This window comes from Sorangiineae bacterium MSr11367 (assembly GCA_037157805.1).
GTDB lineage: Bacteria > Myxococcota_A > Polyangia > Polyangiales > Polyangiaceae > Pendulispora > Pendulispora rubella.
The window spans coordinates 11,701,174-11,757,186 of record CP089983.1 but is presented as its reverse complement, the minus strand read 5'-3'; the positions used below and the strand labels follow the sequence as shown (position 1 = coordinate 11,757,186).

The following is a 56,013-nucleotide window of genomic DNA, read 5'->3' as shown; positions in this document are numbered from 1 at the left end:
TCAGGGCGTAGTTGACCTCTTCGACGACGTACTTGGGGACTTTGTTGTCACTGGCCATGTTCGTGCCGCTATACCACGGGTGGCGTCGCCTACTTCTTGCTTCCGCGGTTGCGCCACGCATTGTTGAACTCCTCGATGGTGGATTCGGTGCGGGGATGGTGGACCATCTTGCGCAGAAGCGGCGGAGTGATCGTCGGGATGTGCGCACCCGCCTCCAGCGCCTCGTTGATGTCGAACATGGAGCGCATGGAGCCCACGATGATCTTGGCCGGCAGGCCCTCGCGCTCCAAGATGGTGCGCGTCGAGGAAATGACCGGGCGAACGTCGTAGCCCAGGTCTTTCACGCGGCCGGAGAAGATGCTCACGTACGTGGCCCCCGCCAGCGCGGCGAGGTACGCCTGGTTCATGGCCATCATGCACGTCACGTTGGTCTTGATGCCCTTCTTGGTGAGCGCATGAACGACCCGCAGGCCGTGCTCGCTCATGGGCACCTTGATACAGATTCGCTCGCGATCCCACGCGTGGTAGACGAGGGCCTCTTCGAGCTGCTCGCGCTCGGTCTCGGTCGTGAGCTCGACGGAGACGTCGCCCCAGCTCACCTTGAGAACTTCGCGAATGCGCTCGCCGAGATCGGCATCGGGCGCTTCACGCGCGATGATGAGCGGATTGGTGGTGACGCCTGACAGCACACCCCAGCCATAGAGTTCCTGGATTTCCTTGGGGTCCGAGCTGTCGATGAAAATGGCCATGCACTTTGCTCCAAAGGGAAAGAAGGCGCACTCTAGCACGAGCTAGGGGTGGACCGGATGCGGCGCCGCGCGATGGATGCCCGGGCCTCCTTGCTTCGATCACATTTTCGTCGCCGAAAGGCAATCCGCCCGGACGGCTCGATTACGGCGTATTTGCAATCTTCAACGCCAGGTCGCGTACGGTCGCCCCCGCTAAATCGGGGGGGCGCCGCGTGGACGCGGTCATGCCGTGCGGCGGCCGCAAGGGGCAAAGCTCGCAGCGATTCGGCGCGAAAATGAGCCCTGCGCGGAGTCCTGCGGCGTGGCCGGCCTCCACGTCGGAGGAGGTGTCGCCGAGCATCCAGGACTGCGCCGGATCCAGGGCGAGCTCCTGCATCAAATCGAGCAGAAGCCCCGGTTTCGGCTTACGGCACGGGCATGGGCCGACCAGCGAGGCATCGCCCCCCGCGCCCCCGTCGGGGTGATGCATGCAGGTTGCAACCTTGGCGATCGGGATGCCCCGATCGGCGAGCATCGTCACCAGCGCATCGTTCGTTCGCTCCACGGCGGCGCGCCCGAAGTGGCCCTTGGCGGGGCCAGGCTGGTTCGTGGCGATGGCGAGGACGTAGCCCGCGTCGTGCAGAAGGCGCAATCCCTCTTCCACGCCGGCGAGCAGACGCAGGTGGCTCGGGTGGAAGGCGGTGGTGATGGCGCCGGTTTCTTCGTCGCGGACGACGTCGATCAAGGTGCCATCGCGGTCGAGGATGACGCCGCGACGGAGGTTTACTTTACCGACTCCCATTTCGTGGTCTGCGCTTGAAGCTTGGGATGGCTCACCAGCAAGTGCCAGACGACGGCGCAAAAACCCTCCGTATGCGGGGTGATGCGCTCGCTCGCGACGGTGGGGATGAGCACGCAGACGTCGGCGACTTCCTTCGTGTACCCGCCGTCTCGGCCGACGATGCCGAAGATCTTCGACCCGCGTTCGCGCGCGAGCTCGAGGGAGCGCACCAAGTTCACGGAGACGTTCTTCACGCGGTTTCCGCCGCCCACGGAGAAGACCAGCACGCCGTCACGCTCGTTCAAGCGGGAGACTTTGAGCCACTCGGAGAAGCTGGTGTCCCAGCCCTCGTCGTTCACGCGCGCGGTGAGTTCCGACACGTTGTCGGTGGGGGCGTACGACTCGAGGCCGCAGATCTTGCGAAAGTCGTTCACCGCGTGGCCTGCGTGGCCCGCGGAGCCGCCCACGCCCAGGATGAAGAGGCGGCCACCGGCGGCGCGTACGCCGGCCAGGCCTTCGGCCAGAGCCTCGATGCTCGCGGTGTCCAACTTGCGAATGAGCTCGATGCTCTCGTCGAGAAACGATTCGGTGAATGTCTTCATGGGCAATCGGGAGCTTCCTATGTCACGAGCGGTGGAAGTTCGCAACGATGCGCGCGCCGTCGAAATCGAAACGAAAGCGGAGCGGTTTGAGGCCGCGGCGAACCAGCGCGTCGGAGACGGCCCGGCGATCGCCCGGCCGCGCGTAAAACATGAAGAAGCCACCGCCGCCCGCGCCAATGAGCTTTCCGCCCAGAGCACCGGCTTTGCGCGCGGCCTCGTAATGTTCGTCGATCGTCGGATCGGTCATTTTGGCGGCGAGTTTGCGCTTGTTCGTCCAATGCTCGTGGAGCAGGTCGCCGTAGCGATCCACGTCGCCCTCGAGCAGCAGGCGCTTGGTCTCGTAGCCGAGCTCCTTGATGCGGTGCATGCGTTGGACGGCGCTGTCCTCGTTCTTCTTGATGACCTCGCGCTGCTGCACGAGCACGTCGGACGCCGCGCGCTCCACACCCGAGTAAAAGACGAGCAGGTTGCGTTCGAGCTCGTCGAGCACCTCGAGCTTCACCGGCAGCCGCTCCACGTGCACGGCGCCGTCCTTCTCGAAGGTGAAGGCGGTCACCCCGCCGTACGCGGAGATGTACTGATCCTGCTTCCCGATGGGCTCCTTGAGGATATCCATCTCGATGTGGCACGCCTCGCGGGCCAATTGTTCGCTGGAGACGAATTCGCCTTTGTACGCGTGGAGCGCGTTGAGCAGGGCCACGGTGAAGGAGCTGGAGGAGCCGAGGCCGGAGTTGGCGGGCAAGTCGGCGATGCTCACGAGCTCCACCCCGCGCGAAATGCCGGTGAAGCGAAGGGCCTCGCGGAACAAGCGATGCTGGATCTGATCGACGCGGTCGACGATTTCAGTGTGCGAATACGCGAGACGGATGGTGTCGTAAAAGCGGCTATTGATGGCGACGAAGATGTGCTTGTCGATGGCCGCGGCCACGAGGAAGCCACCGTGCTGCGACGCGTAGCTGGGAAGATCGGATCCCCCGCCGCCAAGGGAAAAACGAACCGGCGCACGCGAAACAATCATGGCGTATTCTTCAACTGAAGGTGGTCGGTCAAGGTGGCCAACCCTTCGGGCGAGCCGATTTCGAAGAACCTTACCCCAGCTGGATAGGCTCGTAAACGCTTCTGCCGGGCGAGCTCCTCTTGGAGAACGGCCAGATCGGCGCGTGCACCCGGTGCCGTTGCCGCCACCACGGTTCGACGCAATGCGATAGCCCCGTAATCGATGTGATCGAACGCCGGATCGCTCACGCCCTTTTGGTAGCGCGCTACCCACGTTCCATCGGTGACGACGTTCGAAGCATCCCACTGGCCTTCGTTCTTGTAGACGCTCATTACGCCGTCGCAGTCCTCGTGCGCCTCGAGGACGCGGAGCGGGGCGGCGTAGTCGAAGGGCAGGTAGCTGTCGCCGTAGGTGACCAGGAACGCGGGCGCCAAAAGATCGAGCGCGTTCCGAATCGCCCCCAGCGTACCGAGCAAGTTCGGCCCTTCGTCGGCGTAGCGCACGGTCAATCCGAAACGGGCCCCATCGCCGACGTGGTCGCGGATGGCATCGCCCAGGTGGGCGATGCACAGAATCACATCGCCATAGCCGCACGACGCGAGCTTCTCGAGCTGCCAATCGATGAACGGGCGCCCTGCCACGTCGAGCATCGCCTTCGGCGTTTTCAGGGTGAACGGGCGCATGCGCGTGGCCAGGCCGCCCGCCAAGATGACCGCTTGCGCGCCGGCGGTGCTCATCCAAAGACTTCCGCAGCGACCTGTTTCACACTCAATTCGACGGCCGCGTCGGAGGTGTGTCGCACGCGGAATCCGAGGGATGCGAGCTTCTCCGGGTTGATGCGCGAGACGGGGACGTCGCCCGGCCAGCCTTGCTTTCCGCCGCCGAATTCGATGCGCGCTGCGGGATTCGGCGAGGCGGCGACGCAGAGTTCGGCGATGCGGGCGACGCTCGTCCAATCCGGCGGGGCCAGGTTGTAGACGTTGAGCGGGTCGGGCCCGTGATCCAGCACGTGAAGAATGCCGGCCGCGCAATCCGTCACATGGAGATACGGCTTGGCCTGGCGCCCGTCGCCGAGCACGTCGAGGTACTCCGGGTGTTCGCGCAGCTTCTTGCAGAAGTCGAGAATCGCGCCATGCGTGCCGCGGGGGCCGACGACGTTGCCGAAGCGCAAGATGTAGCCGCGCAGCTTGAAGCACTCCACGTAGGCCGCGAGCAGCGATTCTCCGGCGAACTTGCTCGCGCCGTAGAGAGAAATGGGAAGGTTGCCCAGGTCGGTCTCGCCACAGGCCGCTGCCGTGTTGCCGTAAACGGTGCCGCTCGAGGAGAAGACGAACTTGGCCACGCCCGCGAGGCGCGCCGCCTCCAGCGCGTTGTAGGTGGCAATGGTGCCCTGCTCGAGGTCGAGCCGCGTGCGCTCGAGGCCCCAGCGCGCCTCGGGATTCGCGGCCAGATGAAACACGACGTCGTGCCCGGCCATGCTGCGGGTCAGCGCATCGAGATCGAGCGCATCGCCCTGCACCAGCGTGGCCTTGCCACTGGCCAGCGGACCTTCGATGAACGCCTGTTTTCCAATGGTGAGGTTGTCGAAAACCGTGACCGATCCACGCTCCACGAGCCGGTCGACCAAATGACTGCCGATGAAGCCGGCCCCGCCAATGACGAAGAAACGCATGGCGCCTGTTTTACGTCGTTTCTTCTCGGGTTGCGCGGTCATTTGCTGCTACGTGCCTTCCTCGACTGGCGATCCCATGCTCCTTGCAAAGTTCCGCGGCGACATCGCTTCCAAATTATGGCTGCATCGCAAGCGCGTGCGACGGATTGCCGTAGCGCCGATAGACCTCTTCATTCTGGTCGCGTACGTCGGTGTCGCGCTTCTTCAACGCTCGTCGCACCGGTTTGCCGGGCTCATCGTGTGGGGCCTGCTGATCGCGCTTTCGTTCGCGGGTTGGGGGGCCGCCCTCGATCGCCTCGTCGTGCGCGGGCGAAGTGCCGACTGGGGGCTGCGTGCGGCCTGGGGAATGGCGCTGTCGATCGTCGCCGGCGGCCTTTTGGCGCTTTTGTCCCTGGTATCGCGCGGAGTCCTGGTCGGGTGGGTCGGCATCGGGCTGGTGTGCTTCATGGTCGACCTCACGAAGCACGGGGCTCGAATCCCCGTTCACCCGAGAAGTATGGGCCGCTGGCTGAAGTACCGGAGCGCCTACGCCGTGGCGTTGCTTCCCATTTGGGGATTGCTCGCCATTCAATATTGTATGTCGCCGGTCCATGCGTCGTTCAATCTCAATGACGACAATGTTTCCTATTTTGCATTGGCGCGCACGCTCATCGACGGCGGCTCCCTGGTCGATCCTTTCAGCCTTCGCCGCTTGAGCGCGTACGGGGGGCAATCCTATCTCCATGCCTTCGTGCTCGCGGTGGGGGACGAGCAAGGCCTGCATTTGATCGACATGGGGCTCGCGCCCATTCTGCTGGCGGGCCTCGTGTTGGGCTATGCGCGGGAGCGTATTCGTCATGCACCGTTCCTCATACTGCCGCTTTTGATCGTGCTCGCGTCGCTGCCGGTTACGCGAATCAACACGGCGAGCGAGATGACCGGCGCGGTCTTGTTTCTTGCGATGTTTCGCACGGTGGATCGTCGGGCGACCCGCCCGGGGGTCGCAACGGCTTTGCCCTTGGCGCTGGTGTGCGCGGCGGCATGCACCCTTCGCCAGAATTACATTCTGACGTGCGGCGTATTTCTCGTTGCGACGTACCTCGCGTTTTCGGTTCGGGGAGCGATTCGAGCGGGCGCCCTCCGGTGGAGCGAGTTCCGAGAAGCCTTCGTGTGCGCGGGCCTTACCTTGGCATTTCTGCTGCCGTGGCTCGTGCTGTCGTATCGCTCCAGCCGCACGTTTCTGTTTCCGATCCTGCCGGGCAATTATCACTCCGAGTACGGTGCATTCGGCTCGGGGCAGGACAAGCTCACCCAGCTGAAGTTTCTTTGGAGTAATGCGACGTACAACGAACCGATACGGACGTTGCCATTCTTCCTTCTGGCGGCCCTCGTCGTGCCCGACGCATCGCCGCGCAAAGGAATCAAATCGCTCTTCGTGGCGGGGGCCCTGGGGTTCTTTGCCATCGTGCGCGGTTTCCCCCTCTCCGATCCGCCGAACATCGGCCGGTACTACTTTGCATCGCTGGTTGCGTGCGTTCTCGCGACGGGGTTGGTCGCGACCGCGGCCTTGGCGGCGAGCGTTCGCCGCAGCGATTCCCGTGCGCTCATTGCCGCCGGGCTCGTGCTTACGGCATCGGTTCTTCAAATTCACGACACGCGAGACTGGATGAAGAACGTGTTCGGCCAATACCTGGACACCATTCGTATCTCGCTCTCGTTACCGCTGACCGATCCTCGGGATCCGATGTACGGCCGGCTGCAGAATGCCGTCCCTGCGGGCGAGAAGCTGCTGGCCATGCTCGATGAACCCTATTTTTTGGATTTTCATCGCAATACGATTTACCTGGTGGACCTCCCCGGTGCGGTGAGTCCGCCGCCCGGCATGCCCCTCGGGAGCGGTCCCGATGCGGCGGCCACGTATTTGCTGAATCAGGGGATTCGCTATTACGCATTCGTCGGAGCGAAGGCGTCGAAGTCGCTTTATCGGCGCGATACGTGGGAGAGGCAAAAGGTGGGGGCCGAACTTATCTGGCGCATTGCGGCGCCCTTTTACCTTGACACCTTTCGGGTCAACGACGAGCTTGCGGCGACTCGCCGCGTTCTCTTCAACGAGAACGGCGTCCTCGTGGTCGACCTGGCAACTCCAGCGACGGCACGGGAGCCCGCGACGACCCCTTGATGGCCGCGGCTCCGGCTAAGCCTGGCGGCCCGTCGGGATTCGACAGCCGCGGGCAGGCACTTTAGACTGGCCAACCCACATGCCTCAGCTAGCTCCCGAGACCGACGACGCCCTGGTGAAAGCGCTCGCTGCGCACGCGCTGCAGGAGGGAGCGCGTCTGCGTCGTGCATTTTTCGAATCGCACGCGGACGAGTTGCTCAAGGCCGCGCGCATCTTTCTGGGGGCCCTCGCGGACGGAAAGAAGGTGCTGGTGTTCGGCAATGGCGGCAGCGCCGCGGATGCGCAACACATCGCCGCCGAGCTCGTGGGGCGCTTCGTCAAGGATCGCCAGTCCCTGCCGGCCATCGCGCTCACGGTGGATACGTCCGCGCTCACGGCCATCGGCAACGACTACGGATTCGAGCAAATCTTCGCGCGGCAGGTTCGCGGCCTCGGGCAGGCGGGCGATGTGGCCATTGCGATCTCCACCAGCGGCACCTCGCCGAACGTCCTGGCGGCCATTCAGGCGGCACGGGAGAAGGGCCTGCACGTCATCGGGCTGACCGGCCGCAAAGGCGGGGTGATGCCGGAGCTTTGCGATGCCTGCCTCGTCGTCCCGTCGAACGATACGGCGCGCATTCAGGAAGTGCACATCACCATCGGCCACATCCTCTGCGCGGCGCTCGAAGCGCACATCGACCCGTCGCCGCGCGAGGCTGCGAAGGTCCGTTCCCGTCCGAAGGTGTCGCGTTCCGCCAAGGAGGTCGACTTGGCGGAGCTGATCGAGCTTCGCCGCATCTGGCGCGCGGAAGGTCACACCGTCGTTTGGACGAACGGGAACTTCGACGTCTTTCACATCGGTCACCTCGAATCCCTGCGTGCCGCGCGAAAGTTCGGGACGGTGCTGGTCGTGGGCGTCAATTCCGACGAGGCCATTCGCGTCGCCAAGGCGGCAAAGGCCCATGCCCGGCCCGTGTTTCCCGTGGCGGAGCGCGTCGAGGTGCTCGCCGCGCTCGAACTCGTCGACCATGTTCTCGTCTTCGACGAAGCGACCCCGGAGCACGTTCTGTCGCTCGTTCAACCGGATGTCCATTGCAAGGGCGCCGACTACGCACCTCCGAACGGCGCCCCCATTCCGGAGGCCGCCACCGTCGCCGCGTACGGCGGGCGCGTGGAATTTCTGCCCCTCGTCCCGGGCCGCTCCTCGACCGACACCCTTGCTCGTCTGATCGATGGCTCGTAGAGCGCTTTTTCTCGACCGCGACGGGACGGTGATCGTCGATACGGGCTACCCGCGCGATCCGCGGAGCGTGCAGCTCTTGGACGGGGCCATCGCCGCGATGAAGGAGGCGCGCGATCTCGGCTATGCCCTCATCGTGGTCAGCAATCAATCGGGCGTGGCACGCGGAATCATCACGCCGGAGCAACTCGCATCCGTGCACAGCCGCATGGTCGACCTTCTCGCGGCGGAAGGCGTCGTGCTCGACGGCGCGTACTATTGCACGCACGGCCCGGACGACGGCTGCATCTGCCGAAAGCCGCGTCCGGGATTGATCGTCGATGCGGCCCGCGAACACCAATTCGACCTGGCCGCGTCGCTCCTCGTCGGGGACAAGGCGAGCGACGTCGCCGCCGGGGAGGCTGCGGGCTGTGCCTCGTTCCAGCTCGGGACGTGGGTGGAGGCCCTGGCGTGGGTGCGCGCTCGGTCGCGTGGTATCGGTGGGAGAAACGGATGATCGTCGATCTGGCCAAGCTCTTGGGGCGTCGTGTGCTCGTCATCGGGGATCTCATGCTCGATGAGTTCGTGGACGGCGAGGTGCTGCGCATCTCGCCGGAAGCCCCCGTTCCCGTGCTCGAGGTGACCGGCCGAACCCACCGCCCCGGCGGTGCCGCGAATGCCGCGGCCAACGTGGGAAGCCTCGGTGGGCGGCCCGCGCTCGCGGGGATCGTCGGCGCGGATCGCGAAGGCGACATCTTGCAGCGGGAACTCCGTGCGGGCTCCGTGGACCTCGCGGCGATCGTGCCCGATGCGTCGCGGCCGACCACGCACAAGATGCGCATCATCGCGCGCGGGCAACAAGTCGTGCGCATCGATCACGAATCCCGCGAACCCCTCGCGGAGTCCGTTCACGGGGAGCTGGTCGCCCGGTGCGTTCGGGCCATGGCGGATCACGACGCGTGCATCATCTCCGACTACAACAAGGGTGTCGTCTCCCCCGCCTTGTGCAACGCGGTCATCCAGGCTGCGGGCGGCAAGCCGGTCGTCGTCGACCCCAAGCGGCGCGATTTCAAGGCGTACCGCGGAGCCACCGTCGTGACCCCCAACCTGAACGAGCTGGAGGCGGCGACGGGTATCGCTGCGAACACCGACGACGATGTCGTGGCCGCCGGGCGGTCTCTGCTCGCATCGCTCGGAGGCGGCGCGGTTCTGGCCACACGCGGGGCCCGCGGGATGACCCTCATCGTGCCGGACAAGGCTCCCCTCCATCTGCCGGCCACGGCGCGGGAGGTCTTCGATGTGACCGGCGCGGGGGACACGGTGGTGAGCACCCTGGGGCTGGCCCTGGCCGCCGGCGTTCCCCTCGACGTCGCCGTGGCGGTCGCCAATCAAGCGGCCGGAATCGCCGTTGGGAAGAAGGGGACGGCCACCGTTTTCGCCCACGAGCTTCAGAGGGTTTTGGGCTAATTTTCAGCGTAACCGGTATCCCGAGGAGCCCATGTTCAACGTCAGTGTGATGCGGTGGATCGACGACAAAGCGGGCAATCTGGCCTGCAACGCGTTCGCGCTCAAGAAGCGGCTTCTCTCCGTTCTGGAGCGCACGAAGGGCGGCGCGCCCCAAGAGTTCAAGAAGATCGCCGTGATGAAGTTCTTCGGGTTCGGCTCGGTCATTGTTTCGTCCCCCGCGCTCGTGGCGCTGCGCGAGAGCTTTCCCGAGGCGGAGATCCTCTTCGTCACGTTCAAGTCGAACAAAGAGATCCTCGACATTCTGAACATTGCCGATCGCGCGCTCTTCATCGACACCTCGAACTTGCCGTCGTTCGTGGCCTCGACGCTCGAGGTTGCGGCCAAGTTGCGCCGCGAGAAGGTGGATCTCGCGCTCGATTTGGAATTCTTTGCCAAGTTCCCGCTGGTGCTCGCCAACCTGGCGGGCATCAAACTGAGCGCCGGGTACTACCTCACGCAGGAACATTGGCGCCGGACGTTGCTCGACGTGCCCGGTTCCTACAATCACTATTTCCACACGAAAGACATCTTCCTTTCGTTGGTTTACCTGCTTCGGACGGGCGATCTTTATTATGTGGGGTTCGACGCATTTCGAAAGCGGTACAAGTACCCGAACATCGAAATACGCCCGCAGGACTTGGAGCGCGTGCGGACCATCCTGCGGGAGAATGGCGTCGACGGGGACGTCATCGTGCTGAATCCGAATTCCTCGGTCGACCTCGCGCCGGAGGTGCGAAAGTGGCCCGAAGAGCGCTACGGCGAATTGGTCGATCGGATCCTGGCCGAAAACCCCCAGGCGCACGTGGTTCTCATTGGTGCAAAGTCCGAAGCGTCCTACGTGGGCCGGGTGCGCGCGCATGCCCATGGCGATCGCGTCGTCTCGCTGGCGGGGAAGCTGACGTTGCGGGAGCTCGCCGCGCTTTTTTCGATCACGACGTTGTTCGTCACCAACGACAGCGGTCCCATGCACCTCGCGTGTTTGACCGATACGCCCATCGTCGGCCTATTTTTCGGCGACACACCGACGCTCTTCGCGCCGCTGGCGTCGCGCGTCGAGGTGGTGGCGCCCTCGCTGTACTGCATCCCCATGTTCACCGTGTACAATGGGAAAGACGTATTTGCGGGGCGGCCCGCCGAAACGGTGCTCAACGTGCCTGCCCAAACGGTATCCGTGGACGACGTCATGGCGAAGGTGCGGTCACTGATGGCCTTCGTGCAATCGTCGAACGATCTCGATAGCGATCTGCCAACCGTTCACTAAAGCGCGGCATGGGAAGAGCTACTTCCCATGCCAACGCATCGACTTCTTCGAGCAGTGATTGTGCTACAGACGACCCATGCTCGGCGTCCCGAAGAACGAGAAACCTACGTGGCTCAGCCGTCTTGCAGCACGCCCCGAGGTTCACCGCGCGATCCGCACGTTTCGTCTGCAGGAAGTGACGAGCGTGGCGCTGAAGGTCCGGCCCATCAAGCGGCGGCTTCCCAACTCGGGTGCGGAGTACCGCGTCCGCTATTTGGAAAGCTTCCTCATGGCCGACGAGATCTTTCGACGCCGAATCTACCGTGAAGCCTTCGAAGGCCTCGACGTCAGGTCGTTCGTCGACCTCGGGTCGAACGTCGGCTATTTCCCGATTTTCGCCGCCGAACTCACCGGGCGTCGCGATCTCGTGGGCATCGCGGTCGATGGCAATCGCGCGATGACCGACGAGACCCAGTGGCACATCGATCACAATCGCTTTGCCAACGTGAAGGCTCTCTGGGGCATCGTCGGGTATCCCAGCGACGTCAAAGAGGCGACGTTCTATTTGAATCCGTCGAACGTATCGTGCTCGGCCCAGCCGGTGCTCAACCCCGATGTGCCGTCGAAGGGGGCCATCAAAGAGGTGACCGTGCCCACCGTCGATGTGGCCCGCGCCTGGAAAGAGCACGCCGGCGACCAGCGGGTGGACGTTCTCAAGATCGACGTGGAAGGCTTCGAGCGCGAAGTCCTCGGCACCTGCGGCGACCTGCTCGCGCGCACGTCGTCCGTCGTCGTCGAGTGGCACAAGTGGATCGCCTCCGAGGGCGAGGTGGAGTCGCTGCTGCGCGATCGCGGGTTCGAGCGATTCCGCACGATCAGCGAGGATCCGTATTGCGGAGTCGCCGTGTACCGCCCGCGCGCGTCCTAATGCTTCGCTAGGGCGATGGGCTCTGCGCCGGCGCTCCGCCATGGTCCTGCGCGGGGCGTTTGCCGGCCATGCTCCTCCATCGCGAGATGGCTCCCCAAATGGGCCGCCACCAACACGCGAGGACGGTGAGGAGAAGCAATGCGAGACCCAGATTGAGGGTGCGCGGATAATAGCGGAAAACCATGCGCCCATGCTCTTGCGGCACGGGCGCGGCCACCAGGTGATCGACGTCGCGCACCGGAACGCCATTGGCTTTCCAGCTGGAGTCCCAATTCATGTTGTAAAAGAGCATGTCGCCGGCCTTCGCGTGATCGTATTCGACCACCGCGTGATTTGGTGACCACTCCGTCACGACGGCCGACGCACTTCCGCGGAAGAACGCCTCGCCTTTGTATCCCGGCGTACCCTTCGCCATGGCCCCTTTGTCGATGTCGCCGATGCCATAGCAGTCCACCGTGCCCGTATTTTCACGCATGGCGATGAGCACCGAGCTGTCCCAATCATTGGGGACGTACCGACCATGTGGCTTTCTCGCTTGGTAGAACGTCGAGCTGGGGGGTTGGACATCGATCATCAGCTTCGAAAACGAGCCGGTCGTCGACTTCGCGCCCACGCCCGTGATGTCCAAGGCCACGACGACGATGGGGACGAGAAGCACGAGATCGAGCCAGGGGCGGCGCGCAAGGAGCGGATCGAACCGGCGCCCGGCGAACGACGCGAAGGCAACGCCAAGCAGAAGAACGGCCGGCTCCATGAAACGGGATGGAACCCTTTGCGACGAAAAGACGGGCATATGGTGGAGCAAGGTCCACGGTGCCCAATCGTGGAATCCGCCGAACGCACAACCAAAGAGGAACACCCCGATGATCTTGAGCACGATGGCCCGCCGCTCGAGGCCCAAGAGCGCGCCGAGCGCAATGACCGCCACCCCGGCATATCCGATGTAGAAACCGTATTCGTGCCACGCCCACGTGGGCGTATTGAAGGGAAAGCTCGTCCAAGATTGGTTATGGTTGGTGAGGTATTCCCATGTTTGCTTGATGTTCGTCGACTCCCACACGCCGGTGGTCGTCGTCCGCGGATACCGCGACATGAAGTCGGCCACGGGAAGAAGCTTGGGCGCGGAAAAGCCAAACGCCGTGGTTCCCACGATGACGAGGGCGAGCAGCGGCCGCAGCTGGAGCCGCGCCAGGGCCATCCCCATGGCGTACAAGCTCAAGATGAGCGCGATATGAGGTGCGGGGTAGACGCCGCCCCAATAGATGGTGCACGACAGGCAGAGCCCCGCATAAATGGCCCTGCGGAGTTTCCCCTCTTCGAGTGCGGTGTCGAAGAAGTACAACGCGAGCGGCAGAACGGCGTACTGCAAATGCCACGTATGGCCGGTCGTCGCTTGCAAGGCCCAGCGGCCATTGAGGCTGTAGAGGACGCCGACCAACGCGCGCACGGCGACGGATCGCGTGAAGCGCCCCGCCAGCAGGTAGCACGCACCGAACGCGAGGCACGTTTGACCGAGGACCTCGACCCTCGCGGCAACTTGGATGGGCAACGCGAGGTACGCCGGGAGATACGGGGACACCAGCGAGGGGGCGGACTCGGAGTATCCCCAGGCCGGCGCACCCCCGCAGAACCACGGATGCCACCAGGGCCCCTCGAAATAGCGCAACGAGATGGGAACGATGGCGCGGTAGGCCAGGTGCGCTTCCCAATCGTGCAGGCCATAGGCGCGCGTGTTCTCGAACATCGGTCCCACGAGGCGCCAGACGGCGATCCCGATGCCGAGCACCATGATGAGCCAGGTCGCCAGCTGGATGCGTCCATCGCGATGCGCAAGCCGCGCGCGAAACGCGCTCATGGCGCGGCCAATGCGAAGGCTCGCCGGGGTGGGGGACGTGGTGTCTGTCGAACTCGACTTCATGAGGCGGGCAAAACCTTAGTCGAATCGATGGTCGAGGGCAGGGGCTGAGGAAGAAATGTCGAGCTTCGCATGTTCCGAGCGGGCGTGAACCTAACATGGCCGCTCACTGACTTCATCGGAACGATCCCCGCGGGCATCGGCCGCGTAGCACGGCTTTCGCTTCGACGGCGGCCCGAGTAGGCTTGCGCGAAGATGCGTATCGTCGTCACTGGAGCAGCAGGGTTCGTGGGATCGCACTTGTCCGAGAGGCTCGTGGCGCTTGGCCACGACGTCGTCGGCATCGACCGATTCACCGACTACTACCCGCGCGCGGCGAAGGAGAAGAACCTCGAGCGACTGCGCGACGAGCCGCGTTTTTCTCTCTCGGAGGTGGATCTCGGCACGGCGGATCTCGAGCCCGTGCTCGATGGGGCCGAGGTCATCTTCCACCAAGCGGCGCAGCCCGGTGTGCGGGCGAGCTGGGGACGCACCTTCGACGCGTACCTTCGCGACAACGTGCTTGCCACGCAGCGCCTGCTCGAGGCCGCGAAGTCGCGGCGTGGCAGTCCCGTGCGACGCGTGGTGTATGCGTCGTCGTCGTCGGTCTATGGCAACATCGACGAGCTGCCCATGCGCGAATCGAGCGTCACGCGGCCGTTTTCACCGTACGGCGTGACGAAGCTCGCGGCCGAGCACCTGTGCGAGCTCTATCGCATGAACCACGGCATCCCCACGACGTCGCTGCGCTACTTCACCGTGTATGGCCCGCGCCAGCGGCCCGACATGGCGTTTCACAAGTTCATCGTCGCGGCCCGGCGCGGGGAGAAAATCCCGCTCTTCGGCGACGGCGAGCAGACCCGCGACTTCACCTTCGTGGGTGACGTGGTCGAGGCCAACATCGCCGCGATGAACGCGACCGAGGGCGGCGTGTTCAACATCGGCGGTGGCTCCCGCGTCACCATGAACCAGGTGCTCGCGACGCTCGGCGAGGTCGTGGGCCCGCTGAACATCGAACACGGCAACAAGCAACTCGGCGATGTGAACCACACGTGGGCCGACACGACCCGCGCGCGCACCCTCCTCGGCTTCGCCCCGAAGGTCACCTTGGCCGAGGGCCTCCGCGCCGAGGCCGAGTGGCTCTCCGCCGTCTCTACTTAGGCCTCTTGGCGACGTACATTCTGAACTTCCCGGCCTCCGCACCGTTGGGGATGGGACGATCGCTTGCGAGGTAGATGCGGCACCCGTCGGCGCTGAGCCAGCGAGGGGCATCGTTCCACGCACTGTTGAGTGCAGCCACGTCGGCGGTGTTCGTCGGGGGCTCGAACTTCTCCGTGACGCTCTGGCGGCGGGCCACCCAGATGTCGTCTTTTTGACCGCCGGGGCGCGTGGAGGAGAAAAAGAGTGTGAGATCGCTCTGATCGGGAAGCGGGGAGCTATCGGTTGGGGTGGGGCCGAGGTCGACGACCTCCGAGGCGCCGAAATCCGCCCCCCATCGTGCGGATTTGTAGATGCGCGCCGGGGCGTTCTCCCCCGCCTGTGACGAGAAGTAGAGAACGCTGTTGTTGGCGACGGGGGCCGGGGCGCGCTCGATACCTGTCGTGTTGATCTTGCCCACGCCGATCGGCTCGTCGAATGGGACGTCTGGCGAGAGACGCCTCGCAACCATGATGTCGAAGTGGCCGGGGGTTCCCGGCCCGCTGTCGGTGCGAATCGAGCTGAAAAAGAACTCGGTGCCGTCGAAGCTGAGGAATGGGTCGAAGTCCTCGGGCAAGTTGGCTTTGGGGCGGATCCCTTCAAAGAGCTGGGGTGGACCGAACTCGCCGTCCACGTTTTGGCGCTTGGAGGCGTAGATGTGCCACCAGCCGTCCTTTTTAACCATGTTGTAGAAGGTCCGTTCGTCCGCCGAGAGGGTCCCTGACTCCGCATCGGGGAGGTTCACGCTGGGAATGATGGCGGGATCGCCGAACGGCTTGGTCAGGTCGCAGGACCCGGCGTCCGCGGGTGCCGGTGGTGGGATGATCCCGCCGCCGCGATCGGGGCCGGCGTCGGCCTCACCCCCCGAATCCGGCGAACAACCCGCGTGCGTGGTGGCTACCGCCAGAGTGGAAAAAACGCATGCATAAGCAACGGCGGCACGCCGCGAATACAAGCCCCTCATACTAAGGTTACTCGACCACGAAATGGCGCCTGTTGCGAATTTTTCCGCCCGCTGTACCTTCCCGCCCGACCTGGCGTAAGAAGTGTGGAGCTCCAGCGAGGCACCGTGGAGCACATGGCCATGCTCGACCCATCGCAAACCAACGTTCCCACCGGCGAAGAGCTCGAGCGCACGTACCGCGGCCGGCGCGTACTGGTCACCGGCCACACGGGCTTCAAAGGCAGTTGGCTCACATCGTGGCTCCGAGAGCTCGGCGCCCAGGTTACCGGCTTCGCACTCGCACCGGGGACGGAGCCCTCGATGTTCGACGTGCTGGCACTCGAGGAACGCTGCCATCGGCACGTGATCGGAGACGTGCGCGATGCCGACGCCGTTCGAGCTTGCGTGCGCGACGCGGAGCCGGAGATCGTCTTTCACCTTGCTGCGCAAGCACTCGTCCGTGAGAGCTACGAGCGTCCGCTCGAGACGCTGGCGACCAACGTGATGGGGACGGCGCACCTTCTCGAAGCCTTGCGCCAAGAGAAGTCGAACGCTGCCGTCGTCGTCGTGACGAGCGACAAGTGTTACGAGAACCAGGAGTGGGACTACGGCTATCGCGAAGACGAGCCGATGGGCGGTCACGACGTCTACTCGATGAGCAAAGGCGCCGCCGAACTGGTCGTATCCAGTTGGCGCCGCTCGTTCTTCGAGCCAGCCATTGCCGCCGGCACCGAGGGCGTGTGGTTGGCGTCCGCGCGTGCCGGAAACGTCATTGGAGGCGGCGACTTTGCCAAGGACCGCATCGTGCCGGACGTCTTGCGTGCCTTGAGTGCCAAGCAGCCCGTGTTCGTGCGCAACCCTCGATCCGTCCGGCCCTGGCAGCATGTTCTCGAACCGCTCGGCGGCTATTTGCTGCTCGGCGCACGCCTTTGCACCGGCTCGGCGGAGGAGCGCTCCCGGATCTGCCAAGCGTGGAACTTCGGCCCCGAGACGGGCGATACGCGAACGGTGGCCGCCCTGGTGGAGTCCTTCATCCACTCGTTCGGAGAGGGCGAGTGGAAGGACGGCCATCGCCCCGGCGAACTGCACGAGGCCAAGCTGCTGCGTTTGAGCATCGAAAAGGCGCACGCACGCCTTGGCTGGCGTCCCCGATGGGCCTTTCCGCAAACCGTGCAGGCGACGGCGTCGTGGTACGCCGCATGGCACCGCGGGGCGGGGCGTGACGAGCTTCGGAACCTCACGGCCGAGCAAATACGTCAGTACGTGCTCGGCTGAAAGGCGCTCACTGCCTTGATTCCAAGGGCAGCGACGACAACTTCTCGTCGACGACATAGAGAGGCAATTCGATCGTATCCTTGTAGACGCGCGCGAGGTAGATGCCCAGCGTGCCCGCGGCTAGGACGAGCCAGCCAGCGTGCAGCGCCATGAAGGCAAACAAGACGCGGACCATGGTCCGCACCTCGAGGGTGTCGCCTCCGACCAGCAGCGCAATGGCCCCGAGGCAATCGAGGAGGAACCCGACGACCCCCACGTAACCGAGCACGCGCAGCGGCATCGTGGACGACGAGAGAATGCCCCCGACTCCGAAACGCGTCGCCGACACGAGATTGTAGTGCGTCGTTCCGCTGATGCGCCGCTGCCGCTTGTACGGGATTCCTTCTCGGCGAAAACCGACGTAACCGACTTGGCCGCGGACGAAGGGAAACGTCGACTTCGTGGCGAGCACGAAATCACGGACTCGCTTGTCCACCAGGAAGAATTCCGCCATATCGAGCACGATTTCGTGATCGGCCACCATGCGCGTGCCGCGATAGAAGAGCTTGCGCGCGAGGTGCATGAGGAAGAACTCTTCGCGTTTCTCCCGGATTCCGTACGCGACATCGGCGCCGTCGAGCCACCTTTCGATGAAGCGAGGGATCATCTCCGGCGGGTCCTCACAATCGACGTCGATGTTGACGATGGCGTCCCCGCGCGCGGTGCGCATCCCGGCCGTGATCGACGCTTGATAACCGAAATTGCGACTCAATGTGATGACGCCCACGCGCGGATCGCGCGCTTGAATCTTATGAATCTCCGCGAGGGTGCCATCGGTGGATCGGTTGTTGACGAAGAGCAGCTCGAACCGCACTCGGTCGCTCATGAGAGCAATGGCCGCTGACAACCGATCGTAGAAAAGCGGCACCGTCGTCTCCTCGTTGAACACGGGGCAGACGATGGTCACCCGCCGGGGAGCCTGCGAATCGGTAGCCAGGGGGCCAGCCGCGGCATCTGGCTTCGAGTTCGCGATCTTTTCGACGTCCTCAACACTTTGCGCGCCCATGCTCGCGCTGAACCTACTACACTGCGGGTACCGAACGATGGCTTACTTTCCGCCAAGTTCGCCTTGTTTCGGGGATGCGCCACCATGAAATTCGTTCCGCTTTCGCTTCACGGCGCCTACCTCATCGAACTCGAGCGGCTGGAGGACGAGCGTGGTTTTTTTGCGCGCACCTGGTGCGCGCGGGAGTTCGAGGCACACGGTTTGAACCCCCGCCTCACCCAGTGCAATCTCTCCCAAAACGCCAAACGCGGCACCCTCCGGGGCATGCACTTTCAAGCCGCCCCGCACGAAGAAGCGAAACTCGTCACCTGCGTTTCGGGCGCTATCCACGACGTTATCGTCGATCTTCGTGCCGGGTCACCGACCTACCGCCAATGGATCGCCGTCGAGCTTCGAGGCACGGGCGCCACGTGGCGTGGCTTGTACGTCCCCGAGGGGTTTGCCCACGGGTTTCAGACATTGCTGGATGATTCCCTCGTCTTTTATCAAATGAGTGAGTTCTTCGCACCGGAGAGCGCTCGCGGAATCCGATACGACGATCCGGGACTCGGTATCGAGTGGCCCATTCCGGGGCCTATCGTCTCCGTCAAAGATCGCAGTTATCCGACGCTCTAAGCGGGCCCCAGGAGCCGTTCGCGTTCGCGACGAAGGATCTGCTCCACGGGCTCCTGCTCCAACGTGCAGCGCTCACTGACGAGGTCGACGCGCTCGGGCCGTGGTGCGATTTGGCCAGCTTTTGCAGCGTCCACTTCCTCGACATGGAGTGCCGGTAGGCCCAAGTTGGTCACGATCGCCTCGGCCCATTCCGCCTTCGTGAGAGCTCTCCTTCCCGCGAGATGCACGACGCCCGTCATGCCACGCCCGAGAAGGCTCAGCGTCGATTCACATAGCCAATCGCTCCAGGTGGGACATCCAGCTTGGCCCCGCGGCACTTCGAGGGGACGACCAGTGTTCGCGAGATCGATGACGCGATAAACGAAGTTCTTCCGTCGCAGCTCCGCACCGAAAACCCAGGCGGTGCGTACGATGAGTGCGTTCTCCCGAGCGAGCAACAACTCTTCGGCGGCTCTCTTGTGACGCGCATACACGCTCGGTGGATTCGGGGGATCGCTCTCCACGTAACGCGCGCCAGGTTTCGCGCCGTCGAAAACGTGGTCCGTCGAATAGAACACGATTCGCGTGTTGCTCAGCGCGCGCTTCGCGTCGACGAGCTCCACGACGTTTCGTACCGTATCGACGTTCTCGCGTTGGCTGCGCGCGGGATCTTCTTCGCATCCGTCCACGTGTGGCCAGGCCGAGCCAATCACCACGATGTCGGGCGCCGTTTCGTTGAGGACGCGCTCCAACGCGGGCGGGTCTTGCAAATCCAACGCAACGGTGGCTTCACCGAATACCCGTCGTGCGCTGCCGATGACGTCGAGTCCGCGCGCTCGAGCCCGACGCACGAAGGCGCTTCCGACCAGGCCGGAGGCCCCGATGACCAAGACACGTGCCGCGTTCATTCTTCGATGACTTAGCATGACACGCCACACCCCCAGGCTGAGTCCGTAGCGGCGTCTCGGGCACGCGTACCGTAAGGGCGGAAAAGACGGCAGCTGTACCTCCAACCCGACCTGGCGTAAGAAGTGCGTAATCATGAAAGCGGTCATTCTTTGCGGCGGGCAGGGAACACGGATTCGCGAGGCGAGCGAGGTCCTGCCCAAGCCGATGCTTCCCATCGGCGGGAAGCCCATCGTTTGGCACATCATGAAGAGCTACGCGGCCCATGGTGTGAACGACTTCGTTCTTTGCTTGGGATACAAGGGCTGGCTCATCAAAGAGTTCTTCCTCAATTACCGTGCGATGACGACGGACCTCACCGTCCACCTCGGCGAGCGGAGCGATGGGCTCCAGTTTCACGGGCGGCACGCGTCGGAGTCGTGGAACGTGACCCTCGCCGAAACGGGCGAGCACACGATGACGGGCGGGCGTGTCGAGGCGGTGCGGCGCTACCTCGATAAGGAGGAACTCTTTCTTCTCACCTACGGCGACGGCGTGAGCGATATCGATATCGAAAAGCTGGTCGCGTTTCACCGGCAGCACGGCAGGGTCTGTACGGTCACCGCGGCGCGGCCGCCGGGACGCTTTGGCGAGATGGTGCTCGATGGTGGCAGCGTGCGCGAGTTCAATGAAAAGCCGCAGGCCAGCGAAGGCTTCATCAACGCTGGCTTTTTCGTCTGCGATGCGCGCCGCATTTGGACGTACCTCGACGGCGGCCCGGGCACGATTCTCGAACGCGAGCCCATGCAGCGACTTGCGCGAGATGGCGAATTGATGGCCTACGCGCACGACGGCTTTTGGCAGCCGATGGACACCATGCGCGAATACAACATGCTCAACGACCTCTGGGCGGGCGGCCGCGCGCCGTGGTGCACCTGGAAGAACCCCGATGAGTGAGGCTGCCCTTCCCACCGGACCGCGCGAGACCGTCTTTCTTTTCGGCTTCACCTACGTCATCGGGATCGTCAACCTGATGACCGCGGGCATTTACGATGGACCGCTGGCCGAGCCGGCGCTTTTCATGGTGATGCTCAGCCTGGGACTTTTGGCTGTCCTTTATTGGAAACTGTTCGGCGCCCATCGGCCATACGGCGACGATGCTCTGCGCGTGCCGCTTTTGGTGCTGACGGCGGCCTTCATCGTATTTTGCGCAGCGACGGCGGGCGATCGCCGTCTTTTGATCCACGGGCAGGCCGAGCCCACGTTGATCCGCATCGTTCAAATGGGGCAGATTGCGCTGCTCCTGAGCTACGTGCCGGGCATTTGGACGGGCAAGCGCGATCCCAAGACCTGGAACACGGTTCGGTTCACGATCTTTCTCGCGATGTTTCTCGTGGCGGGCATCAGCGTGCTGCACCTGTCGCCGAACCCGGCGGTGGACATGTTCTGGTGCCACACGGAGGGCGCGCGCGCGATTCTGGACGGGAAGAATCCGTACCTGATCGAGAACGTCCACATCGAGGATCAGAGCCGACCGGGCAATCCGCTGATTGCGTTCATCTATCCGCCCACGCCGGGCTTCCTCAGCGCCGCGGCGCTGCTGCTCGGCGGGGACGTGCGCTGGGGCATGCTCGTCGCATTCTGCATCACCGCCGTGGCGATGCGGGGCATCGTGCGGCAACGCACGCCGAACGCTCCGCCGCTCTTGGAGGACGCCCCGGCGTTTCTCATTTGCTTCGCGCCCAAGACGTACTTTTTTCTCGAGAGCGCGTGGAACGACATTTACCCGCTGATGTTCGTCGCACTGGCGGTGCTCGCGCACGTGCGCGGCCGCCGCTACCTCGCCGCCATCTTCGTGGGGCTGACCATCAGCAGCAAGCAGTCGATGATTTGGTTCGTCCCGCTGGCCTTCCTGCTCCAGTTCGACCTTCGCCAGTGGGTCACGTTGTTTGCGGCCGCGGGCGCGCCGCTCGTTCCCTTCATGCTCTGGGATTTTCACGCGCTCAAGTATTGGCTGAGCGACCACTTCCTCGTCTACCCGCCGCGCCCTATGGCGCTGAGCCCCATGGCCTGGCTCTCGCGGCACTTCGGCATCGGCCAGACGAAGACTCCGCCTGGGATGCTGATGGCCGCCGCATGCTCGGTGTACGCCGCCTGGAAGGCGCCGCGTACACCGTATGCCTTTGCGCTGGCGGCGACCTTGGCCGTGTTCTGCTTTTATCTGTTCAACCGATTCATGTGCTTGAATTACTACTTCTTCGTCTCGGGCCTCGCTGCGCTAACGGGGGCGGTGGCGACGACGCGGGGCTCGGGAACGGGAAGCACGAATTTGCCGGCGAGCTCCGTTTCGTAGCGGGCGAGCTGCTCGCGGATCTCGTCGAAGAAGTTCCACGCCATCACGAAGAGGTAATCGGGTTTCGCCGCGAAGATGCGATCCGGCGAGACCACCGGAAGGTGCACTCCGGGCATCCACTTGCCTTGCTTGTACGGGCTGCGGTCGGCCACGAAGTCGAGGATGTCTTTGCCGACGTTGCAGTAGTTGGAGAGCACCACTCCCTTGGCCGCGGCGCCGTAGCCGGCGATGGTCTTTCCGCCAGCCTTCAGCGAATAGAGGTACTCCGGGATGCGCGTCTGCAGCGCGCGCGTGCGCTCGGCGAAGCGTCTCAGTGGTGCGATGGTCGAGTAGCCTTCGGCGCGCTCCTTTTCGAGGTAGCGCTTCACGTTGGCCGTGGGCTCCGTGCCGGCCTTTTTGCCGCGGGCGATGAGCGAGCCACCATGCAGGCCGAGATCCTCGACGTCCCACAACACGAGCCCGGCCTCACGGAAAAGTCGGTCGAGCGCGGCGACGGAGAAATAGCTGAAATGCTCGTGGTAGATGGTATCGAACTCCACCTTGTCGGCCATCTCCACGACGTACGGAACTTCCACGTGGAAGATGCCGTCGTCGGTCAGCCAGTGCGCGACACCGCGGATGAAGTCCACCACCTCGGGCACGTGCGCCACCACGTTGCGTGCGATGATGAGCCGCGCGGGCCCCTGCTCCTCGCGCACCTTGCGCGCGGTCTTCGAGTTGAAAAACTCGGGCAAGGTCGGGACGCCCTCGTCATTGGCCACTTGCGCGATGTTCTTCGCCGGCTCCACGCCGTACACGCGGCACGTATCGCGAAAGGGTTTTAGGATGCAGCCGTCGTTGCTCGCCAGCTCTCCCACCAAGTCGCCCGCCGCGAGCGCGATCTCTTTTGCGTACCGCTCGGCGAGTGTGTGGCCGTGGCGCACCACGCTGGACGACATCGAGGAGAAGTAGATGTAATCCTCGAAGATGTCCTTCGGATCGAGCAGGTGCGTGGTTTGAACATGCGTGCACTGCGGACAGAATACGATGGCGAGAGGAAACTTCTTCTCGACGGCAGCGTCGGACTCGCGGCGTAAAAAGCTGTTCACGGGCGGCATGTCCCCGAGGGACAAGACGTCGTGAAGCTCGGTCGATCCGCAGATTCTGCAAACGTCGATGATGCTGGCCATAGGTGCTCCTGGGAGGCTGTCTAACACAAAGCCGGCCAGCCCACGTCGTTCCCAGAGGGCAGCAGGGCCGGCCGAGCCCGTCTCCACCGACCGAGTCTGCAGAAGCGCGACTCTCCCGGCGGGCAACGCGTTCCGCTAGGATGACCGCCGTGCGACGCCTTTTCGTCATCCATGAATCGCCGTGGTCCGAGCGGGCGCGTTGGGCGCTCGATCACCACGGCCTGCGCTACTCCACGGTGGGCCATCTTCCCTTGCTGGGCGAGTGGCAACTGAGGCGTCTCCTGGGCGCGAAAAAGGAGCGCATCACGGTGCCGGTTCTGGCCGCGGATGGCAGCGCCTACGGCGATTCATGGGAGATCGCGCTGTATGCCGATCGAACGGGCGCCGGTGAGAAGCTGGTGCCGTCGTCGCTCGAGGGCGATGTTCGCCATTGGAATCAAGTGGCCGACGGCGGCATGGGCGGCGTTCGTGCCCGCGTGCTCGCGCGCATGCTCGAGAACCCCAAGTCCCTCGACGCGCAGGCGCCCCCCTTCGTTCCCGCGTGGGCGCGCGCGCTGCTCCGCCCCACCGCCAAGTGGGTCGTGCGCCACCTCCAGCGCAAGTACCAAACGCGCTCCGACGAGGTCGGGAGCAACGCCATGCAGCTGCGCGCCGCCCTCGATACCTTGCGGGACGGCCTGAAGGGCAACAAGCGTTACCTGCTCGGCCAATTCAGCTACGCCGACATCGCCATGGCCACGCTCCTCCAGGGCGTCCTTCCCGTGTCGGACCTTTTCCTGCGTCTCGCGCCCGCCGTTCGCGATGTCTGGACCGAGGACGCCGTCGCCCGCGACTATGCGGACCTCATCGCCTGGCGCGACGATTTGTACGAGCGGCATCGCAAGGTCGGCTAGCGCACACCACGACGCAAATCGCGTCAGCCTATGACATGGATCGGGCGCTATCGCGATGGATCGCGGACACCTCCTGGAGTGCGGAATGTCCGGCGAGCGAAAGCGACGCGATTGGGGCGGTGAGAACATCTGGGCTGGAAATGCGCGAGTGGCGTGGGAGACCACGCCGTCGAAAGGTCACGCTCGCGACGAGCCGCGTGACTGGCGCGACGGTTGCACTAGCGCGTGGCCATGACGAATCGCTTTCGCGCGATGCCCGTGCACTCGTTTCCGCCGGTGGCGCAATACCTCGATGACGCTCCCACGACGCGGATGCCCGAGAGGGGACTGGCGCAGGGCTATGGCGTCGGCGTCGGCGCCGACGACGTTCGCGAGTCGATGACGGCGTTGTACCCGGGCGCGCTCCCCTTGCAGACGCCCGAGGCCCTCTCGTCCCGCCGGCTCCGGTTCGAGGCAACGGTGCAGCTGGCGCGCGGAAACCTTCGGAGCGCGCTCACGCGGCGGGTCTACGTTCCTACGATCCTCCGAACGGCGGCCCTCATCGCGCTGTGCAGTTTGAGCGCATTGGTCGTCCTTCTCCTCCGCGGCAGCATCGGACGTGAATCGCGCATCGCACCCATCGCGTCCATTGCGTCCATCGCGCCCCCCGTGCTTTCCGCCCCTTTCGCCCCCGCCGCGGAGGCCATGCCGCCTGCCGTGTCCGTGGAGTTCCCGCCGGAGACCCTCGCGACGGAGCCCGCGCCGAAGCCTGCAAAGGCCTCCCGGCACTCGAGTCGGCACCGGAAGCATGGGCCATCACCCCTTTGAGGGAATGAGCTGCTAGCGACCTATTCTTCTTTGGGGCCTTGGTTGTAGCCGCGGGGGCGGTATTGCGGATCGACACCTTCGTGGCCCTCGCCGTTGTCGATGGTGTCGCGTGCGAGGTAGGCCACCCAGGTGCCGGGGTGCTTCGTCGCCAGATCTTCCAGCTCGTTGCGGACCAGCGACGATTCACTCTGCAGCTTTTTCTCGTCCCAAAGGCACTGAATCGCCAGAGCGATCAAATTCTGATCGTTCGGGGAAAGCTCGAAGCCGCGCTTGTAATAAGGCCAAGCCTCGTCGGCTCGGTGCATGCGGCAGAGAGTGTCGCCCAAATAGACATTGGCCATCGGCCACGTGGGCGCCAGATCGAGCGCCACCGCATTGGCGGAGCGGCGTTCTTCCAGGCGGCCGCGCGCGCCCTGCATCACGGAATAATTGAGGTGCGCCTTCGCACTCCGCGGAACGGCGTGGCGGGTGGCGTCCCAGAACACGAGATCGTCCGTGTAATCGTTCGCGTGCATCCGTGCGGCGTAGGCCTGGAAACCGAGGAAAACCAGCAGCACGGCGGTCGTCGCCCAGGCAAGGCGCGTCCGCCGCAGCTTGCGCCCCACGGTGATGAACACCGCGGCGACGGCGATGCTCGTCCCAAGGGCGGGGAAATACCAGAATCGCTCTGCACGCACCGTCGGCAGCAAAATCGGAATATTGGACACGGGGAAATACGAAACGACGACCCACACCATCGCCACGCCCAGCAGCGCGAGCAGGCCCGACTTCTGCCCCATGACCATCGCGATGTGCGGCGAATCGAGGTAGCCCGTTTCCGTGCGCCACTTGCGCGCGCGCCGCCACGCCACGATGCCCATCACCGGAGCCGCCAGCACCGGGGCCACCATCCCCAATGCGCCGGCGACGCTGGCCGGGAATACCAACGTCGGTGGAATCGGCTCTTGCGGCGCCGAATAATCGCCCGACAGCGTTCGCGGAAACACGATTTGCGAAAGCCCATCGGCGTAAATGCGCAATCCCGCCGCAATGCGGTACGGGGGCGTTGCCTCGATGAGCGGATTGTTCAGAGGATCGCGCGGCAGAATCGGCTGCGCATACCAGCGGAGCAGCGCGGCGAAGGTCCGCTGCAGGAACGGCTTGTGCGCATTGGCCGCGGCGCTGATCTCCGGTGCGAGCGGCGCTGGGAAGAGGCGCCTCCGCGACTCGACGTACAGGACGAAGGCCACCGCCGTGGCCAGCCCCGCGAGCACCGTGCGGAGCCCCGCGCGCGGTGACACCGGGTGCACGTACCGCGACAGGAACAGCGCGGCAATGGGCACCAGCGGCACCGCGCAGAGCGCGCTCTCCTTGGAAAAGAGCCCGAACAACGTGGCCAGGAACACGGCCGGCACCATCCAGTACATGGGCAGTGCGAGCGCCGCCACGGCGAGCAGCACGCCCAGCGCGCCCAGCACGTCGGCGATGCCCACCACGCCGCTCACCGCCTCGGTGAGCACGGCGCACCCCACGAAGACGAGCCCGGACAGCCACCCCAGCGCGCGATCCTTGGTGACCTTGGAGACGATGACCGTGAGCAGCGCCCCATTGAGCGCGTGGAGCACGACATTCACCCAATGGTGCAAAAACGGCGTCTGATCCCGGGCGCCGAGTCCCCAGAGGGCGCGCCAGATCAAATCGGGAATGGGCCGGTACGAGCCGATGCTGCGATCGGACGGGAGGCCCCAGAAATCGCGGCGAAAGGCATCGAGCCAGTGCAACTTCGAATTGGCCTCCGCGATGCTGCGCACGTAGGGATTGGCCAATATGGCTTCCTGCTCGTCGAAGATGAAATTCGTTTTGAGCGGATGCCGCGTGAAGAGCAGAATCGACAGAAAGCAAAATGGAACCAGGGCGGCGCCCACCGTAGGCTCCTCGCCGAGGAAGTAATCGCGTAGAAAGGTGCGGGCCGAGCGCACGAACGAGCGCTGGGGCAGCACCCCCACCTCATCGGTGTCCGAGTCGATGAGCGGGAGCGCCGCATCAGGTGGAAGGGAGATGTCCGTGCGATCGTCGAGATCAGTCCGCGGCTCCGTTCGCAGTTCCTCCATTGCTTCTCACGCGGGGTCGGGAATGGTCCAGTTGTCGCCCCAGAGGTTTGCCCCGCCGTCGATGTACCACGTTTCGCCGGTGACGAACGATGCGGCGTCCGACGCGAGGTAGACGGTGAGGTTTGCGACTTCTTCCGGACTGCCGTGGCGTTTCATGGGGGTTCGTAGACGGCTCAACTCGAGAAGCTCGGGCGGGTATTGATCCGTCCCGCTCGATTTGATGACGCCCGGCGCGATCGCGTTCACCTGGATGTTGTGCTGCGCCCACTCCACCGCGAGCGTTTTGGTCATGTTTTCCACGCCCGCGCGCGCCGCGCCCGTGTGGACCATGCCCGGAAAACCGCGCCGGACGTTGGCGATGATGTTCACGATCCGCCCGCGGCGTGCCGGGATCATGTGCTTCGTGGCCACCGCTTGGGTCATGAAGAACGTACCGTTGAGGTTATTGCGAACCACCGCTTCCCACCCGCGCGGGGTCACCTGTTCGGCTGTGGTGGGGAACTGCCCGCCGGCGTTGTTCACCAGGAGGGTCGCCGGCCCGAGTGCCGCCCCGATGCCTTCGACCGCGCTCGCGATCTGCTCGACCTCACGGATGTCGCACACCTCGGTGTGCACGGCGATACCGCGCTGCTCGAGCTCTTTTTTCGCGCCCTCGAGGCGTTCGGGCTTTCGTCCCAGGATGGCGACCTTGGCGCCCAGTTCTCCCAGTCCGGTCGCGATGGCGAGGCCAATGCCACTGCCACCGCCCGTCACGATGGCGACGTGCCCATCGAAGAGGCCGGATCGAAAAATGGTTCCCATCCGTCCAGACTACACCAACGGAGCCCCCTACCTTCCACCCCGTAAACGTGCCCGTGCCCCTGCCCGCTCCCCGATCCGTGGGCGTGTCCCGTCGGGAACGGGCACGGACATGGGCACGTTTACGGGCGAGTCTTGCGATTCAGAGGGACGGCAGCGGGCGGGTGCTGCCGGTGCGGATGGCTTCGCGCGCGAGTTGGTCGGCGCGCTCGTTGAGAGGAACGCCGGCATGGCCGGGGACATAGACGAAGCGCGGGTTTTTGTGCTCCGCGAGCGTGCGCTTGATGTCCGCGATGAGCTGCTGGTTCGCCTTGGGGCGCCAGCCCTTGGTCAGCACCCCGATGGCGTACTGGCTGTCCGTGTGAATGATGACTTCGCTCGCGGTCCTGGGCACCGCTTCGAGGGCGCGCAGGATGGCGGTGAGCTCGGCCACGTTGTTCGTGCCCTCGCCCAGGGATTCGAAGCTCTCCGAAATTTTTCCGTCCGGGGTGATGAGCACGACACCCGCACCGGCCGGTCCGGGGTTGCCCGAGCACGCGCCGTCCGTGTACGCGATCCACGCCCGCCCATCGCCGGTGGTGGCGGGAGCGACCGGGGCGGCCGCCTTGAGCGACGGCGCACTCGGCGTGCGAAGGGGAACGTACGCTCCGGAGACGCACGCGTCGTCGGGCAGCAATTGTGCGCCCGGAATGCGTGTCAGGTTGCCCAACGAGGCGCGGTAGGCGCGTGCATCGCTCGGCTTGTAACGAATCTCCACGCGACCTTCTCGCACATCGAACGCACCGTCTTCCTTGGTGCGCGCCATGACTTTCTGTCCGCGTAACGAGGCCTCGACCCAGGGCATGGTCTACCTATCCGCCTGCGTGAAGAGGAAGAAGGAAGATGGGCGTTTGCGCCTTTTCGGCTCGCGTGGTTGACTCTCGCGCCAGCAGGAAACTCCCCCTCATCCCTTTTTTTACCATCGCCATGACCAACCCATCGAAAAGCGTATCACCGTCCACCGAGATTTCGTCCGTTTCCGCGAAGCGTCCGCGTCCGCTCGTGCTTGTCATTCTCGACGGCTTCGGTGAGCGCGCCGAGCGTGAGGACAACGCCGTGCGGCTGGCCAAGACGCCTGTGCTCGACGCCCTGAACCGCGACTACCCCCATGGCCTCATCGGCACGAGCGGACCCGACGTTGGGCTTCCGCCCGGGCAGATGGGCAACAGCGAGGTGGGCCACCTCAACTTCGGCGCGGGCCGCATCGCGATGATGGACATCTCGCGCATCGACAAAGCCGTCTACGAGAAGACGCTCGCGTCCAATTCGGTGATTTCCCACATTCTCGAACGCGCTCGGGCGCAAAAGGGTCGCCTGCATCTCTTCGGACTCGTATCCGATGGTGGAGTACACAGTTCGCTCGAACATCTCAAGGCGCTCATCGATATGGCCGCTGCGAGTGGCGTCAGTGTGGTCGTCCACGCCTTCCTCGACGGGCGTGATGTCCAACCGGGAACGGCGCCGGGCTACCTGTCGCAAGTCGAGGCCAAGTTGAAGGAGACGAACGCGGGCATCGTCGGCACGGTGGCGGGACGCTACTGGGCGATGGATCGCGACAACCGATGGGAGCGTGTGGAACGCGCCTACCGCGCGATCGTTTCCGCTTCCGCTCCGCGTTTTGCGACGGCGCTGGAAGGCGTTTCCGCGTCGTATGCGGTGAAGAAGACCGACGAATTCGTCGAGCCGATCGTCGTGGGCGACTACGCGGGCGTGCGTCCGGGCGACGTGGGGCTGCACTTCAATTTCCGACCCGACCGCGCCCGCGAGCTCACGCGTGCGCTGGCGATGAAGGACTTCGACTCGTTCGACCGCGGCGGCGATGTGCCCTTCACCGAGTACGCGTGCATGACCACGTACGACTCGAAGCTCGGGCTGCCCATCGCGTTCCCCAAAGAGACGTACCCCGAAATTTTCCCCGAGGTCATCGCACGCGCGGGGCTCACGCAGTTCCGTTGTGCGGAGACGGAGAAGTACGCGCACGTGACGTACTTCTTCAACGGCGGGCGCGAGGAAGTCTTCCCGGGCGAGGAGCGCAAAATGATCCCGTCGCCCAAGGACGTGCCGACGTACGATCACAAGCCCGAGATGAGCGCGCGCGCCGTCGCCGAGGCCGTCGAGGAAGCCATCGCGAGCGAGAAGTTCGACTTCATCCTGGTGAACTTCGCCAACCCGGACATGGTCGGCCACACCGGCTTTCTCGGTGCGGCGATCACCGCCGTGGAAACGGTGGACGCGGGCATCGGTCGCATCGTCGATGCGGCCCGGGCGCGCGGAGGTGCGGTGATCATCACCGCGGACCATGGCAACTGCGAGCTCATGAAAGATCCCGCCTCGGGCGAGCCGCACACGGCGCACACGCTCAACCCCGTGCCGTTGCTCTACGTGAACGACGCCGATCGCACGGCGCGCATCCGCGAGGGCGGGCGCATCTGCGACGTGGCGCCGACCATGCTCGGGTTGCTCGGCGTGGCGCAACCTGGACCGATGACCGGCATTCCGCTGCTTCAGCGTTGACGTGAGGAGCGTGCATGTCCAGCGGTGAGCGCGGACAAGATTTCCCGCTGTTCGGGAGCTACCGCGTGCTCGAAGAATTGGGCGTCGGGGCCGTGTCGACCGTCTACAAGGCGGCACAGCCCTCGCTCGATCGCACCGTGGCCATCAAGGCGCTCAAGCCGACGATCTCGCCGGCGTCGCCATTCGCCGCGCACCTCGAACGGGAGGCGCGGCTGCTCGGCGAGCTCGGTCATCCGAACATCGTGCTCTGCCACGACTTCGTGAAGACCTCGGAAAAGATGTACCTGGTGCTGGAGTACATCGAGGGCTTCAGCCTGGCCGAGCTCATTTCGCGCGCAGGAAAGGGCCGGGTGGCGCTGGAGACGGTGGCGCACATCGGCGCGGAGATCGCGCGCGGGCTCGCGCATGCGCACGAGCGCGGCATCGTGCACCGCGACATCAAGCCGTCGAACGTGCTCCTGTCGAAGCGCGGCGACGTCAAAATCGTGGACTTCGGCATCGCACAGCGCGAACGCCTTCCCACGGCCGACGAGCCGCTCGCGCGCATGGGCGGGCTTTCGCCTTCGCGGCCGGACGAGAACGAGGCCTTCGGGACGCCCGCGTACATGTCGCCGGAGCAGGTGCTGGGCGAGTTCGTCGATGCGCGCAGCGACGTGTTTTCCCTGGGCGTGGTGCTCTACGAGATGCTCACCGGCACGCGCCCGTTCGAGCGCGGCGACGCGGATCGGCGTGCGGGCGCGGCGCGGCTGCGGCGCGATCCGGCGGTGCCGCTGCGGGTGCGGGCGCCCGACGTGCCGCGCGCCCTCGAGTCGGTGGTCATGCGCTCGCTGGAGAAGCTGCCGGCGGATCGCTATGCGACCGCGCACGCCGTGCTGGATTCGCTGGACGACTTCGTGCGCGCGCGGGTTCGTGGCCCGCGCAACAAGCTGGTGACCAGCGCGCTGGTGAAGGTGCGGCTGCTCAAGGAGCACGAGGCCGACGACATCACCCTGGCGCAGGTGCTCGAAGAGCGACGCCCGCCGCTGCGGCGCGCGTTCATCGGGTTCGCGGTGATCGGTTTGCTCATTGCCGTCGGGGGAGGCGCGCTGCAGTTCTCACGGCGCGGGGTGCACGACAACGAATCGGGCGATCGCCCGCTGGAGCTTTTCCCCGAGAATATGGGGCAGCTCCGCGTGGTGGTCACACCGTGGGCGGAAGTATTCGTCGATGGTCAACGCATCGACACCACGCCGTTTGCGCGGCCGATTCCCCTTTCGCCCGGTACGCATTATGTCACCTTGATGCATCCGAGTGCACCGATGCAAAAGCGAGCCGTGACCATTGCATCGGGTGAAACGGCCCTGTTGGATGCGACCATGGATTTGAGTGGGCTGTCCGGGGGCGGCGCGAAGGACGCAGGGCCGTGAGGAGCCTGGCGGCCGCCGCATTCGTCGTGGGGATGGCGTCGCCGGCGACGGCGCACGCGTTCTCGCACGTGGTTCGGCCGGGGGAGACGCTCGCGGCCATCGCCCAGCGCGTGTACGGCAACGCGAAGATGGAGACGGTGCTTGCGGGCGCAAACTTTCTCGACGTGCAGGGCGGGAGCGCGCCCGTTCCCGGGATGCGCCTGGAGATCCCCGCGCCCGGTTTCCATCGGGTGAGCTCGAACGAGACGTGGATCACGCTGGCCCTGGAGTGGCTCGGCGATGGCAAGCGCGCGGACGTGCTGGCGCGGATCAACCATGGCGTGGCGTGGATTCCGCCGGTCGATGGGCAGGAGATTCAGATCCCCTACGTGCTGACGGTCATCGCGGCGGACGGCGATCGCATGGACCAGCTCGCGCACCGCTACATCGGCGACGCGAACCGCGCGTGGGAGCTGGAGGCGTACAACGGGCGCAAGGCCTCGTCGACGGGCGCGGTGCCCTTGAAGCGCGGCGAGGTGGTGCTGGTCCCGATTCTCGATTTGACGCTGACCGAAGAGGGAAAGCGTGAGTCGCACTCGGGGCTCGAGCAAGGCCGCAGTGCGGAGGGCCGCGCGCTGGATGCGCAGCGCCATGCGGATGCGGAAATCCCCCTGCTTTTGGCCGATCTGCGCGCGGGGCGTTACGTCGAGGTGGTGGCGCGGGGCAATCGCATTTTGGGTAGCGGTGAGCTGACCAAGGTGCAGCTCGGATCGGTGCATCGCGCGCTGCTCGATGCGTACGTCGCGCTGGATGCGCCGGCCGCGGCGGCCGGTGCGTGCGCGGCGTTTCGCATCAACGAGCCCACCATCAAGTGGGATCCTGCCTTCGTTTCGCCCAAGGTTCGCAATGCTTGCCCTCCGCCGTCGCCGCCTCCACCGCCGCCCTCGGGATCCGCGTCGGCGGCTCCCTCGGCGTCGGCGCCGGCCGCGCGCGGCGCCGGGGCGCGGGATCGCTAGGTCGGGCCGTGGACGGCGTCACGCTGCTCGACGTGGGGCTCGTGCTGGACGGCAAGTACGAAGTGTGCGGCGTGCTCGGCGAAGGCGCGAGCGGTGTGGTCTACGACGTGCGCCGGCTCGGCGATGCACGAAGCGGAGGGGACGAGCGCGTGGCGCTCAAGGTGATTCATCGCCACTTGATGGGCAATTCGCAGCTCCGCGGGCGCTTCGTCCGCGAAGTGGCCATTTTGCAGCGCCTCAAAGGCAAGCACCTTTGCCCGATTCTCGAGTCGGGGGAGCTCACCGATCCGCGGACATCGGACGGCATGCTCTACATGGCCATTCCCAAGGTCGACGGGCCGTCGCTGGAGAAGCTCGTGGCCAGCTCGGGGCCCTTGCCCATCGAGCGCGCGATCGATATCGTGCTGCAGATTTGCTCGGCCTTGGTCGACGCGCACGGGCAGGGGATCATTCATCGCGACTTGAAGCCTGCGAACGTGCTTCTGCGCGGGGGCGAGCACGTCGTCGTGGTCGACTTCGGGATGGCCAAGATCGTCACCGGCGCCGGCGGCACGGGCACCACGGATTTGACGACGCACAACATGGTGTTCGGCACGCCGGAGTACATGGCCCCGGAGCAGGCGCGCGGTGACGAGCTGGATGCGCGATGCGACGTGTACGCGGTGGGGATCATCCTGTACGAGCTTTTGTCGGGCAAGGTCCCGTTCCACGGAGCGAGTCCGCTCAATGTGCTCACCGCGCACATGACCGCGGATCTTCCACCGCTCGCGCGGGACGTCGGGCCGGCGCTTCACGCGGTGATTCATTCCGCGCTGCTCAAGTCGCCCGACGAGCGTTACGCGAATGCCTCGGACCTCGCGCGCGCCCTCGAGCATGCGCTGCGCGCCCCGGACGATGTGGATGCTGTCTCGCCGCGTCTGCCTCGCAGCCATACGGTGCCGCTTCCGTCGATTCCGCCGCAGGCGGGGCGTGCGAGTGCGCCCTCCGTGCCGCGTGGGCCGGCGGTGGACGTGCGGTCTGGGCTTGCGGCGAGCTGGATTCTCGTGTGGGTTCTGGCCATTGCCACCGGGATCGCGGTGGGGGTGTGGCTCTCGCTGCACACCTAAGGGATCCAGCGCGGCGGAATGCGAAGGGGGTGCGGTGCGAGCTGCGGCGCCGTCGAGGCGAGGAGATCGCCCAGGCTGCACGGCGCGTTGGACGGCGTGATGCCGAGCGCGTACGCGAGCTCACCGAGGATCTCCTCCGGCGGGATGCCCGCCTCCTGCAGCGCGCGCACGTGCGCGCCCGGGGTGCGCTTGGCCAGGCGCTCGCCGTGGGCGTCCACGACCAGCGGGACATGGTGGTAGCGGGGCGCCTCGGCGCCGAGCATGCGCGCGAGAAAGATTTGCCGCGGCGTGGACGCGAGCAGATCGGCGCCGCGCACGACGTCGGTCACGCCCATGTCCAGATCGTCGACGACCACGACGAGCTGGTACGCGTAGACCCCGTCGCCACGGCGGAGCACGAAGTCCCCGACATCTCGCGCGCAGTTCTGCACGAATCGTCCCGCGACGCCGTCGTCGAAGGAGATTTCCTCGTCGGGCACGCGCACGCGAAGCGCAGGCGCTCGCTTCATGGCGCGGCCCGGATCGCGATCGCGGCAGAGTCCCGGGTAGACCGTTTCCTCGCCCGCGTGCGGTGCGCTCGCCACCCGCGCGATGTCGGCGCGCGAGCAGTCGCACGGGTAGACGAGCCCGCGCGCGGTCAGCGCATCGATGGCCGCTGCATAAAGGTGGAGCCGCTCCGACTGGGCCACCATCCCCTCGTCCCAAGCGAGCCCGAGCCATCCTAGGTCGGTGACGATCCGCTCCGAGGATCCCGCCACCACGCGCGGAGCATCGATGTCTTCCATGCGAAGGAGGTAGCGCCCCGCGGGTGCACGGCGCGCGAGCCACCACGACGCGAGGGCAACGTACGCTCCACCGAGATGCAGATCGCCCGTTGGCGAGGGAGCAAAACGTGTGACGATGGAAGTCATGAGGGTCGAGTTCGGGAGGATGCCTAGGTGAATTACAATCCTTACCAGGCTCCGCAAACCGTTTCCTTGCACGATGGTGGTGGCCCCATCGTTCCGCAGCATCCGCAGCCCTGGGCGGTCGGTGAAACGATCCAGCTCGCATGGGAAGGATTCAAGCGCGAATGGCTCGCGCTGGCCGGCGCGCATTTTCTGGTGGCCATGATCGCGATGGTGCCCACCCTGGCACCGGCGGTCCTTTTGGCGGCCCGCGTGATCGTCCCGAGGTCCGCGTCCTATTGGGTCGTGTGGGGTGCCTCCAACGCCGTCTCCCTCGTGGTGAGCACCTTTTTCGAGGTGGGCCTCGTTCGCCTCTGGCTCTCCGTCGCCCGCGGGCAAACGGCGAATTTCGCCACCTTGTTCGGTGGTGGCAACCGCTTCTTCGCGTTCCTCGGCATGCGCCTGGTGACGGCCCTCGCCATGCTCTTGGGGTTTGCTCTGCTGATCGTCCCCGGCGTCATCCTTTCGCTGGGCTTGGCCGTCGCTCCATTCTACCTGGTCGACGCCGAAATGGGCCCGATCGCCGCGATGCGCGAGAGTTGGAAAGCCACCACCGGCCACAAGGGCGATATCTTTCTCCTGGGCCTGGTCTCCGCGACGCTTCTCTTCTTTGGCAGCATGCTCTGTTGCATCGGCTACTTCGTCGCCGCCCCCGTGTGTTCCGTCGCCCTGGCCATTGTCTACGTCCGCCTCTCCGGTCGCGGCACCGCCACGAGCATTTACGCGCGCCATCACTATCCAGGATACGGCCAAGGCCCGTATGGGTGATTCCATGGTTGGATATTCCGGCACCCCTTTGTCGAAGAAGCTCGGCATCAAGGAAGGCCACAGCGTCGTCTTGTTGGGCGCCCCGCCGGACTTCCGGAAAACATTGGGCGACGTACCGCCGGGCGTCACATTCTTGGAGTCGCTCCCATTGTCGCCCTCGGCCGACATCGTCCTTCTCTTCGTCCGCACGCGCACCGAATTGGAGAAGTCGTTCGCGAAATCGGCCAAACGCATTCAACGCGCCGGCAGCCTATGGGTTGCCTGGCCCAAGAAAGCCTCGAAAATGGCCACCGACATGACGGAAAACGTCGCCCGCGAAGTCGGCCTTCCCCTCGGGCTGGTCGACAACAAAGTGTGCGCCATCGACGAAATCTGGTCGGGCCTTCGCTTCGTCTGGCGATTGGAAAATCGTTAGCGTGGCCCGCTATTCAATCGGAAGATTGACGTAACTTCCCGGACAACTGCCGCGAATGGCCGCGAGCACCGCCTGGGCAAAGGCCGGGGACTTCGGCTCGTCGAAATGCTTCACGCCCGGAATTTCGTGAAAGCACGCGCCACCATCGAGCCGCGTGATGTTCGGCGTATCCTCGGTACTGCGAAATGCGAAATACGCCACGTCCCCCGGAGTATCGTCCCCCGCATTGAGGTCTCCCAGGAACGAACTCGACGGACACATTTGCCCGCCTTGATTCTCATCGAGGTAGCAAGCAAACGGAAAGCCATATTGCGGTGTTCCAAACGCTACGTACGACCGCACCCGCTCCTCACCACCCAGCCGCTTCACGTAGTAGCGCATCGCGAGTCCGCCCATGCTGTGCCCGACCAAGTGCACCATCTCCGCGTGTGTTTCCGAAAGCGCCTTTTCGACCAGCCCGGCAATGACCTTGCCATTCTCGACATTGTTCGAACCCGGCAAAGTCGCCACATACGTGACATATCCTTCCGCCGCGATCGCATCCCGCATCGTCGCCATATCCGCCGCCGAAGCGGCCCATCCATGGATCAAGAGCACGGGCTCGCCCACATCGCGCCGTGCGCGAGGCTCGTTCGGCGCGCCCGCCATCAGCGAACTCGTGCAAAGCGTCACCGAAGCGACGACGAGCATTCCTGAGAGTCCCCCGCGCATCCAAGGTTAATTAGCAGGTTGCGGGCCGCAACGCATGCTCAGCACGCGTCGTTCGGGCTCGTCGCGTGAACGTGGCGCGTGGCATCGACGGTGTGCCGCGACGGTCTGGTCGGTGTGCGACGCGCACCCGTCTACGGGATCGCCGAGAAAGCTGCCATGCCGTCGATCCATGCTGCGCGAGCGCGAGCTGCGTCGTGGAGGTGCCGGTGCGCGTGAGCCATATTCGTCGACGGAGGTGCCGATACCGACAGGGCTTCTCTCATGAGAGGTATTTTGCATTGATTTGCCTTGACATGGTTCGTCGAATTGCCGTCGGCGCGAGTCCCACCCGCCACAATTACCGGGGCGCAATCTTGCTCCCAAGCACACCGCGACGCGTTCGCGCTGTCGACGGTCCCTTGCCTTCTCCAGACCCGCGATCGGGCGATAGCGCGTCAGCCCAGAGGGCGAAAATCACGATGATAAATACGATTCATGAAGCTCTCCGATCTCTCGAACGACGAGTTGCTCTCAAGCGTCCGGGCACTCGTCGGCCAAGGCCGCACTCTCCTCGCACGCCTGTTGGCCTACCTTGCCGAGGTCGAGGAGCGCCGACTTGATCTACAATCCGCGAGCTCTTCCCTATTCGACTATTGCGTTCGCCGACTCGGACTAAGCGAAGACGATCCCGCGCCAGCGCGGCCAGTTGCACGGCATGAACCCCTCGCTCGATCAGGAGCACGAGGTGGCCCTCCGGGCACTGACGACCATGGGCTTCAAAGAGCCCCAGGTGCGTCGCGTCCTAGCGATCCTCGAAGAGCGATGGGCCGACCGACCGCCGTCGATTGAAATGGTCGTACGTGAGGCCATTTCGGTGCTCACCTAATGGCAAGTACGATAGTCGGAGTTCCAGGCACGAACGACGTTCCTGGACGTTTGGTCAGCCTTTTGACCGCCACATCTCGGCCAATGGAATTTCGAAGCCCACGAACGTCTCCGACCCAGACCGAACTCGCCCCAGCAACGCACGAAGATTGGCCGCCATGTGCAAAGCCTCGTCTTCATCATCGAGGTCAATGACTTCGTCCACGGATGTATTTGCGTCTTTCATATCACCCCATATTGCACTTGCGATGCCAATTGGATTCCTCGCAGTAGGATGCTAAATCGATATGCTCTCTAGCTGTCCCGGACAGCAACAGCCTGTCCCAGGACAGGCTGCAACGCGTCAATCTCGTCTATTTCGCTGGAGCCCCTGAGGAAGGCGCATCGCCTGCGATCCCAATGCACAACACAGTTCGGCCGCATCCATGGGCGAGGTTGCTTCAAATTTTCAAAGAGGCCTTGTCCAATTGAAGGCCATCGAACCTCTCCGCTAAAGGCCGGGAGTCTTCTTAGCCAGCTACCGTCTCACCATTTGTTCAGGCATCGCCCCGCACGTCTCGCCGTCCCGATTGGAGCACTGCGTCGACGAACAGGTCGGCATCCTTTCGGAGGATCACGTAGGTGATTCCAGCGAGCCATGCTCGAACGCAAGTGCATTTACCAACGCGATGCCCTTCATCGAGGACCTACCAGATCCGTTGGTTCACGATGTGCCCCGGAGGGTAGCGACGAGCGGAGTCGAAAATTCGCAACGAACAGGATTAGGTGAGGCCGCTACCCCGATACGGCCCCTCGTCGAGAGCGTGGACGGTGAAGTGGGCGATAGCAAACAGCAGCCGATCCCGGACCGCAGTCGCACTAGCAAGACCTTCCTCACCGCGGCGATCGAGGAGACGCAATGGGCGTAAATCGCGGCCGATGATCAGCACTTCATACGAAGGCGCTCCTTTGCCGCTTATTCGGTGAACGCGGACCTCTTGTACGTCGGAGAGCTTCATAGTCCTCGTCCAGCGCCCCCACGTCGAGCGGATCTCGCGCGAGGTAACCGTCATGACCTGGACGCGCGCGACCAGTCCGAGTAACACGGCGAGGAGTGCGAATGTTGCGGATAGTACGAAGATCAACGCATGCGCGGTGGGCGACGGGGAACCAGACGTACCCGCCAGATGAAGTCCGATCGTGTAACCGAAGGCTTCACCGATCACGAAGAGTGTGAAACCCCAAGAGACGTTCCCCCAACGCGACTCTTGGATCACCATCCGGAACTCACCTGGCGTCCAGAACTCCTGAAGACCATCCACTCCGCTAAGTGGTTTCGCCCCTGGATCGCGATGCTTGCTCGAATCGGCCATGTCATCTTACCAATGTCTAGTCAATCGCTGCTCGACGCTTCTCCGCTGATTCCACGCTCCAGCCGATGGACGATATACGAGAGCGGCTTCTGTCCGAACGGCACTGTCGATGACTTGTCGAGCCGGAGGAGTAGATCCACGCTGCAGTGTTGATGTTGAAATGCCTGCGAAGGGCGCTTCGCCTTCGGCCAAGTCGCCTCGACGTCCAGAATCAAACGACCGGCATCGTCATGGAATTTTGCGAATGAGAGGTCTTGGGGGTTCTCTTCAATCGACCGCGGGCTGCCTACCTGTTTGACACTGTAGTCTTTCAGGTCTGCGCGAAGCTGTGGCGCGTGACGGATACTCAAGTTGTATATGCTCGTAAAATTCATATCGAATGTAGATTCGTCGAGCAAAAGTCCGAAAGTGATACGTATTCCCGTGTATCCGGTCGCTTTTACTTTGAACTGTGCGAGTAGTGCCGTTAATGCCGTGGCCTGATGCGATGCGCCATTCTTGGGATCGGCCCAGTCAGAGAACGGGATAGGGTAGCAATTTAACTTATCTGAAGACTTGGATGGGAAATTTTTGCCGAAGCGGCAATTGTTTACCAGTAGCTCGATGTCTGAATCGGCGGTTAGCGTGCTGATCACCCAGCCCGCACCAATGAGCACGCCACCAAGTACTTCGAGAAACGCAGCCAAAGGTATTCCGATCACCGTTGTTCCTGCTCCCAGGCCGGACACGACGCAGAGACAGCCAAGGGCCCCAAGTCCGGACCCGACGGCCACAACACCCTGGCCCGCTGCCGCGCTTTGATCCCCACGACTGTACGCGTGCTTCGCCTCTTCATATGCGCAATAGATATCAATGATCGCAGACAGCGCACCGACTGTCTTGAGACGTTTCTCGCTTAGCAGCTTTAGTAGCGTGGCAAATACGTTGATTGTGTCGAGCGAGGCTCCCACCATGTTCCATATCGACAGCTTGAGTTTCTCGTCATCGGCATCTTTTACCCCCTGCAGCGCAAGGCATAGATTCGCTATTTCGATGACAGCCGAGAGACGTTCCATTCCCCAGGTGGCGTCGCCATGCTCGGCCCAGCGCTTCAGAGCATCACCGGCGCCGATCTTTGGAACGATCTCGGTAACAGTGTGCGTGACTGTCCGAGGGCGCCCGTTCTTCTTTCTGTAAGTGTATTCTGCAGTTTTTCTTGTCACCTCGAAGAGGTCTTCCTTGCTGATCAAATGCAATGACTTTACGATCTTGTCGACGCTGGCCGGTGAGTTCTTGATGAGGACTGCAGCCGCCGCGTCTTTCCACATGGAGAGGATTGCCGCATGCGCTTTCCGCCCAGTTGCGAATATTGCGTCCGAGGGTGCCGAAGTTCGCAGGACGTAATTGCTGTAGGTGAAGTCCGGAGCATCAATCAACCCCCCGATGTACGCTTGCCCGGCGGGGCACTCGCTCAGACGAGACAGTGTTGCGGCGCGAAATTCGAGCCACTTATGATATTCTTCCTTCTCACAAAGCTGATAACTCTCGTCGACGAATTGCATGCTTGGCCCCGAAATAAAATGACATAATTCTTGACCGGCTCGGTCTCGGGTGTCGATGAGCTGCTTCGCGGTCTTTTCGTAGTCGTCGATGAATCGATGGACGGCTTGCGGGTCGTCGTTCTTGAATTCGTTCTTCAGTCCGAGTTTGTTCTCAGGGTCCTGATCGATGACGTTGCGAAGGAGTTGCGCAAGGAGCAGTGTGCCGTGCCGCTCGCGGACGCGTTGCGTCTGCTCCGCGTTTTGTTCTTTGAATTCTGTCGTGTAGCCGAGCAAGTTGTTGCATGCCGTTTCGTATCGATTCTGAAGACGGGTTGCGAGGGATCCCATGTCGATGACTGGAAGGGTCCAGCGCACGAGGTCTTTCGACAAACGGACGGGAACAAAACTCGCATCGTCATTGACGTCGATGAAGTGGCCCAGAAACGGCGGTGGATTCGTCTCGAACGCGAGGATGGCCTCGATGGGGAGCAACAGTGAGCTAACGTAGAAGGCGTAATGAACGCGTTTCCCGTTCACGGTATGCGGAAGAGTGTACTGGTGCCCGCCCAGCCTCGAAAAGGGTGGGCGCTGATTTCGCTCGGTGATGCGAGCCACGTCTCCACCACGCACACTGAGGTAGCCGCCTGCATCGGCAGCCAGTTCGGCATAGAGCTCCGTCTTGTTTCCCCGGCGCCAGAAGACGTAAATGCTCCTTTGCGTGATTCGTCGAGGCGCGGGGTCACTCGGAGGCATATACGGACCCCACTCGGCTTCGTTGGCTGTCGGAACAGCCGCATCCAGCACTTCGACGAACTCGAACGGACGGCTGATGTGGGTCGTTATCATGCGAGCGCTGTTTCCGGGTTGGATTCGATGAAGGAGGGATCCTCGTTGCGGTCGATGTCGTTCAACGCGACCAACGCATTCTCGGCCTGGTGAACGGGTTCGGTTGTCCGTGCCTCGGGCTCAAGTCTCGGCTTGGGGGCGGCTGCATCGGTTCCGTGGTTATCGAGTGCACCGAAAGGGACGTTGAGAAAGATGGGAACGCGCAAGCTGCCGGCCAGTTGAAAGAGGTGATACGCCTTCCCGGGGAGGACGTTCTTGAAGCGCACGAGCAGCGTCCCGTCATCCTTGCGAACCGCGGCGCCGCGGCCAAGGGATTTCGAGAACGAGCCATCGGCACTTTCCAGGAGATAGGTATCCCCCAAATCCGCATTCGTGCGGGGCACGTCGAGAAGGATGTCGACGTTGGGGAGATCCGTTTCCTCCTGGGGTGGCGAGTCGGGCTTCGAAGGAATCTTCTCTTCGACATCCAAAAACGGCCATGGACGCTCGAGCTTTTCGACGCGGAGTAGACGATGCTTGACGGCGTCCTCCAGGTCTCGCCCGAGGGCGCGCAGGTACTCACCATGGCGTCGTTGTCGCAAGAGCTCTTCTGCGTGCGGATGGCGGGCGGCCGGGTATACGGCCTGATGGATGTCGAGCAGCTCTTGCACGACGCGTGGATCGAGCGCAAAGAGCGTGTATGGGGTGGCGATGAATACGATTTCGCCCAGGCGGCATGTCATCCAAAAGTCGTCCTCGTAAGACGACCTCTCGGGCCACGGATCGCCGATGCCGCGGAGGATGATCCGGTAGTCGCCCGAGGGGACGTCGTGTATGTCCCAGGACGAGTCCGAACCAAAGCCGCGGCGCCAGATCGAGATCATCGACGCGACACCCTACTGAAGCCTACGCTGGGCGTCTGCGCGCAGAGCGGAGCCCACCGGAGCGTCGGAGTTGTCGTTTTCGGTTTTGACGCCCGCGTTCTACTCCGCTTAGAGTTAGGCAAACAAAGCACGCGCTCGAGTTTGATAAAGGACATGTCGAGGTCACCCCACGGCAGATTCATCTCGAGGTCAGAAATTGACGCGGGCGGGTTCGGGATGAGGGCTGGTGTCAATGGTCCCCCGACCCAAGGTTCCGAAGCGATTCGATCCCCAACACGTTACGCTGTAGTCGGCGAGTGTTGCGCAGGTGAATCCACCACCGACCGAGACATAGAGAGCACCGGTCGGCAAGCCTTGCACCGCAATTGGGATGCTCGACTCGCTCGGAACCATGGTTTTTCCGTCGGTATTACCGGAACCGAGTCCACCCAGCTCATTATTGCCCCAGCACCATACCGTTCGGTCCTGGAGTATCGCGCATACGTGATGTTCTCCCACGGAGATCTGTCGCGCTCGACTCCCCTCAGGGAGAGCGACGGGCGCTGGTGTACTACTCTGGGATGCGTCCATCGGACCGCGCCCAAGTCTCCCGTTGCCATTGGCTCCCCAACATTGAACTTCTCCTGCGACCGTTCGAACGCAGGTGATTCCGCTGGCAGCCTTCAGCTCGACGACATTCTCGATTCCGGGGACCACGGTAGGAGTCGGATTTGGGCTCGCCGCAGAGGTTCCCAATTGACCACTTAGATTGCTGCCCCAGCATGCTACGTGTGCATCATCCAGTAATGCGCAAATGTGACTGGTTCCGATAGCAAGTTGCTTGGCACTTCGTCGCGAAGGGAGGGCGATCTCCACGGGAGACGTAACCTTCTTTGGGCTATTGGCCGACCACTTGTTATCATCGTCATTTCCTCCCCAACAACGCACGGCAAGGGTGCTCAAGGCGCAGGAGAAATAGCCACTCGTTACGACCTGTTCGGAAGGAGGTAGTCCGGTAACTGGTTGCGGCTCGGGGTGGGGGCGTTTTGACAAATTTGCATCTTCGCTGGCGCTCCCTCGGCCCAGTGCCGCGGATTCATCGCTGCCCCAGCAATGGACGTGTTTATCCGAGCGTACGGCACACCCCGTTTGCACGTCGGTGCCGAACGGTGGGAAGACCAAGCCACCCGAACTGAGCGTGCCGACTTCCGTTATTGCGGCGCGTTGAGGAAAGGCGACAGGTCGAGAATCGAACGTATATCCGCCATCGGGCAGGTCAGCGATCTGAGGATTCCCAAGTTGGCCGTCTGCATTCGAGCCCCAGCAGCGAACGCTGCGATCTTCGAGGATAGCGCACGCGTAATCTACCCCCGTAATGACGATGGGGCGAAGCGTTGCCGGATCGACGATGGGGTCGTCTTGGTCCGGTGGCTGGATGATGACACCACGGTCGGTGCTGGCGTCCAGGGACGCGTCACCGGAATCGCTTCCGCATGCCGCTATTATCATCGCAAAGGACGAGGCACCGAGCGCCCCCAGGGCGAACAGGTACTTTGATAAGGAGATCGACGCATGAATACGAGACTTCGGTCGGGGATGGATCATCGGGCCGTATGCTCCTTCGTTCAGGGACCGCGCCTCCCTTCTGGACGGCGCGCTCGTTTGCCGGGATGTCGACTTGTTGTGCCTTTTTGACGGAGCCATGGCTCCGTCGTCACAAGACCCCATCGGCCTATCACCCGCGTCGGTTGCGTGGCGAGCTTAGGAGGTTCCTGCCATGCCTCGTCGGGACGCACGCTCGAGCCGGCGCGGTCTTTTCCACGGACGATGTGCGCGTAGCCGGGTACGCGCTATCATGATCGACGCGATGAAACGCGCTTCTTGCACATCCGGTCAACGGCCGGTTCTTATGGGGATTCTTGCAGTTCTTACCGTGGGGGGAACCGCGTCGGCGGGGCTTCCTGCCTTGCCAGGGACGGAGCCCACGCCACCACCTGCGACGAACACCCCCGCGCCACCATCTGCCGACGCCGCGGCCAAGCCGGTCAAGGTGAACGACTCAGCCGATGCCAAGAAGGGCATCGTGTCAGTGCAGGAAGGGGGGCGGACGTTGGGCATGGGCACGGTGCTCGGCGGCGATGGGCGGATCCTCACGGCCCTGAGCGGGCTGCGTGGCGCCGAGCTGGCCGATGTGAAGTATGCCGATGGGCATGTGGTGCGGGCGCGGCTCGGCCATAAGGACCCCGTGTGGGACCTGGCGCTGCTCATTCCCATGTCGGGTCGATGGACCGATGGGCTGACGGCCAGCGAGATCGATCCGTCCAACGGCGAGTTGAAGGTCTTTCTCGCAGGTGGGCGTGCGGCTCCGACGTCGGGTCGGGTGAAGGCCAAGGTCGATGTTCGTGCCAAGGATGGAACGCAACTCGATGGTGCCCTTGATCTCGAATTGCGTGGGAGTCCCATCGTAGGCGCGCCCGTGGTCGATGGTACGGGTGGCGTCGTGGGAATTCTCGTCCGTGCATGCAAACCGGTCGACGGAAGCGTATGCCTTCAATCGATTTATGCGGCGCCTGTGGCGGCGATTCGTAATTTTCTCGTGAGGACGCCGCTCAACGCCGTGGCACCGTCGCCATGGCTCGGCATCGTCGGGGCCCCCGATTCCGTGGGAAATACGCGTGGGGTACGCGTAATGCAGATTGCTCCCGCAAGCCCGGCCGCCAAGGCTGGCCTGAAAACGAATAACGATCAGGCGCTTGCCCACCTAATTGTTGCAGTAGATGGTAATCCGGTTGACACACCTGAAAAACTCGCCGATCGGATCAGTAAGCACTCGGTGGGCGAAACCGTGAAGCTCCTTGTGCTCGAGTCGGAAAAGTTCAGAGAAGTCTCGGTCGTCCTTCGTGCGCCCCCGTAGTTCCAAGGTCGCGCTAAGGCTTGCTTCATATCCAACAGGGGAGGGAAGGGGACACCATTATGAATACGATGCGCCTTGCGGCAGCTTTGGGGATTTGCCTGCTTGCGGCCAGCACCGGATTTATCGCGTGCGGCGGTGATGATTCTTCGTCGGGTGGGGGACCGGATGGTTCGCTGCCCGACGGTGGCGGTGGTGGTAATCAAGATACGGGAACTGGAGGCGGTGGGGACTCCGGTGGCGGAGGCGATTCGGGAGGCGGCGGTGACGGCGCTGTTTCCGACAAAGGGTTCATCCAGTGCAACGGGCAGGCGTGTTCGTCGTCGGCCAATTTCTGCTGCGTGCAGTCGGATGGTGGTCAGAGTTGTGATCCGAACGCCAACGAAAATCAGTGCACGGGGGCGGCTCGCGTTCATTGTGACGAGAAGGCTGACTGCAACGCGAACCAGGTTTGTTGCGCCAAGACCAGCGGAGGCAAGGCCACCTCCAGCTGCGTGGCCTCGAATGCGTGCGCCAATCAGGGCCCGCCCGGTGACATTCAGCGTCAGATTTGTAAGAGCGATTCCGAGTGCACCGGTTCGACTTGCAAGTACCAGCAATGTCCGGGCGGCGTGAAGATTCGTACGTGCGGCGGAATTGCCGGCTGCACGGACATCTGAGATCCCCGCCTCGATCTCGCACTCGCGCTAAAACCAAGCTACACTCGCGCCGTTCTCGAAAGCCGTCGCCGCCCCGTTCTCGGGTGCTCGACGGCTTTCGTCGTCCAACCGCGCCCCTCTTCACTTCGACACTTCGACTAGGAGCCCTCCATGAACACGATGCGCCTTGCGATCGCTTTGGGAATCACCACCCTTGCGGCGAGTGCCGGCTTTCTCGCGTGCAGCAACGACGACTCGTCGGTGCCCAACGTCGACGCATCGACCGATGGGAAGACCGATACGGGCTCGCTGCCCGACACGGGCGGCGGCGACCAAGATGCCGGCACCGATGCGCAGGCCGTCTCCGATCCGGGCCTCGTGTCCTGCGGCTCGAGCTCGTGCAGCGCGCCCGCGCAGTACTGCTGCATCCGCCCCGATGGCGGCACCCAGTCGTGCAACGACGTCAATGGCGGTGGGGGGCGCGACGGCGGGGGCGGTGGCAATTGCGCCAACGGTACCCGCATCGAGTGCGACGAAGCGGTCGACTGCGCGGACGCGGGGTCACCGCAGGTTTGCTGCGTGCGTCTCGCCGGCGGACTCTCCGGCAGCGGCGAGGTGGGCAACCGATGCCAGAGCACCGCCAACTGCGCGCGCGCCGCGCAGGGCACGGGGCGGCACGCCTGCAAGACCAATGGTGACTGCGGCGACGCCGGCGCCTGCGTGACCCAGAGTTGCCGCGGTCGAACGGTGCGCACGTGTGGAGGCTTTCCGGTCGACGATGCGGGCGTCGTGATGGGCTGCAACTGATCCACCCGTCGTTCGGACATCGAAGATGGCTCGGAACGCCACCAAGCCCATCATTTGCCCGATTTTTTCAGTGATCCCCAACCGAGCCGGCCCCTATCGTACCTTCAGGGTGCGCGAGGACCTTGACACCTCTGCCTGCGCCTTGCCACTCTTCCCGGGTGGTAACGCGTAACGTAGGGGTGGGTGAGGTCGTGACCAGACCGCTCCGGATTGAACTTGCCGGCAAAACCGACGTTGGCAAGAAGCGAAACCACAATGAAGACAACTTTTCCATCATCGAGGAAAGTGGCCTTTACATTGTAGCGGATGGCATGGGCGGCCACGCGTCGGGCGAGGTGGCGAGCCAAATGGCCGTCGACGCGATGCGGGAGTTCTTCCTCTCCACCGCGCAAGATCCCGAGCGGACGTGGCCGTACAAGATGGACCGCTCCAAGGGGTACGAGGAGAACCGCCTCATCACCGGCATCAAGCTGGCGAACCTCCGCATCTACGAGACCGCCCAGCGGGACGCAGGCAAGCGGGGCATGGGCACCACCATCGTGACCATGTTCGCCGTCGAGGACGGCGTGTACATCGCCCACGTCGGCGACTCGCGCGGGTATCGCATCCGCGACGGCAAAATCGAGCAGCTGACCGAGGACCACTCGCTGCTCAACGACTACATCAAGATGAAGCGCCTCACCCCCGAGGAGATTGCGAACTTCCCGCACAAGAACGTCATCGTGCGCGCGCTCGGGATGAAGGACACCGTGAAGGTCGACACGCGGTTCGAGACGCCGCGGGCGAACGACACGTACCTCCTTTGCTCCGACGGCCTGTCGGGCCCCGTGACCGACGCCGAGATGCTCGAGATGGTCTCCACCGCGCCGGATCTCGAGACGGCGGCGGGCCGCCTCATTGCCGGGGCAAACGCCAATGGCGGGCCGGACAACATCACCGTCATCCTCGCGCGCTGGGTCGGCTGAAAGCGGTTACCCCGATAGACCCGTCGGCGACAACGCGAAATACGCTGCGGCGAGGATCATGAGCATGACCAACGCCACGAGCCCGTAGCTCGTACGCAGCGGCGACGTGCTCCATCCGTCGCCATAGAATTTCCCCCGCGAGCGCTCGCGCAGCTTTCGTTGCACCCCGCGTAGCACCACCTCGGAGCGCGCCGCATCCTCCGCAGCCGCGTCGCCCTTGGCCGTCTTGCCCAGCAGCGCCTCCATGGCCCGCTCTTGCTCGGCGAGCTCGGCCTCGGACACCTCCGACTCGTCGTCGTGCTCGTTGCTCATCCGATTTTCTCCCCGAGCTCGCGCTCCACCATCTCTTTGAGCATGGCACGCGCCCGAAAGATGCGGCTCTTCACGGTGCCGGCGGCGAGGCCCGTGATCTGCTCCACCTCCTCGTAGCTGAGCTCTTCGACGTCGCGCAAGATGAGGCACTCCCGAAAACTGGGCTCCAGCCGCAAAATGGATCGCTGAACGATCCGCTCCAATTGTTTTCCGGCCAGGGCCTCGTCGGGCCGGTCCACGTGACCCGTGTTCGAGCCGCGCGACACGTTTTCGCCCTCATCCGGTGGCGCTTCGTTGGACTGGCGCAGCTTCAGGTACTTGGTGCGATTCTTACATAAGTTAATCGCAATACGGTAAATCCAGGTTGAAAGTTTGCTGTCGCCGCGAAAGCTCCCGATGGCCTTGAAGACCTGCACGAAGACCTCCTGGGAAAGCTCTTCGGCTTCGGCATGGTGGCCGATGAATCGAAGCACCAGCGAAAAGACCCGCCGCTCGTAGAGCCGCACCAGCTCGTTGAACGCGTGCTCGTCGCGGCGAACGAGTCGCTCGATCAGCTTGGATTCACTGGCGTCCGCGAAGCTCACGTGGAGAGGCCATCGTGCATGAGGCGTCCTTGCCTAGCAAATTGCAAGAACGGCGCGGCGCGCGGCGCCGTGCCGTGGTTAAATAGGAGTAGGTCCGTCTCGGCGTCAGGTTCTGCCCATTTCCAACTTGGACACGTCGCCCGCGTGGAAGTTCCTGCGCGGGCACGCGACGAGCGCGGCGTCGCGGTCATCAGCAAGAATTGGCGGCTGACGGCACACCTCACCCATGTTCGAATTGAGCCCGAAGAAGGAATCCGCATCGCCCGAACGCGAAGAAGATGGCGGCAACTCCGCCGATCGCGACAAGGCCGAGTCTCGCGTAAGCGTCGTTCCGGCATCGGCGGAGCGAGGGCGCGAGCTCGAAATCGAGGTCCACGAGCTGCGAGAGCTCGTCCAGCGGCTCACCGACGAGGCGAAGAGTGCCCACACCGCGCTTCACGAGAGCATGGCGGGGCACCGGCTCCTCGCCGAAGCCGCCGAAGATGGCCTGTGGTTCTGGGACATCCGCGCCGGCACCGTCGAGTACACGGACCGCATGCTGGCCATCCTCGGTGTGGCCCGCGAAGCGATGCGCGGCAGCCTCGATGCCTTCATGGCACGCGTCCACGCGGAGGACCGCCCGCGGGTCTCCGCCGCCCTGCAAGCGCACCTCGATCGCCGCGCGCCCTTCCTCGTGACCTTCCGCGTGCGCGGCCCCGAGGGCGACTACCGCACCTGTTCGGCGCGCGGCCAGGCCGAGTGGGATGGGCGCGGCACCCCGATCCGCATGGCCGGCGCGGTGCTCGACGTCACCGAGACCAAGCGCGTCGAGGTGCAGATTCGCTTTCTCGCGGAGGCCAGCAGCGTGCTCGCCTCGTCGCTCGACTACGAATCCACCTTGGCCAGTCTGGCGAAAATCGCCGTGCCCGAGGTCGCGGACTTCTTCGCCGTCGACCTGACCGGTGAATCGCTGGCCGACATCCATCGCCTCGAACTCGCCCACTCCGACCCGTCGAAGGTGGCCATCGCCTGGCAGCTCGCCCACCAACGGCCGCCGCGTCCCGACGACTCCATCGGCCCGGGTCGGGTCATGGCCACGGGCGAAAGCGAACTGACCACGGAGCTGTCCGAGGTCCTCGCCGCCCGCACGGCCTCACGCGATTTCGGCCAAGACGACGACGAGCTCTTCGCCATCTTCCGCCGCCTCGAGCTTCGCTCGATGATCCACGTGCCCCTGTTCGCGCGCGGCGCCGTCGTGGGCGCCCTCTCGCTGGGCTCCACGGCCTCCAACCGCCGATATGGCCCCAGCGACCGCGAATTCGCCGAGGAGCTCGCGCGCCGGGCCAGCTTGGCCATCGAGAACGCGTGGCTCTATCGCGACGCGGAGCGCTCCGTTCGCATGAAGGAGGACTTGCTCGACGTCCTCTCGCACGATTTGAAAAATCCGTTGGCCTCGGTCATCAACGACGTGGGCATTCTCCTCAAGACGGTTCCTCAGGAATCGCACGTGGACCGACAGCGCCTGGAAAATGTCTGGCGCACCTCCGAGCGCATGCTCGCGTTCCTCCAAAGCTTCATCGACCTGGCGCAGCTCGAGGCCGGCACGGTGGCCTTCGACACGAAGCAACATGACCCCTCGGCCGTCGTCCTCGAGGCCGTGGAAATGAACCGCTCGGCCATCGCCGAGAAGGGCCTCACCTTGATGCGCGGTGCTGCACCGCGGCTATCGGTCACCTGCGATCGGCGGCGCATCGTGCATGTCCTGTCGCGCCTCATCGCGTATGCGGTGCGCGTCACGCCACGTGCGGGGCGCATCACCTTGCACCTCGAGTCGGTGCCCGGCGAAGTCAAAATCGGTGTCGGCGATGAAGGGCAATCCATACCGCGCGAACAGCTCGACCGACTGCTCGCTGGAAATACGCGCCAGCGCGACCGCGATGGTCACGCCATCGGCTTAAGTGTTGCGATCGCCAAGGCCATCGTGATGGCACACGGTGGGCGCTTCTGGGCGGAAACAGGCGCGACGGGCACCACCTTTTTCTTCACGTTGCCGAGTGGACCGTGATGAAGGGTAGGATCTTCGCTCGCGCCGTACTAAAGTAGCTCACGCCATGTCCACCGAATCGAAATCCGAGAAGCGAAAGCAAAGCTTGTACTTCCCTGAGTCGATGCTCGTCGAAATTCAGCAAGAGGCGACACGGCTTCAACGCTCGCTCTCCTGGGTGGTGCAGCGCGCGTGGAAGGTCGCACGCGACGAAGTGAAGAAGATGCCCGGTTCGACGGAACCGTGATTTTCCAAGTGCCAACTTCACTTCATTAATTCCAAGTAGGATCCCGTTCGGCAACGGCTTGAATCCCTCCCCTTTCGGCTTCGCGTGAAGACGGAGGCCCGCACATCGGGCCTCGGGAGGTCGAAAATTCTGCTCCGAGCCTGCCCGCGAGGTCGAATACCGACCCGGGTAGCAGCACCGTATCGAGAGAATGTTGCAGTAGAGGTTGCGTCGCGGCTGCGCGTGCGCACTGTATTCATTCTGAAGGTGCTTTCATCGGTGGTGAGGCAGGATCGGCTGTAGGCTTGTAAGGGTCGAATACGGGATGGATGGATGGAGGGGCTCCTCTCCGTCGGCCAAGTGCATGGGCGTTGTTGGCCTGAGTGCGCTCGCCGATGGGGGGCATGCGGGGAGGTGGCACGTTGAATGGCGCAGGGCACACCGTCTTGGTCATCGGCGACAGTGAATCGGATCTGGAACAAATCCGCGGAGCATTGAGTACCGCGGGCTGTCGCGTTCTCACACGTCACGGGCGTCAGGGATCGGTATCGGCCGTACTTCGGGTCAGGCCCGATCTCGTTTTGCTGGACACCAATGCCATTCCAGGAGCGGCCCCCAAAGCAGGAGCGGGGCCTGGGGCATCGGTTGCTTCTTCTTCGTCTGCGGGAGACGGTGGGCTCACGGCAGACGCCATCGCAAGAATCCTCTCGCGCGCCGACACGCGCCCCGAGACGATCGTACTGCTTCACTCGAACCTGCCTGCGCCGACACTTCGTCTCAAGGTTTTGGCCTGCGGGGCGGATGGCTACATTCAAAAGAGCCCAGACCTCACGCACCTCGTGCGCGAAGTCACCGCATGGTTGAATGGCCAGCGCACGCGTTCGAGCGGCACCGTGCGCACGAGCGGGGTATTCGATCCGCAAACGACGCTTTCCGCACGCAAGGCGCCGGGTTTGCGTTGCCGTATCCTTTTCGTGGACGACGATCCCGCATCGCATTCGTTTTATCGCAAGTCCGTCGTCGTCGAAGAGATGGAAGCCGAATATGTCGTTTCCGTCCAACAAGCATTGCGCAGTGCCCGCGCCGAGCCTCCGCCCGACGTCATCGTTTCCGAGTTCTTGCGCGGCGAAAAGGGATTGGAGCTGTATCAAACGTTGCGCACGACCGATCCGAGTTGGCGATTTCGATTCATCTTCTTGACCGGTATTACCCACGCTGCCCTGCAGCGGCTCGATGTTCCGGTATTGAAAAAGCCAATAGCGCCCGAGGCGGTGCGTGATGCCATTCGGTATGCGGTGACGAGCTTCCGTTTCTTGGGAGCGAATGCGCGCGTGAAAAGTTCGTAGTCGTTGCTGGCCACCCGTGGTCGTTGCGGCCGGCACGGTGGCTGCGGTTGCCACGCGCATTTCTCGCGCGCCGACAAGCGCATCCGTTCGGTTGTGGGGCCGCGACGATCACATGTCTGCTGATGGCACCACGCCGACAGGGAGGTGTCGCAAATCGCACGAAAAAAACTGCGGTATGTGTGAACTCCAAGGGAGATCACGCTTCGCTAGCGTCGATGGACGTGGCGTGTTAGCGAATGCTCATCATCCATGCTCAGTGATGCGGCCTTGTCTCGTTCTGTCGCACCCAGCTTTCGCAGTCTCTATGACAACGAGGTCCACTTCATTCACCGCAACTTGCGCCGCCTCGGCGTGCGCGAGGAAGACGTCGAGGACAGGGCCCAGGAGGTCTTCGTCATCGCCCACCGCCGGTTCACCGAATTCGTCGATCATGGCTACGGAGCGCGCGCCTGGCTCTTTCAGATCGCGCTGCGCGTAGCCGCCGACGCGCGGCGCCATCGGCGGCGTCACCCGGAGGATGCGGACGGCGGAGAGGCCATGGCGCTTCTCACGGTTCATGCAGAGCAGACCGGGGCCATCTCGCGCCGTGAGCGCCTTGCCCGCCTCGATGTTGCGCTCTCGACGATTCCGCTCGACCGCCGCGCGGTGCTCGTTCTTTACGAGATCGAAGAGCAGCCCGTCTCCGAGATCGCGCGCACGTTCGAAATCTCGGAAAGCCTCGTCTACAACCGCCTCCGCACCGCACGCGGCGAGCTGGAACGCGCCTTGAAACGCAGCGAGCCCCCGCGGGGCTGAGCGAGACCGCGCGCGGCCAATCCGGAGTATCGCGCCGACAGTGGCGCGTCTCTCGTGACGTGCAGGTAAACGTGGGACGTATTCTCTTCGCAACTCGCCGCCGTGTCCGGCCGATGGACCTGGAGCTGCCGACGAGGACACGACCGAGCGATGAACCGATGCGTATGCGTTGCGGTTGAGCTAAGCACTTTTTTCGCGTCCGGGTCATTCCTGACCGCTCGGGAATCGGTCGTTCTCGACCAGCGCATTCCAGGAGTGCCATGAAAAAGGATTCGGCCGCGCTGTTCGGATTGTTCCTTTCGGTGGTCACGGCGTGCGGTGGCTCCAGCGCCAACCGCGGCGTGGGCAGCGCCGCGGTCAACCTCGCCAAATTCGATGAAACGGTATTCACGATTGACCCCGAAGCCGCGCCGAGCGGCGCCCCACGGGATCGCGGCGCGGTCGAGATCCCGTTCGATCGCACCAGCGCATCCGACGCGTTGGTGGCGGCCTGCGAGACGGTTCGCAATTGCTACAATGGTTTTCCCGTGGCCGTGGTGGTCACGACGACGTTCGAGCAAGATGGCCACGCGCTCGTCGCCCACGTCGATCAGCCGTTGTCCGTGGTCGGGACATTGATTGCCAGCTGCATCGAAGATCGATTTCGCAACGTGCACGTGCACCAATTCTCCGGCGATCCGGTCACCGCCTCGCAAAAATGCCGCGTGGGTCGCGACGTAAACTGGGAGTGCAGCTATGACGATTGCGCCACTGTTCCTTCGTCACAATTCCCTGAACTTTTTCCGCCGCGGTAATGCGATGAGAATCATGCGGGAGGTTTACCGTGGGGCGGGGCGATTGGTGAGAGTGTGAAGATTCGTGAATCGTCCTCGCGTGGGGCTGCCGAACGGCGGTGCGGGCCTAAGATAGCGGTCCATGGCACCTCCCACCGACGGCTCCCGAGCTGAAAAACCGTACCTCGATCCGGCGCGGATCGCCCCGGCGGCACTTCACAAGATGTCCGCGTTTCATGCGGACGTCATTCGTGAGGTGGAGCACGCGATGGGCACCTCGCCGGTGGTCGTCGTGGGGATGGCGCAGAACCCGCACGTCAAAAAGGTCCGGAAAGCGCTCACCGCTGCGGGCATCGCCTTTACGTACCTGGAGTATGGCAGCTACTTCTCGGGCTGGAAGAAGCGGCTCGCCATCAAGCTCTGGAGCGGCTGGCCAACGTTCCCCCAGGTCTTTCTGCGTGGCGTGTTGCTCGGCGGCGAAGACCTCACGCTGGCTGCGATTGCCGAAGGTCAATTTCGCAACTTTGGGCAACTGCCCGCCGCGACTGAGCTCGAAAAGGCGCTCTGAGGCTCTGATTGCGTGGCCACGAGCGCCGCGCTTCTGCGATGACGTCGATTGCGACGAGGCAAGCACCCGCGTACGTTGGGCGACGATGAACGCTCCCAACCCGAGCAACCCGTACCAGGCGCCGGTGAGCTACATGCACGAGGGGGCGCACCCCAACGCGTACGGGGCGTCGCCGTATCCGGCGCCCGTGAGCGATCTGGCCATCGAGACCCTTCGGCAAACACGGCCATGGGTGCTGGTCGTCGGCATCATGATGTTCATCGCCGCGGGGTTCATGCTGCTCATCGGACTTGGAATGGTCGCGGTGGGAGCCTTCATGCCCGAGAACTCGGCGGGCGCGAAGCCGCCATTCAACGTCGCGCTCTTGGGGGTGTTCTATCTGCCCATTGGCGGTATCTATGTTTACCCTGCCTTCAAATTGACGAAGTACGCGAGCAGCATCTCCAACCTCGTGACCAGCCGTTCTCCCGCCGATTTGGGACTCGCGCTGGGGCATCAGAAGTCGTTTTGGAAATTCTGCGGCATTGCCGCCTTGCTCATGATCGTTGCCTACGCACTGATCGCGGTCGGCGCGGTGGTCTTTGGCGCGATGTCGGCCATGGGGTCGCATTAGCCCGAGCCGTGTCGGATGGAATCGGGCGTTCCGCCGCGGAACGCCGAGTTCCGCCCGCGCCCGCGCTGAGTGCGCGAATGCCGCAGATATGTGCGGCTGCGGTGCGCAGAACACCGTGGCGGGAAGATTGCACGCTCGTCCGCACCCTGCAAAGGAGTGAGGGGGCGGAATGAGAAAGGGAATCTGGGGAGACATCGCCGGACGCGTGGCCATGCTGCTTGCAGCGCTCACCCTCGTACCCGCAGGCTATGCGGGATGCCGCACGAACGAGGAGGAGCGCGACGGCGCCGAAGCCGGTGTGCGCGGTGTCTATTCCATGGACGCCATCGACGGAAAGGGCGATATGGCCCTTCTCTCCTTTTTCGATGACCAGCGCTATTGGCTTTGGAAAAACATGCCCGAGTGCCGCGTTTCCGCGGACATCGACGCGTGTGGCGAATGGGGGCGTTACGTCGTCGCCGGGGCCGAGCTCACCTTGACGGACGATCGCACGCGGACAACGCGCTCGTTCCCGTTCCAGCGCCGCGTCGCGCAGAAGCTGCCGTCGCTCACACCTGCGGGCATGCCGATCCGTACGCTGGGCGAGGGGCTCGTGAACGGCGGCAGCCAACTCATGGAGGAGTCGCGGCCGCTTGCGAGCGAGGTCTCCGTGGGCGAGCGCGTGATGCGTCTCATCGAGCGCCCCATCGAGCTACTCACGACGTGCGAGGCCAACGAGGCCGGGAGCGGCGCCATTCCAGGGGCACAATCGCCGGGCGCGAACTTCGAGCGCGGAGTCTTTCGCTCGGGGGAGTTCGCTCAGGGCGCTACCCACGACACGCGCACCGCGAGCACGGGCACACTGTTCGAGAATGTATCCTCCGGCTCCCATCGCTATGCGCTCATCAGCGAACGACTCCCCGCCGGGACGACATGGGAAGAGGCCAACGCCGCCCTCCAGCGCTTCAACGGCCCCACCGCCCCGGCCCTGCGCGGCGATGGCGACGATCCCAACGCGACGAAGGGCTGGGTCGTCGACCCGGTTTTCAACTTGCCCGTGGGCTGCGTCACCTTCGAGCGCGGCGACGGCTGGGCGCGCAACACGACCCAGTGGAATCACCCCTTCATCGGGACCATCACGCGGTGGGTGGTGGACGGGGGCGACTGCAGCTACCGCATCCTCACCGTGGGCGAGGGGCAGGGCGGTAGTTTGGAAAACACCTCATCGCTCCTCGGCGAGGGGATCACCGCGGCCCGCCATCTGGGCAACGTGATGGGCGGGCCCGCGATTTTCGAGCAGCTGGACGAGCAGCTTTTGAAATCGGTGCGACCTGCCCGCCCAGGCGGCGGCTGCTGATCCGCGTCCTATCGGTGCCGTATCACGGCCCGCCCTCG

Annotated in this window: 54 protein-coding genes and 1 pseudogene (1 of these 55 only partly in view); 33 read left to right on the top strand and 22 right to left on the bottom strand. The window is 63.9% G+C overall.

What is annotated here, in order from left to right; genetic code table 11:
• From LVJ94_45745 to LVJ94_45715, 7 genes are all read right to left on the bottom strand, one after another.
• Nucleotides 1-58: the beginning of a methyltransferase domain-containing protein gene (locus LVJ94_45745; GenBank protein ID WXB04197.1), read on the bottom strand. 1,409 nt of this gene lie to the left of the window's left edge; 58 of the gene's 1,467 nt are visible here — the first part of the coding sequence; it begins with the start codon at nt 56-58; the stop codon falls past the left edge of the window.
• 31 nt (nt 59-89) lie between these two features.
• Complete coding sequence (locus tag LVJ94_45740; protein WXB04196.1) at nt 90-749, bottom strand: transaldolase; 660 nt, start codon at nt 747-749, stop codon at nt 90-92.
• A gap of 142 nt (nt 750-891) precedes the next feature.
• Nucleotides 892-1,530: an HAD-IIIA family hydrolase gene (locus LVJ94_45735; GenBank protein ID WXB04195.1), complete on the bottom strand. Its 639-nt coding sequence runs from the start codon at nt 1,528-1,530 to the stop codon at nt 892-894.
• Nucleotides 1,512-2,111 carry an SIS domain-containing protein gene (locus LVJ94_45730; GenBank protein ID WXB04194.1) on the bottom strand — a complete coding sequence of 200 codons (600 nt, stop codon included), beginning with the start codon at nt 2,109-2,111 and terminating at the stop codon, nt 1,512-1,514. The genes LVJ94_45735 and LVJ94_45730 overlap by 19 nt, the downstream gene beginning before the upstream one ends.
• 22 nt (nt 2,112-2,133) lie before the next feature.
• Nucleotides 2,134-3,129 carry a sugar kinase gene (locus tag LVJ94_45725; protein ID WXB04193.1) on the bottom strand — a complete coding sequence of 332 codons (996 nt, stop codon included), beginning with the start codon at nt 3,127-3,129 and terminating at the stop codon, nt 2,134-2,136.
• Complete coding sequence (locus LVJ94_45720; protein ID WXB04192.1) at nt 3,126-3,845, bottom strand: NTP transferase domain-containing protein; 720 nt, start codon at nt 3,843-3,845, stop codon at nt 3,126-3,128. The genes LVJ94_45725 and LVJ94_45720 overlap by 4 nt, the downstream gene beginning before the upstream one ends.
• Complete coding sequence (locus LVJ94_45715; GenBank protein WXB04191.1) at nt 3,842-4,780, bottom strand: NAD-dependent epimerase/dehydratase family protein; 939 nt, start codon at nt 4,778-4,780, stop codon at nt 3,842-3,844. The genes LVJ94_45720 and LVJ94_45715 overlap by 4 nt, the downstream gene beginning before the upstream one ends.
• A gap of 76 nt (nt 4,781-4,856) precedes the next feature.
• On the opposite strand from LVJ94_45715, the gene LVJ94_45710 reads away from it, so the two are divergent.
• From LVJ94_45710 to LVJ94_45680, 7 genes and pseudogenes are all read left to right on the top strand, one after another.
• Nucleotides 4,857-6,938, top strand: a complete 2,082-nt coding sequence (locus tag LVJ94_45710) for a hypothetical protein (GenBank protein WXB04190.1) — start codon at nt 4,857-4,859, stop codon at nt 6,936-6,938.
• 79 nt (nt 6,939-7,017) lie between these two features.
• Nucleotides 7,018-7,605, top strand: a pseudogene (locus tag LVJ94_45705) (D-sedoheptulose 7-phosphate isomerase).
• Nucleotides 7,606-7,659: 54 nt separating this feature from the next.
• On the top strand, nt 7,660-8,160 hold the full coding sequence (locus tag LVJ94_45700) for an adenylyltransferase/cytidyltransferase family protein (protein WXB10807.1): 501 nt from the start codon (nt 7,660-7,662) through the stop codon (nt 8,158-8,160).
• Nucleotides 8,150-8,653 carry an HAD family hydrolase gene (locus LVJ94_45695; GenBank protein ID WXB04189.1) on the top strand — a complete coding sequence of 168 codons (504 nt, stop codon included), beginning with the start codon at nt 8,150-8,152 and terminating at the stop codon, nt 8,651-8,653. The genes LVJ94_45700 and LVJ94_45695 overlap by 11 nt, the downstream gene beginning before the upstream one ends.
• Nucleotides 8,650-9,603 carry a D-glycero-beta-D-manno-heptose-7-phosphate kinase gene (gene rfaE1, locus LVJ94_45690; protein ID WXB04188.1) on the top strand — a complete coding sequence of 318 codons (954 nt, stop codon included), beginning with the start codon at nt 8,650-8,652 and terminating at the stop codon, nt 9,601-9,603. The genes LVJ94_45695 and rfaE1 overlap by 4 nt, the downstream gene beginning before the upstream one ends.
• 31 nt (nt 9,604-9,634) lie before the next feature.
• A complete protein-coding gene (locus tag LVJ94_45685; protein ID WXB04187.1) occupies nt 9,635-10,903 on the top strand; it encodes a glycosyltransferase family 9 protein in 1,269 nt (422 codons plus the stop codon).
• A 76-nt stretch (nt 10,904-10,979) separates the two neighbouring features.
• Complete coding sequence (locus tag LVJ94_45680) at nt 10,980-11,810, top strand: FkbM family methyltransferase (GenBank protein ID WXB04186.1); 831 nt, start codon at nt 10,980-10,982, stop codon at nt 11,808-11,810.
• A gap of 7 nt (nt 11,811-11,817) precedes the next feature.
• Here the strand turns inward: LVJ94_45680 and LVJ94_45675 are convergent, their stop codons facing one another.
• Nucleotides 11,818-13,728, bottom strand: a complete 1,911-nt coding sequence (locus tag LVJ94_45675) for a hypothetical protein (protein WXB04185.1) — start codon at nt 13,726-13,728, stop codon at nt 11,818-11,820.
• Nucleotides 13,729-13,920: 192 nt separating this feature from the next.
• Here LVJ94_45675 and LVJ94_45670 point away from each other — a divergent pair, with 192 nt between their 5' ends.
• On the top strand, nt 13,921-14,865 hold the full coding sequence (locus LVJ94_45670; GenBank protein ID WXB04184.1) for an NAD-dependent epimerase/dehydratase family protein: 945 nt from the start codon (nt 13,921-13,923) through the stop codon (nt 14,863-14,865).
• Here the strand turns inward: LVJ94_45670 and LVJ94_45665 are convergent.
• Nucleotides 14,858-15,865: a hypothetical protein gene (locus LVJ94_45665; GenBank protein ID WXB04183.1), complete on the bottom strand. Its 1,008-nt coding sequence runs from the start codon at nt 15,863-15,865 to the stop codon at nt 14,858-14,860. The genes LVJ94_45670 and LVJ94_45665 overlap by 8 nt on opposite strands.
• Nucleotides 15,866-15,949: 84 nt before the next feature.
• Between LVJ94_45665 and rfbG the strand changes: the two genes are divergently transcribed.
• Complete coding sequence (gene rfbG / locus LVJ94_45660) at nt 15,950-17,119, top strand: CDP-glucose 4,6-dehydratase (protein WXB04182.1); 1,170 nt, start codon at nt 15,950-15,952, stop codon at nt 17,117-17,119.
• A 7-nt stretch (nt 17,120-17,126) separates the two neighbouring features.
• Here the strand turns inward: rfbG and LVJ94_45655 are convergent, their stop codons facing one another.
• A complete protein-coding gene (locus LVJ94_45655; protein WXB04181.1) occupies nt 17,127-18,065 on the bottom strand; it encodes a glycosyltransferase family 2 protein in 939 nt (312 codons plus the stop codon).
• 183 nt (nt 18,066-18,248) lie between these two features.
• Between LVJ94_45655 and rfbC the strand changes: the two genes are divergently transcribed.
• Nucleotides 18,249-18,779 (top strand): dTDP-4-dehydrorhamnose 3,5-epimerase, encoded by a 531-nt coding sequence (rfbC, locus tag LVJ94_45650; protein WXB04180.1) that lies wholly within the window; start codon nt 18,249-18,251, stop codon nt 18,777-18,779.
• Here rfbC and LVJ94_45645 read toward each other — a convergent pair.
• Nucleotides 18,776-19,666 carry an SDR family oxidoreductase gene (locus tag LVJ94_45645; protein WXB04179.1) on the bottom strand — a complete coding sequence of 297 codons (891 nt, stop codon included), beginning with the start codon at nt 19,664-19,666 and terminating at the stop codon, nt 18,776-18,778. The genes rfbC and LVJ94_45645 overlap by 4 nt on opposite strands.
• A gap of 133 nt (nt 19,667-19,799) precedes the next feature.
• On the opposite strand from LVJ94_45645, the gene rfbF reads away from it, so the two are divergent.
• On the top strand, nt 19,800-20,600 hold the full coding sequence (gene rfbF, locus LVJ94_45640; protein WXB04178.1) for a glucose-1-phosphate cytidylyltransferase: 801 nt from the start codon (nt 19,800-19,802) through the stop codon (nt 20,598-20,600).
• Complete coding sequence (locus LVJ94_45635) at nt 20,593-21,996, top strand: DUF2029 domain-containing protein (GenBank protein ID WXB04177.1); 1,404 nt, start codon at nt 20,593-20,595, stop codon at nt 21,994-21,996. The genes rfbF and LVJ94_45635 overlap by 8 nt, the downstream gene beginning before the upstream one ends.
• Here LVJ94_45635 and LVJ94_45630 read toward each other — a convergent pair.
• Nucleotides 21,894-23,165 carry a class I SAM-dependent methyltransferase gene (locus LVJ94_45630; GenBank protein WXB04176.1) on the bottom strand — a complete coding sequence of 424 codons (1,272 nt, stop codon included), beginning with the start codon at nt 23,163-23,165 and terminating at the stop codon, nt 21,894-21,896. The two genes, LVJ94_45635 and LVJ94_45630, sit on opposite strands and share 103 nt — an antisense overlap.
• A gap of 149 nt (nt 23,166-23,314) precedes the next feature.
• On the opposite strand from LVJ94_45630, the gene LVJ94_45625 reads away from it, so the two are divergent.
• On the top strand, nt 23,315-24,058 hold the full coding sequence (locus LVJ94_45625) for a glutathione S-transferase N-terminal domain-containing protein (GenBank protein ID WXB04175.1): 744 nt from the start codon (nt 23,315-23,317) through the stop codon (nt 24,056-24,058).
• Between the two features lie 231 nt (nt 24,059-24,289).
• Nucleotides 24,290-24,865 (top strand): hypothetical protein, encoded by a 576-nt coding sequence (locus LVJ94_45620; GenBank protein WXB04174.1) that lies wholly within the window; start codon nt 24,290-24,292, stop codon nt 24,863-24,865.
• Nucleotides 24,866-24,885: 20 nt separating this feature from the next.
• Here the strand turns inward: LVJ94_45620 and LVJ94_45615 are convergent, their stop codons facing one another.
• The 3 genes from LVJ94_45615 to LVJ94_45605 form a co-directional block, all read right to left on the bottom strand.
• A complete protein-coding gene (locus LVJ94_45615; protein ID WXB04173.1) occupies nt 24,886-26,955 on the bottom strand; it encodes a tetratricopeptide repeat protein in 2,070 nt (689 codons plus the stop codon).
• Between the two features lie 6 nt (nt 26,956-26,961).
• Nucleotides 26,962-27,756: an SDR family oxidoreductase gene (locus LVJ94_45610; protein ID WXB04172.1), complete on the bottom strand. Its 795-nt coding sequence runs from the start codon at nt 27,754-27,756 to the stop codon at nt 26,962-26,964.
• Nucleotides 27,757-27,895: 139 nt separating this feature from the next.
• Nucleotides 27,896-28,597 (bottom strand): ribonuclease HI, encoded by a 702-nt coding sequence (locus tag LVJ94_45605; GenBank protein WXB04171.1) that lies wholly within the window; start codon nt 28,595-28,597, stop codon nt 27,896-27,898.
• A gap of 122 nt (nt 28,598-28,719) precedes the next feature.
• Here LVJ94_45605 and gpmI point away from each other — a divergent pair, with 122 nt between their 5' ends.
• The 4 genes from gpmI to LVJ94_45585 are packed head-to-tail and all read left to right on the top strand — an operon-like array spanning nt 28,720 to nt 33,813.
• Nucleotides 28,720-30,306, top strand: a complete 1,587-nt coding sequence (gene gpmI, locus LVJ94_45600; protein WXB04170.1) for a 2,3-bisphosphoglycerate-independent phosphoglycerate mutase — start codon at nt 28,720-28,722, stop codon at nt 30,304-30,306.
• A gap of 14 nt (nt 30,307-30,320) precedes the next feature.
• Nucleotides 30,321-31,712 (top strand): serine/threonine protein kinase, encoded by a 1,392-nt coding sequence (locus tag LVJ94_45595; protein WXB04169.1) that lies wholly within the window; start codon nt 30,321-30,323, stop codon nt 31,710-31,712.
• A complete protein-coding gene (locus tag LVJ94_45590; GenBank protein WXB04168.1) occupies nt 31,709-32,707 on the top strand; it encodes a LysM peptidoglycan-binding domain-containing protein in 999 nt (332 codons plus the stop codon). The genes LVJ94_45595 and LVJ94_45590 overlap by 4 nt, the downstream gene beginning before the upstream one ends.
• On the top strand, nt 32,602-33,813 hold the full coding sequence (locus LVJ94_45585) for a serine/threonine protein kinase (protein ID WXB04167.1): 1,212 nt from the start codon (nt 32,602-32,604) through the stop codon (nt 33,811-33,813). Before LVJ94_45590 ends, LVJ94_45585 begins: the two co-directional genes overlap by 106 nt.
• On the opposite strand, the gene gluQRS is transcribed toward LVJ94_45585, so the two are convergent.
• On the bottom strand, nt 33,810-34,724 hold the full coding sequence (gene gluQRS / locus LVJ94_45580) for a tRNA glutamyl-Q(34) synthetase GluQRS (GenBank protein ID WXB04166.1): 915 nt from the start codon (nt 34,722-34,724) through the stop codon (nt 33,810-33,812). The genes LVJ94_45585 and gluQRS overlap by 4 nt on opposite strands.
• A 27-nt stretch (nt 34,725-34,751) precedes the next feature.
• Between gluQRS and LVJ94_45575 the strand changes: the two genes are divergently transcribed.
• Both LVJ94_45575 and LVJ94_45570 read left to right on the top strand, forming a co-directional pair.
• On the top strand, nt 34,752-35,528 hold the full coding sequence (locus LVJ94_45575; protein WXB04165.1) for a hypothetical protein: 777 nt from the start codon (nt 34,752-34,754) through the stop codon (nt 35,526-35,528).
• Between the two features lie 4 nt (nt 35,529-35,532).
• Nucleotides 35,533-35,943, top strand: coding sequence for a hypothetical protein (locus tag LVJ94_45570; protein WXB04164.1), 411 nt, complete (start codon nt 35,533-35,535; stop codon nt 35,941-35,943).
• A 9-nt stretch (nt 35,944-35,952) separates the two neighbouring features.
• Here LVJ94_45570 and LVJ94_45565 read toward each other — a convergent pair whose 3' ends face one another.
• Nucleotides 35,953-36,633, bottom strand: coding sequence for an alpha/beta fold hydrolase (locus LVJ94_45565; GenBank protein WXB04163.1), 681 nt, complete (start codon nt 36,631-36,633; stop codon nt 35,953-35,955).
• 715 nt (nt 36,634-37,348) lie between these two features.
• On the opposite strand from LVJ94_45565, the gene LVJ94_45560 reads away from it, so the two are divergent.
• Complete coding sequence (locus LVJ94_45560; protein WXB04162.1) at nt 37,349-37,519, top strand: hypothetical protein; 171 nt, start codon at nt 37,349-37,351, stop codon at nt 37,517-37,519.
• Nucleotides 37,520-38,279: 760 nt separating this feature from the next.
• Here the strand turns inward: LVJ94_45560 and LVJ94_45555 are convergent.
• Genes LVJ94_45555 through LVJ94_45545 form a run of 3 tightly spaced genes read right to left on the bottom strand, consistent with a single transcriptional unit; the run spans nt 38,280 to nt 42,099 of the window.
• A complete protein-coding gene (locus LVJ94_45555; GenBank protein WXB04161.1) occupies nt 38,280-38,870 on the bottom strand; it encodes a hypothetical protein in 591 nt (196 codons plus the stop codon).
• 20 nt (nt 38,871-38,890) lie between these two features.
• Complete coding sequence (locus tag LVJ94_45550) at nt 38,891-41,236, bottom strand: hypothetical protein (protein WXB04160.1); 2,346 nt, start codon at nt 41,234-41,236, stop codon at nt 38,891-38,893.
• Nucleotides 41,233-42,099: a hypothetical protein gene (locus tag LVJ94_45545; GenBank protein ID WXB04159.1), complete on the bottom strand. Its 867-nt coding sequence runs from the start codon at nt 42,097-42,099 to the stop codon at nt 41,233-41,235. Before LVJ94_45545 ends, LVJ94_45550 begins: the two co-directional genes overlap by 4 nt.
• A gap of 1,888 nt (nt 42,100-43,987) precedes the next feature.
• Here LVJ94_45545 and LVJ94_45540 point away from each other — a divergent pair.
• From LVJ94_45540 to LVJ94_45525, 4 genes are all read left to right on the top strand, one after another.
• On the top strand, nt 43,988-44,992 hold the full coding sequence (locus tag LVJ94_45540; GenBank protein WXB04158.1) for a PDZ domain-containing protein: 1,005 nt from the start codon (nt 43,988-43,990) through the stop codon (nt 44,990-44,992).
• Between the two features lie 59 nt (nt 44,993-45,051).
• On the top strand, nt 45,052-45,648 hold the full coding sequence (locus tag LVJ94_45535) for a hypothetical protein (GenBank protein ID WXB10841.1): 597 nt from the start codon (nt 45,052-45,054) through the stop codon (nt 45,646-45,648).
• Nucleotides 45,649-45,798: 150 nt separating this feature from the next.
• Nucleotides 45,799-46,434, top strand: a complete 636-nt coding sequence (locus tag LVJ94_45530; GenBank protein ID WXB04157.1) for a hypothetical protein — start codon at nt 45,799-45,801, stop codon at nt 46,432-46,434.
• A gap of 191 nt (nt 46,435-46,625) precedes the next feature.
• Nucleotides 46,626-47,399 (top strand): Stp1/IreP family PP2C-type Ser/Thr phosphatase, encoded by a 774-nt coding sequence (locus LVJ94_45525; GenBank protein WXB04156.1) that lies wholly within the window; start codon nt 46,626-46,628, stop codon nt 47,397-47,399.
• A gap of 6 nt (nt 47,400-47,405) precedes the next feature.
• Here LVJ94_45525 and LVJ94_45520 read toward each other — a convergent pair whose 3' ends face one another.
• Both LVJ94_45520 and LVJ94_45515 read right to left on the bottom strand, forming a co-directional pair.
• Nucleotides 47,406-47,711: a hypothetical protein gene (locus LVJ94_45520; GenBank protein WXB04155.1), complete on the bottom strand. Its 306-nt coding sequence runs from the start codon at nt 47,709-47,711 to the stop codon at nt 47,406-47,408.
• On the bottom strand, nt 47,708-48,295 hold the full coding sequence (locus tag LVJ94_45515) for a sigma-70 family RNA polymerase sigma factor (protein ID WXB04154.1): 588 nt from the start codon (nt 48,293-48,295) through the stop codon (nt 47,708-47,710). The genes LVJ94_45520 and LVJ94_45515 overlap by 4 nt, the downstream gene beginning before the upstream one ends.
• A 226-nt stretch (nt 48,296-48,521) precedes the next feature.
• On the opposite strand from LVJ94_45515, the gene LVJ94_45510 reads away from it, so the two are divergent.
• The 8 genes from LVJ94_45510 to LVJ94_45475 all read left to right on the top strand — a co-directional run bounded on the left by LVJ94_45510 (nt 48,522) and on the right by LVJ94_45475 (nt 55,975).
• Complete coding sequence (locus tag LVJ94_45510) at nt 48,522-50,339, top strand: PAS domain-containing protein (GenBank protein WXB04153.1); 1,818 nt, start codon at nt 48,522-48,524, stop codon at nt 50,337-50,339.
• Nucleotides 50,340-50,385: 46 nt separating this feature from the next.
• Nucleotides 50,386-50,565 (top strand): TIGR04563 family protein, encoded by a 180-nt coding sequence (locus LVJ94_45505; protein WXB04152.1) that lies wholly within the window; start codon nt 50,386-50,388, stop codon nt 50,563-50,565.
• Nucleotides 50,566-50,948: 383 nt separating this feature from the next.
• Nucleotides 50,949-51,890 (top strand): response regulator, encoded by a 942-nt coding sequence (locus LVJ94_45500; protein ID WXB04151.1) that lies wholly within the window; start codon nt 50,949-50,951, stop codon nt 51,888-51,890.
• A 267-nt stretch (nt 51,891-52,157) separates the two neighbouring features.
• Complete coding sequence (locus LVJ94_45495; GenBank protein ID WXB04150.1) at nt 52,158-52,685, top strand: RNA polymerase sigma factor; 528 nt, start codon at nt 52,158-52,160, stop codon at nt 52,683-52,685.
• 260 nt (nt 52,686-52,945) lie between these two features.
• Complete coding sequence (locus LVJ94_45490) at nt 52,946-53,479, top strand: hypothetical protein (protein WXB04149.1); 534 nt, start codon at nt 52,946-52,948, stop codon at nt 53,477-53,479.
• A gap of 121 nt (nt 53,480-53,600) precedes the next feature.
• Entirely contained in the window at nt 53,601-54,026 is a 426-nt protein-coding gene (locus LVJ94_45485; protein ID WXB04148.1) for a glutaredoxin, read from the top strand.
• Between the two features lie 85 nt (nt 54,027-54,111).
• On the top strand, nt 54,112-54,639 hold the full coding sequence (locus LVJ94_45480) for a hypothetical protein (protein ID WXB04147.1): 528 nt from the start codon (nt 54,112-54,114) through the stop codon (nt 54,637-54,639).
• A gap of 169 nt (nt 54,640-54,808) precedes the next feature.
• A complete protein-coding gene (locus LVJ94_45475) occupies nt 54,809-55,975 on the top strand; it encodes a hypothetical protein (GenBank protein ID WXB04146.1) in 1,167 nt (388 codons plus the stop codon).
• Nucleotides 55,976-56,013: the final 38 nt, after the last annotated feature.

What these genes read in the sequence shown, in the direction of transcription:
- LVJ94_45630 (WXB04176.1), bottom strand. Translation starts at nt 23,165, where the DNA reads ATGGCCAGCATCATCGACGTTTGCAGAATCTGCGGATCGACCGAGCTT.
- LVJ94_45485 (WXB04148.1), top strand. Translation starts at nt 53,601, where the DNA reads ATGGCACCTCCCACCGACGGCTCCCGAGCTGAAAAACCGTACCTCGAT.
- LVJ94_45545 (WXB04159.1), bottom strand. Translation starts at nt 42,099, where the DNA reads ATGATCTCGATCTGGCGCCGCGGCTTTGGTTCGGACTCGTCCTGGGAC.
- LVJ94_45730 (WXB04194.1), bottom strand. Translation starts at nt 2,111, where the DNA reads ATGAAGACATTCACCGAATCGTTTCTCGACGAGAGCATCGAGCTCATT.
- LVJ94_45595 (WXB04169.1), top strand. Translation starts at nt 30,321, where the DNA reads ATGTCCAGCGGTGAGCGCGGACAAGATTTCCCGCTGTTCGGGAGCTAC.
- LVJ94_45635 (WXB04177.1), top strand. Translation starts at nt 20,593, where the DNA reads ATGAGTGAGGCTGCCCTTCCCACCGGACCGCGCGAGACCGTCTTTCTT.
- LVJ94_45740 (WXB04196.1), bottom strand. Translation starts at nt 749, where the DNA reads ATGGCCATTTTCATCGACAGCTCGGACCCCAAGGAAATCCAGGAACTC.
- LVJ94_45535 (WXB10841.1), top strand. Translation starts at nt 45,052, where the DNA reads ATGAATACGATGCGCCTTGCGGCAGCTTTGGGGATTTGCCTGCTTGCG.
- LVJ94_45510 (WXB04153.1), top strand. Translation starts at nt 48,522, where the DNA reads ATGTTCGAATTGAGCCCGAAGAAGGAATCCGCATCGCCCGAACGCGAA.
- LVJ94_45715 (WXB04191.1), bottom strand. Translation starts at nt 4,780, where the DNA reads ATGCGTTTCTTCGTCATTGGCGGGGCCGGCTTCATCGGCAGTCATTTG.
- LVJ94_45645 (WXB04179.1), bottom strand. Translation starts at nt 19,666, where the DNA reads ATGAACGCGGCACGTGTCTTGGTCATCGGGGCCTCCGGCCTGGTCGGA.
- LVJ94_45505 (WXB04152.1), top strand. Translation starts at nt 50,386, where the DNA reads ATGTCCACCGAATCGAAATCCGAGAAGCGAAAGCAAAGCTTGTACTTC.
- rfaE1 (WXB04188.1), top strand. Translation starts at nt 8,650, where the DNA reads ATGATCGTCGATCTGGCCAAGCTCTTGGGGCGTCGTGTGCTCGTCATC.
- LVJ94_45605 (WXB04171.1), bottom strand. Translation starts at nt 28,597, where the DNA reads ATGCCCTGGGTCGAGGCCTCGTTACGCGGACAGAAAGTCATGGCGCGC.
- LVJ94_45620 (WXB04174.1), top strand. Translation starts at nt 24,290, where the DNA reads ATGACGAATCGCTTTCGCGCGATGCCCGTGCACTCGTTTCCGCCGGTG.
- LVJ94_45725 (WXB04193.1), bottom strand. Translation starts at nt 3,129, where the DNA reads ATGATTGTTTCGCGTGCGCCGGTTCGTTTTTCCCTTGGCGGCGGGGGA.
- LVJ94_45475 (WXB04146.1), top strand. Translation starts at nt 54,809, where the DNA reads ATGAGAAAGGGAATCTGGGGAGACATCGCCGGACGCGTGGCCATGCTG.
- gpmI (WXB04170.1), top strand. Translation starts at nt 28,720, where the DNA reads ATGACCAACCCATCGAAAAGCGTATCACCGTCCACCGAGATTTCGTCC.
- LVJ94_45670 (WXB04184.1), top strand. Translation starts at nt 13,921, where the DNA reads ATGCGTATCGTCGTCACTGGAGCAGCAGGGTTCGTGGGATCGCACTTG.
- LVJ94_45735 (WXB04195.1), bottom strand. Translation starts at nt 1,530, where the DNA reads ATGGGAGTCGGTAAAGTAAACCTCCGTCGCGGCGTCATCCTCGACCGC.
- LVJ94_45675 (WXB04185.1), bottom strand. Translation starts at nt 13,728, where the DNA reads ATGAAGTCGAGTTCGACAGACACCACGTCCCCCACCCCGGCGAGCCTT.
- LVJ94_45555 (WXB04161.1), bottom strand. Translation starts at nt 38,870, where the DNA reads ATGGCCGATTCGAGCAAGCATCGCGATCCAGGGGCGAAACCACTTAGC.
- LVJ94_45480 (WXB04147.1), top strand. Translation starts at nt 54,112, where the DNA reads ATGAACGCTCCCAACCCGAGCAACCCGTACCAGGCGCCGGTGAGCTAC.
- rfbC (WXB04180.1), top strand. Translation starts at nt 18,249, where the DNA reads ATGAAATTCGTTCCGCTTTCGCTTCACGGCGCCTACCTCATCGAACTC.
- LVJ94_45695 (WXB04189.1), top strand. Translation starts at nt 8,150, where the DNA reads ATGGCTCGTAGAGCGCTTTTTCTCGACCGCGACGGGACGGTGATCGTC.
- LVJ94_45530 (WXB04157.1), top strand. Translation starts at nt 45,799, where the DNA reads ATGAACACGATGCGCCTTGCGATCGCTTTGGGAATCACCACCCTTGCG.
- LVJ94_45500 (WXB04151.1), top strand. Translation starts at nt 50,949, where the DNA reads ATGCGGGGAGGTGGCACGTTGAATGGCGCAGGGCACACCGTCTTGGTC.
- rfbF (WXB04178.1), top strand. Translation starts at nt 19,800, where the DNA reads ATGAAAGCGGTCATTCTTTGCGGCGGGCAGGGAACACGGATTCGCGAG.
- LVJ94_45490 (WXB04149.1), top strand. Translation starts at nt 52,946, where the DNA reads ATGAAAAAGGATTCGGCCGCGCTGTTCGGATTGTTCCTTTCGGTGGTC.
- LVJ94_45710 (WXB04190.1), top strand. Translation starts at nt 4,857, where the DNA reads ATGCTCCTTGCAAAGTTCCGCGGCGACATCGCTTCCAAATTATGGCTG.
- gluQRS (WXB04166.1), bottom strand. Translation starts at nt 34,724, where the DNA reads ATGACTTCCATCGTCACACGTTTTGCTCCCTCGCCAACGGGCGATCTG.
- LVJ94_45520 (WXB04155.1), bottom strand. Translation starts at nt 47,711, where the DNA reads ATGAGCAACGAGCACGACGACGAGTCGGAGGTGTCCGAGGCCGAGCTC.
- LVJ94_45540 (WXB04158.1), top strand. Translation starts at nt 43,988, where the DNA reads ATGGGGATTCTTGCAGTTCTTACCGTGGGGGGAACCGCGTCGGCGGGG.
- LVJ94_45550 (WXB04160.1), bottom strand. Translation starts at nt 41,236, where the DNA reads ATGATAACGACCCACATCAGCCGTCCGTTCGAGTTCGTCGAAGTGCTG.
- LVJ94_45570 (WXB04164.1), top strand. Translation starts at nt 35,533, where the DNA reads ATGGTTGGATATTCCGGCACCCCTTTGTCGAAGAAGCTCGGCATCAAG.
- LVJ94_45665 (WXB04183.1), bottom strand. Translation starts at nt 15,865, where the DNA reads ATGAGGGGCTTGTATTCGCGGCGTGCCGCCGTTGCTTATGCATGCGTT.
- LVJ94_45610 (WXB04172.1), bottom strand. Translation starts at nt 27,756, where the DNA reads ATGGGAACCATTTTTCGATCCGGCCTCTTCGATGGGCACGTCGCCATC.
- LVJ94_45685 (WXB04187.1), top strand. Translation starts at nt 9,635, where the DNA reads ATGTTCAACGTCAGTGTGATGCGGTGGATCGACGACAAAGCGGGCAAT.
- LVJ94_45680 (WXB04186.1), top strand. Translation starts at nt 10,980, where the DNA reads ATGCTCGGCGTCCCGAAGAACGAGAAACCTACGTGGCTCAGCCGTCTT.
- LVJ94_45560 (WXB04162.1), top strand. Translation starts at nt 37,349, where the DNA reads ATGAACCCCTCGCTCGATCAGGAGCACGAGGTGGCCCTCCGGGCACTG.
- LVJ94_45615 (WXB04173.1), bottom strand. Translation starts at nt 26,955, where the DNA reads ATGGAGGAACTGCGAACGGAGCCGCGGACTGATCTCGACGATCGCACG.
- LVJ94_45720 (WXB04192.1), bottom strand. Translation starts at nt 3,845, where the DNA reads ATGAGCACCGCCGGCGCGCAAGCGGTCATCTTGGCGGGCGGCCTGGCC.
- LVJ94_45565 (WXB04163.1), bottom strand. Translation starts at nt 36,633, where the DNA reads ATGCTCGTCGTCGCTTCGGTGACGCTTTGCACGAGTTCGCTGATGGCG.